At 44.1% G+C, this 57671-nt stretch carries 56 protein-coding genes (1 of these 56 running past the window's edge); 28 read left to right on the top strand and 28 right to left on the bottom strand.

What is annotated here, in order from left to right; all coding sequences use genetic code 11:
* The 4 genes from ACYVAA_RS09060 to ACYVAA_RS09045 form a co-directional block, all read left to right on the top strand.
* Positions 1-844 carry the 3' portion of an aspartate kinase gene (locus ACYVAA_RS09060; RefSeq protein WP_460540735.1) on the top strand. It extends 476 nt beyond the left edge of the window, so 844 of the gene's 1320 nt are visible here — the last part of the coding sequence; the start codon falls outside the window, past its left edge; the stop codon is at positions 842-844.
* Positions 845-991: 147 nt separating this feature from the next.
* Positions 992-2725, top strand: coding sequence for a M14 family metallopeptidase (locus ACYVAA_RS09055; protein WP_460540733.1), 1734 nt, complete (start codon positions 992-994; stop codon positions 2723-2725).
* Positions 2726-2811: 86 nt separating this feature from the next.
* Positions 2812-3135, top strand: a complete 324-nt coding sequence (locus ACYVAA_RS09050) for a DUF6787 family protein (protein ID WP_460540731.1) — start codon at positions 2812-2814, stop codon at positions 3133-3135.
* 123 nt (positions 3136-3258) lie between these two features.
* A complete protein-coding gene (locus tag ACYVAA_RS09045) occupies positions 3259-5046 on the top strand; it encodes an ABC transporter ATP-binding protein (protein WP_460540729.1) in 1788 nt (595 codons plus the stop codon).
* 330 nt (positions 5047-5376) lie between these two features.
* Here the strand turns inward: ACYVAA_RS09045 and ACYVAA_RS09040 are convergent, their stop codons facing one another.
* The 3 genes from ACYVAA_RS09040 to ACYVAA_RS09030 form a co-directional block, all read right to left on the bottom strand.
* Entirely contained in the window at positions 5377-6150 is a 774-nt protein-coding gene (locus ACYVAA_RS09040) for a LytR/AlgR family response regulator transcription factor (RefSeq protein WP_460540727.1), read from the bottom strand.
* Between the two features lie 43 nt (positions 6151-6193).
* Positions 6194-7051, bottom strand: coding sequence for a nicotinate-nucleotide diphosphorylase (nadC, locus tag ACYVAA_RS09035; protein WP_460540725.1), 858 nt, complete (start codon positions 7049-7051; stop codon positions 6194-6196).
* Between the two features lie 94 nt (positions 7052-7145).
* Entirely contained in the window at positions 7146-7550 is a 405-nt protein-coding gene (locus ACYVAA_RS09030; protein ID WP_460540723.1) for a DUF4783 domain-containing protein, read from the bottom strand.
* Positions 7551-7743: 193 nt separating this feature from the next.
* Here ACYVAA_RS09030 and gpmI point away from each other — a divergent pair, with 193 nt between their 5' ends.
* Positions 7744-9267, top strand: a complete 1524-nt coding sequence (gene gpmI / locus ACYVAA_RS09025) for a 2,3-bisphosphoglycerate-independent phosphoglycerate mutase (RefSeq protein WP_460540721.1) — start codon at positions 7744-7746, stop codon at positions 9265-9267.
* Between the two features lie 6 nt (positions 9268-9273).
* Complete coding sequence (locus ACYVAA_RS09020; RefSeq protein WP_460540719.1) at positions 9274-9840, top strand: hypothetical protein; 567 nt, start codon at positions 9274-9276, stop codon at positions 9838-9840.
* 87 nt (positions 9841-9927) lie between these two features.
* On the opposite strand, the gene ACYVAA_RS09015 is transcribed toward ACYVAA_RS09020, so the two are convergent.
* The 3 genes from ACYVAA_RS09015 to ACYVAA_RS09005 form a co-directional block, all read right to left on the bottom strand.
* The gene (locus tag ACYVAA_RS09015) at positions 9928-11457 is read right to left on the bottom strand and encodes a sodium:proton antiporter (protein WP_460540717.1); all 1530 of its coding nucleotides are present in this window, start codon (positions 11455-11457) and stop codon (positions 9928-9930) included.
* Positions 11458-11637: 180 nt separating this feature from the next.
* Complete coding sequence (locus tag ACYVAA_RS09010; protein WP_460540715.1) at positions 11638-12870, bottom strand: Glu/Leu/Phe/Val dehydrogenase; 1233 nt, start codon at positions 12868-12870, stop codon at positions 11638-11640.
* Between the two features lie 375 nt (positions 12871-13245).
* The gene (locus tag ACYVAA_RS09005; protein WP_460540713.1) at positions 13246-14325 is read right to left on the bottom strand and encodes an anhydro-N-acetylmuramic acid kinase; all 1080 of its coding nucleotides are present in this window, start codon (positions 14323-14325) and stop codon (positions 13246-13248) included.
* A gap of 164 nt (positions 14326-14489) precedes the next feature.
* On the opposite strand from ACYVAA_RS09005, the gene ACYVAA_RS09000 reads away from it, so the two are divergent.
* The 14 genes from ACYVAA_RS09000 to ACYVAA_RS08935 all read left to right on the top strand — a co-directional run bounded on the left by ACYVAA_RS09000 (position 14490) and on the right by ACYVAA_RS08935 (position 29115).
* Positions 14490-15218, top strand: coding sequence for a type III pantothenate kinase (locus ACYVAA_RS09000; RefSeq protein WP_460540711.1), 729 nt, complete (start codon positions 14490-14492; stop codon positions 15216-15218).
* On the top strand, positions 15202-16485 hold the full coding sequence (locus ACYVAA_RS08995) for a hypothetical protein (protein WP_460540709.1): 1284 nt from the start codon (positions 15202-15204) through the stop codon (positions 16483-16485). The genes ACYVAA_RS09000 and ACYVAA_RS08995 overlap by 17 nt, the downstream gene beginning before the upstream one ends.
* Before the next feature lie 11 nt (positions 16486-16496).
* Positions 16497-17801 (top strand): tetratricopeptide repeat protein, encoded by a 1305-nt coding sequence (locus tag ACYVAA_RS08990; RefSeq protein ID WP_460540707.1) that lies wholly within the window; start codon positions 16497-16499, stop codon positions 17799-17801.
* A gap of 106 nt (positions 17802-17907) precedes the next feature.
* Positions 17908-18462: an LPS export ABC transporter periplasmic protein LptC gene (gene lptC / locus ACYVAA_RS08985; protein ID WP_460540705.1), complete on the top strand. Its 555-nt coding sequence runs from the start codon at positions 17908-17910 to the stop codon at positions 18460-18462.
* A 20-nt stretch (positions 18463-18482) separates the two neighbouring features.
* Positions 18483-18698: a hypothetical protein gene (locus tag ACYVAA_RS08980; RefSeq protein WP_460540703.1), complete on the top strand. Its 216-nt coding sequence runs from the start codon at positions 18483-18485 to the stop codon at positions 18696-18698.
* A complete protein-coding gene (locus ACYVAA_RS08975) occupies positions 18698-19963 on the top strand; it encodes a hemolysin family protein (protein WP_460540701.1) in 1266 nt (421 codons plus the stop codon). Before ACYVAA_RS08980 ends, ACYVAA_RS08975 begins: the two co-directional genes overlap by 1 nt.
* Positions 19964-20053: 90 nt before the next feature.
* Positions 20054-22162, top strand: coding sequence for a SurA N-terminal domain-containing protein (locus ACYVAA_RS08970; protein WP_460540699.1), 2109 nt, complete (start codon positions 20054-20056; stop codon positions 22160-22162).
* Between the two features lie 112 nt (positions 22163-22274).
* On the top strand, positions 22275-22541 hold the full coding sequence (locus ACYVAA_RS08965) for a YbeD family protein (protein ID WP_460540697.1): 267 nt from the start codon (positions 22275-22277) through the stop codon (positions 22539-22541).
* 12 nt (positions 22542-22553) lie between these two features.
* Positions 22554-22787 (top strand): 4a-hydroxytetrahydrobiopterin dehydratase family protein, encoded by a 234-nt coding sequence (locus ACYVAA_RS08960; RefSeq protein ID WP_460540695.1) that lies wholly within the window; start codon positions 22554-22556, stop codon positions 22785-22787.
* A complete protein-coding gene (rsmI, locus tag ACYVAA_RS08955; RefSeq protein ID WP_460540693.1) occupies positions 22784-23470 on the top strand; it encodes a 16S rRNA (cytidine(1402)-2'-O)-methyltransferase in 687 nt (228 codons plus the stop codon). The genes ACYVAA_RS08960 and rsmI overlap by 4 nt, the downstream gene beginning before the upstream one ends.
* A 3-nt stretch (positions 23471-23473) precedes the next feature.
* Complete coding sequence (locus ACYVAA_RS08950) at positions 23474-24262, top strand: inositol monophosphatase family protein (protein ID WP_460540691.1); 789 nt, start codon at positions 23474-23476, stop codon at positions 24260-24262.
* A 255-nt stretch (positions 24263-24517) separates the two neighbouring features.
* On the top strand, positions 24518-25132 hold the full coding sequence (locus ACYVAA_RS08945) for an NADPH-dependent F420 reductase (RefSeq protein WP_460540689.1): 615 nt from the start codon (positions 24518-24520) through the stop codon (positions 25130-25132).
* 132 nt (positions 25133-25264) lie between these two features.
* Positions 25265-28261, top strand: coding sequence for an AsmA-like C-terminal region-containing protein (locus ACYVAA_RS08940; protein ID WP_460540687.1), 2997 nt, complete (start codon positions 25265-25267; stop codon positions 28259-28261).
* A gap of 104 nt (positions 28262-28365) precedes the next feature.
* A complete protein-coding gene (locus ACYVAA_RS08935) occupies positions 28366-29115 on the top strand; it encodes a hypothetical protein (RefSeq protein ID WP_460540684.1) in 750 nt (249 codons plus the stop codon).
* A gap of 197 nt (positions 29116-29312) precedes the next feature.
* Here the strand turns inward: ACYVAA_RS08935 and ACYVAA_RS08930 are convergent, their stop codons facing one another.
* Positions 29313-30068: a TerC family protein gene (locus ACYVAA_RS08930; protein ID WP_460540682.1), complete on the bottom strand. Its 756-nt coding sequence runs from the start codon at positions 30066-30068 to the stop codon at positions 29313-29315.
* 256 nt (positions 30069-30324) lie between these two features.
* On the opposite strand from ACYVAA_RS08930, the gene ACYVAA_RS08925 reads away from it, so the two are divergent.
* Positions 30325-30837 (top strand): FKBP-type peptidyl-prolyl cis-trans isomerase, encoded by a 513-nt coding sequence (locus ACYVAA_RS08925; RefSeq protein ID WP_460540758.1) that lies wholly within the window; start codon positions 30325-30327, stop codon positions 30835-30837.
* A gap of 94 nt (positions 30838-30931) precedes the next feature.
* Here the strand turns inward: ACYVAA_RS08925 and ACYVAA_RS08920 are convergent, their stop codons facing one another.
* From ACYVAA_RS08920 to ACYVAA_RS08880, 9 genes are all read right to left on the bottom strand, one after another.
* Entirely contained in the window at positions 30932-31216 is a 285-nt protein-coding gene (locus ACYVAA_RS08920) for a hypothetical protein (protein ID WP_460540680.1), read from the bottom strand.
* Positions 31217-31380: 164 nt separating this feature from the next.
* Positions 31381-32055, bottom strand: a complete 675-nt coding sequence (locus tag ACYVAA_RS08915; protein ID WP_460540678.1) for a peptidase associated/transthyretin-like domain-containing protein — start codon at positions 32053-32055, stop codon at positions 31381-31383.
* A gap of 269 nt (positions 32056-32324) precedes the next feature.
* A complete protein-coding gene (locus tag ACYVAA_RS08910) occupies positions 32325-34025 on the bottom strand; it encodes a GMC family oxidoreductase (protein ID WP_460540676.1) in 1701 nt (566 codons plus the stop codon).
* Positions 34018-34575 carry a gluconate 2-dehydrogenase subunit 3 family protein gene (locus ACYVAA_RS08905; protein WP_460540674.1) on the bottom strand — a complete coding sequence of 186 codons (558 nt, stop codon included), beginning with the start codon at positions 34573-34575 and terminating at the stop codon, positions 34018-34020. Before ACYVAA_RS08905 ends, ACYVAA_RS08910 begins: the two co-directional genes overlap by 8 nt.
* Positions 34576-34716: 141 nt before the next feature.
* Positions 34717-36348, bottom strand: a complete 1632-nt coding sequence (locus tag ACYVAA_RS08900) for a calcineurin-like phosphoesterase C-terminal domain-containing protein (RefSeq protein ID WP_460540671.1) — start codon at positions 36346-36348, stop codon at positions 34717-34719.
* Positions 36349-36478: 130 nt separating this feature from the next.
* Positions 36479-38041, bottom strand: a complete 1563-nt coding sequence (locus tag ACYVAA_RS08895) for a calcineurin-like phosphoesterase C-terminal domain-containing protein (RefSeq protein ID WP_460540669.1) — start codon at positions 38039-38041, stop codon at positions 36479-36481.
* A gap of 218 nt (positions 38042-38259) precedes the next feature.
* Positions 38260-38628 (bottom strand): hypothetical protein, encoded by a 369-nt coding sequence (locus tag ACYVAA_RS08890; RefSeq protein WP_460540667.1) that lies wholly within the window; start codon positions 38626-38628, stop codon positions 38260-38262.
* 11 nt (positions 38629-38639) lie between these two features.
* Positions 38640-40046, bottom strand: a complete 1407-nt coding sequence (locus ACYVAA_RS08885; protein WP_460540665.1) for a VWA domain-containing protein — start codon at positions 40044-40046, stop codon at positions 38640-38642.
* Positions 40047-40169: 123 nt separating this feature from the next.
* The gene (locus ACYVAA_RS08880) at positions 40170-40820 is read right to left on the bottom strand and encodes a YdeI/OmpD-associated family protein (protein WP_460540663.1); all 651 of its coding nucleotides are present in this window, start codon (positions 40818-40820) and stop codon (positions 40170-40172) included.
* A 209-nt stretch (positions 40821-41029) separates the two neighbouring features.
* On the opposite strand from ACYVAA_RS08880, the gene ACYVAA_RS08875 reads away from it, so the two are divergent.
* Positions 41030-41818, top strand: a complete 789-nt coding sequence (locus tag ACYVAA_RS08875; RefSeq protein ID WP_460540661.1) for a hypothetical protein — start codon at positions 41030-41032, stop codon at positions 41816-41818.
* Positions 41819-41973: 155 nt separating this feature from the next.
* Here ACYVAA_RS08875 and ACYVAA_RS08870 read toward each other — a convergent pair whose 3' ends face one another.
* The 3 genes from ACYVAA_RS08870 to ACYVAA_RS08860 all read right to left on the bottom strand — a co-directional run bounded on the left by ACYVAA_RS08870 (position 41974) and on the right by ACYVAA_RS08860 (position 45573).
* Positions 41974-42489, bottom strand: a complete 516-nt coding sequence (locus ACYVAA_RS08870; RefSeq protein WP_460540659.1) for a DinB family protein — start codon at positions 42487-42489, stop codon at positions 41974-41976.
* A gap of 75 nt (positions 42490-42564) precedes the next feature.
* Positions 42565-44154: an ATP-dependent DNA helicase gene (locus tag ACYVAA_RS08865; protein ID WP_460540657.1), complete on the bottom strand. Its 1590-nt coding sequence runs from the start codon at positions 44152-44154 to the stop codon at positions 42565-42567.
* Positions 44155-44214: 60 nt separating this feature from the next.
* A complete protein-coding gene (locus ACYVAA_RS08860) occupies positions 44215-45573 on the bottom strand; it encodes an MATE family efflux transporter (RefSeq protein WP_460540655.1) in 1359 nt (452 codons plus the stop codon).
* A gap of 315 nt (positions 45574-45888) precedes the next feature.
* Between ACYVAA_RS08860 and ACYVAA_RS08855 the strand changes: the two genes are divergently transcribed.
* Together ACYVAA_RS08855 and ACYVAA_RS08850 are read left to right on the top strand one after the other, a co-directional pair.
* Entirely contained in the window at positions 45889-46242 is a 354-nt protein-coding gene (locus ACYVAA_RS08855; protein WP_460540653.1) for a DUF3127 domain-containing protein, read from the top strand.
* 84 nt (positions 46243-46326) lie between these two features.
* Positions 46327-46785, top strand: a complete 459-nt coding sequence (locus tag ACYVAA_RS08850) for a hypothetical protein (protein ID WP_460540651.1) — start codon at positions 46327-46329, stop codon at positions 46783-46785.
* Here the strand turns inward: ACYVAA_RS08850 and ACYVAA_RS08845 are convergent.
* The 5 genes from ACYVAA_RS08845 to ACYVAA_RS08825 form a co-directional block, all read right to left on the bottom strand.
* Positions 46782-46934 (bottom strand): hypothetical protein, encoded by a 153-nt coding sequence (locus ACYVAA_RS08845; RefSeq protein ID WP_460540649.1) that lies wholly within the window; start codon positions 46932-46934, stop codon positions 46782-46784. The two genes, ACYVAA_RS08850 and ACYVAA_RS08845, sit on opposite strands and share 4 nt — an antisense overlap.
* Before the next feature lie 80 nt (positions 46935-47014).
* Positions 47015-47530 carry a 5-(carboxyamino)imidazole ribonucleotide mutase gene (gene purE / locus ACYVAA_RS08840; protein WP_460540647.1) on the bottom strand — a complete coding sequence of 172 codons (516 nt, stop codon included), beginning with the start codon at positions 47528-47530 and terminating at the stop codon, positions 47015-47017.
* Between the two features lie 3 nt (positions 47531-47533).
* Positions 47534-48673, bottom strand: coding sequence for a 5-(carboxyamino)imidazole ribonucleotide synthase (locus ACYVAA_RS08835; RefSeq protein WP_460540645.1), 1140 nt, complete (start codon positions 48671-48673; stop codon positions 47534-47536).
* A 96-nt stretch (positions 48674-48769) separates the two neighbouring features.
* Positions 48770-48922, bottom strand: coding sequence for a lmo0937 family membrane protein (locus ACYVAA_RS08830; RefSeq protein WP_143155874.1), 153 nt, complete (start codon positions 48920-48922; stop codon positions 48770-48772).
* An 83-nt stretch (positions 48923-49005) separates the two neighbouring features.
* Positions 49006-50763 (bottom strand): P-loop NTPase family protein, encoded by a 1758-nt coding sequence (locus ACYVAA_RS08825; protein ID WP_460540641.1) that lies wholly within the window; start codon positions 50761-50763, stop codon positions 49006-49008.
* Between the two features lie 298 nt (positions 50764-51061).
* Between ACYVAA_RS08825 and ACYVAA_RS08820 the strand changes: the two genes are divergently transcribed.
* The 3 genes from ACYVAA_RS08820 to ACYVAA_RS08810 all read left to right on the top strand — a co-directional run bounded on the left by ACYVAA_RS08820 (position 51062) and on the right by ACYVAA_RS08810 (position 53259).
* Positions 51062-51835 (top strand): hypothetical protein, encoded by a 774-nt coding sequence (locus ACYVAA_RS08820; RefSeq protein WP_460540639.1) that lies wholly within the window; start codon positions 51062-51064, stop codon positions 51833-51835.
* 307 nt (positions 51836-52142) lie between these two features.
* Positions 52143-52745 (top strand): DNA-3-methyladenine glycosylase I, encoded by a 603-nt coding sequence (locus tag ACYVAA_RS08815; protein WP_460540637.1) that lies wholly within the window; start codon positions 52143-52145, stop codon positions 52743-52745.
* 103 nt (positions 52746-52848) lie between these two features.
* Entirely contained in the window at positions 52849-53259 is a 411-nt protein-coding gene (locus tag ACYVAA_RS08810; RefSeq protein WP_460540635.1) for a hypothetical protein, read from the top strand.
* A 110-nt stretch (positions 53260-53369) separates the two neighbouring features.
* Here ACYVAA_RS08810 and ACYVAA_RS08805 read toward each other — a convergent pair whose 3' ends face one another.
* Both ACYVAA_RS08805 and ACYVAA_RS08800 read right to left on the bottom strand, forming a co-directional pair.
* Entirely contained in the window at positions 53370-53750 is a 381-nt protein-coding gene (locus ACYVAA_RS08805) for a DoxX family protein (RefSeq protein WP_460540632.1), read from the bottom strand.
* Positions 53751-53763: 13 nt separating this feature from the next.
* Positions 53764-54393, bottom strand: coding sequence for a nitroreductase family protein (locus ACYVAA_RS08800; protein WP_460540756.1), 630 nt, complete (start codon positions 54391-54393; stop codon positions 53764-53766).
* 113 nt (positions 54394-54506) lie between these two features.
* On the opposite strand from ACYVAA_RS08800, the gene ACYVAA_RS08795 reads away from it, so the two are divergent.
* On the top strand, positions 54507-54869 hold the full coding sequence (locus ACYVAA_RS08795; RefSeq protein WP_460540629.1) for a winged helix-turn-helix transcriptional regulator: 363 nt from the start codon (positions 54507-54509) through the stop codon (positions 54867-54869).
* A 384-nt stretch (positions 54870-55253) separates the two neighbouring features.
* On the opposite strand, the gene ACYVAA_RS08790 is transcribed toward ACYVAA_RS08795, so the two are convergent.
* Together ACYVAA_RS08790 and ACYVAA_RS08785 are read right to left on the bottom strand one after the other, a co-directional pair.
* Complete coding sequence (locus ACYVAA_RS08790; protein ID WP_460540627.1) at positions 55254-55880, bottom strand: peroxiredoxin-like family protein; 627 nt, start codon at positions 55878-55880, stop codon at positions 55254-55256.
* A gap of 107 nt (positions 55881-55987) precedes the next feature.
* Positions 55988-57247, bottom strand: coding sequence for a sensor histidine kinase (locus tag ACYVAA_RS08785; RefSeq protein WP_460540625.1), 1260 nt, complete (start codon positions 57245-57247; stop codon positions 55988-55990).
* Between the last annotated feature and the right edge of the window lie 424 nt (positions 57248-57671).

The following is a 57671-nucleotide window of genomic DNA, read 5'->3' as shown; positions in this document are numbered from 1 at the left end:
AATCAGTGACCGACTTAAGGCCATTCTGAAAAACTATGACAAGGATGCGCTCTTTGTTACCCAAGGTTATATCTGCAAAAACCACCGCAACGAGGTGGATAACCTGAAACGAGGAGGCAGTGATTACACCGCATCGCTGATAGGGGCTGCGATCAAGGCCAGCGTGGTGGAGATCTGGACGGATATTGATGGGATGCACAATAACGATCCCAGGATCGTGGACAAAACCCGTCCCATCGCCCAGCTTTCATTCGACGAGGCGGCAGAGCTTGCCTACTTCGGTGCTAAAATACTTCACCCTGCATCCATCTGGCCTGCCCAGAACTACAATATCCCAGTGAAGCTGCTGAACACCATGCAGCCTGAAGCGGCAGGAACCACCATCACCGGAGAAGAGACTGGAAAAGGGGTAAAGGCAATTGCCGCCAAAGACGGAATCATTGCCGTGAAAATCAAGTCAAGTAGAATGCTTTTGGCCTATGGATTCCTGAGAAAGGTATTCGAGATATTTGAAAAATATAAAACACCGATCGATATGATCACGACCTCGGAAGTGGCCGTTTCCGTGACCATAGACGACGATACCCACCTCAAAGAGATCATTCTGGAACTGGACAAGTTCGGCAATACCGAAGTGGATTATAAACAATCCATCATCTGTGTAGCCGGCAATATGATAGCAGAAAACACCGGGATGATCAAAGAGGTCGTTGCCGCTTTAGAAAGCTTCCCTCTGAGAATGGTTTCCTACGGTGGTAGCCGTAACAACGTCTCCATCCTAGTGGATTCCAAATACAAAAACGAAGCCCTGCAGCGACTAAACGACGAGTTGTTCCAATGGTAAATCAACACAAGCCGTTCCAACCTTGGAACGGCTTTTTGTTTTATAATTAGGTCCACTGTCCACAGTCGACTGTCAACCGTGGACTTCCCTGCTAAACTTAAGGCTAACATTAATTATCTTGCCGGGATATTATCTAAATCGACCGAAATGAAAAGAATTGCCCTTCTATCCCTACTGGCTTTCTCTATTTTTACTGCTTCCGCCCAAGAAAAATGGCTTACCCATTTTGAAATGTCCAAAGGACAAGAGACGCCTGAATACAAAGATGTCATTGCCTATTTTCAGATGCTGGCAACCGAATTTGATGCCGTGCAGATCAAAGAAATGGGCCCCACCGATAGCGGAAAGCCTTTGCACTTGGTCATCCTGGACAGGAAAAAACACTTTGATCCAGTGAGCTGGAAGAAAGCAGGGCGATTGGTGGTTTTGGTCAATAATGGGATTCACCCTGGAGAACCCATGGGCATTGATGCCTCCATGATGTACCTGCGGGATATCCTTCTCGGTAAAACTACCCTTAATGAAGAAGTGGTTTTGGCCTTTATACCTGTTTATAATATTGGTGGCCATCTCAATAGGAATTCGACCACCCGCGTCAATCAGGTTGGACCGGAGGTACATGGTTTTAGGGGAAATGCCAGGAATTACGACCTGAACAGGGATTTTATCAAAACAGACACCCAAAATGCTGCCAGTTTTCAGGAAATTTTTCATTGGCTGAAGCCACATGTATTTATCGATACCCACACCAGTAATGGGGCCGACTATCAGCATGTGATGACCTTGATCGAAACCCAGCATAATATGCTGGGCGGTGAAGCGGGAAGGTACATGCACGAAGTGTTGACTCCAGGGCTGTTTGATCAAATGAAGCGGAAAGGCTTTCCCTTAGTGCCCTATGTCAATGTCTGGAGAGATGTGCCGGAAAAAGGCTGGTCACAGTTTAAGGATTCCCCAAGATACAGCAGCGGATATACCTCCCTTTTTCACACGATCAGTTATGTACCCGAGGCCCATATGCTTAAAACCTACCAACAACGGGTGAAAAGCATGTATTCCCTTTTCGAGTCTTATGCTGACATCTTCCAAAAAGATGCAGACAAAATAGTGGCAGCGGTACAAAAGGACCGCAATGCGGCCAGGTTCAAAGAAAGTTTTGATTTCAATTACCAGTTGGTCAAAGAAGATCCTGTCAAAATCGAGTTCCACGGATATAAATCGACTTATAAGCCCAGTGAGATTACTGGAGAGCAACGACTTTTCTATGACCGGAACCAGCCTTATAAAATAACAGTGGACTTTTATGACACCTATACCCCCTCACTCACCATCAAAAAGCCCACGTTTTATATAATCCCCCAAGGATGGCAGGAGGTGGTAGCCCTCCTTCAGCGAAATAAAGTGGAAATGTTCCGGATAAAAAGCGACAGCTCCTTGACTGCAGGCGTGTATTATATGGAGGATTTTGAGACCCTGAAAAGCCCTTATGAGGGACATTACCTTCATTCCAATGTATCGGTAAGAAAAGTACACCGAGAGGTCGAGCTGAGGGCTGGGGATTGGATGCTCCCTATGGAGCAGGAAGAGAATGATTATATCATGGAGGTGCTGGAACCCCAAGCCGAAGACAGTTTCTTTGCCTGGAACTACTTTGACACTATTCTTCAATCCAAGGAAGGCTACTCGGCTTATGTGTTTGAAGACTTGGCCGCAGATTATTTGGCCCAAAATCCAGCCTTAAAAAGAGAATTGGAAAAGAAGAAAGCAGAAGATGAGGAATTTGCCAAAAACGGATCCGCACAGTTGATGTGGGTCTATCAGCACTCCCCTTGGAAAGAAAAGGAACACATGTGCTATCCGATTTTTAGGGTAGAACCCTGATTTTATCCATAACACGCTGCTTTAGGAATGCAATTTTATTGAGCTATCACAGAAGGGAGTCATCGGGCACCTTAAATGATCAAATCATGAAAAAACCTAATTACCTCAAAAAACTACAGCAAAAGTGGCAGTTAGATAGTCTATGGCAGGTACTGTTGGTGCTGCTGGCCTTTGCCTGCACAGGCACCACCGTACTTTTCATCAAACAGCCCATATTTGACCTCTTGGGCGTAGACCTCCATTCGGGAGGATTTTGGAAAACGGTGGTTTATCTATTGCTGGTACTGCCGCTTTACCAAATCCTCCTCCTGATGTATGGTTTTCTTTTTGGGCAATTCAGGTTTTTCTGGGAAAAAGAGAAAAAGTGGATCAAGAGAATGGGGGCTGTTTTTCTCCGAAAAGAAAAATAAAATGCAATCACTGCAGTGTTCACAGGAAATTCGGTATTTACCTTTGAACACCAGGATAGTTATCAATTGTGAACCAAATCATGTACATTTGTAGCCGCAAATGTAGAAAGTCACTCACCCGTTATGGCAAAGAAGAGAAAAGCACTGGAAGAACACGAAAAAAGAAAACTGAACAAAAAGAACCTGCGTAAGCTGATCGGGATTTTCAATTTTGTTTTGCCGTACAAGGGCGTTTTTATTGTTGGGCTCTTTTTCCTTTTATTTTCCAGCCTTACCCTATTGGCTTTTCCCTATGTCGCGGGAAAACTGATTGACACTGCACAAGGTAAAGAATGGATCTTTAATGACATCAATACCATTGCACTGGTGCTTATCGGAATACTGTTTGTCCAGAGTGTATTTTCCTTCTTTAGAGTGTGGCTTTTTGCACAGGTCAGTGAAAAATCCATGCGGGACATCCGGCTCTCCTTGTACAAAAGATTGGTCAGTCTGCCCATGAGCTTTTTTGATAAGCGTAGGACAGGTGAACTGATCAGCAGGATCACTTCGGATGTAAGCTTGCTGCAGGACACTTTTTCCGTAACATTGGCCGAGCTTTTCCGCCAGATCATCACCTTGCTTGCCGGTACGGTCTTTCTATTTGTGACCACCCCCAGGCTGACCCTGTTCATGCTGGCCACCTTCCCGGTTTTGGTGATCATCGCCATGGTATTTGGGAAGTTTATCCGGAAACTCTCTAAAGAAACCCAGGACGAACTGGCTTCTGCCAATGTGATCGTCGAAGAAACGTTACAATCTATTTCAACCGTAAAATCCTTTGCCGGTGAAGCCTATGAGGCTGCCCGCTATCAAAAAGGACTTAATAAGGTAGTGGGAGTGGCACTAAAAGCAGCAGGGTTTAGAGGCGCTTTTATTTCCTTTATCATTTTTGCCCTATTTGGAGGGATCGTAGCCGTCATGTGGTATGGGGCCATGATGGTCAGTACCGGAGCCATGAGCATCGGGGACCTGGTGTCCTTTGTCCTCTATACTACCTTTATCGGAGGCTCCATTGCGGGCCTTGGGGATATTTATGGACAGGTACAAAAAGCCATCGGTTCCTCTGAGCGCGTGTTGGAAATACTGAAAGAAGAACCCGAAGAATCTTTGGCAGACTATCAGGATGCAGCGATAAAGGGCCATGTCAGTTTTAAAAATGTCAGCTTCAACTATCCCACCCGTCCGGAAGCGGATGTACTCAAGAAGGTCAATCTTTCCATTCGATCAGGAGAAAAAATCGCTTTGGCGGGCCATTCCGGTGCGGGCAAATCCACCATCATTCAATTGCTGATGAAGTTCTATCCGATCAACTTTGGCGAAATCACTGTGGATGAAAAGCCGATCCAAGAATGGAACCTGAAACAGCTTCGCTCCAACATCGGGATCGTACCACAGGAAGTGCTCTTGTTTGGTGGAAGTATCCGTGAAAATATTGCTTATGCCAAACCGGAAGCGACAGAAGAAGAAATAGTCCTTGCTGCTAAAAAAGCCAATGCCTGGCAGTTTATTGGGAAGTTTCCCGAAGGCTTGGATACCTTGGTAGGTGAAAGAGGGGTAAAACTCTCCGGTGGACAAAGACAGCGCATCGCCATCGCCAGAGCCATCTTGAAGAACCCTTCCATCCTGATCTTGGACGAGGCCACTTCTTCGCTGGATGCCGAATCGGAAGCTTTGGTACAGGAGGCGCTGGATGAACTGATGAAAAACAGAACCACCATTGTCATTGCCCATAGGTTGGCAACGATCCGCAAAGTGGACCGAATCTATGTCATGAAAGACGGTGAAATTGTGGAAGAAGGCAACCATGAATCGTTGGCAGAACAGGAAGGGGGCTTCTATGCTAACCTAGTGAAGCTACAATTTGCCGAGTAATATTAGAACCGAAAATAATGAAGTTTAGGTAAGGAAATTACAATTAACTTAACCCTCGATCGCACCTGAGTTTAACCATTAAGAAGTGAAGGAAGATTAAGGGTTGTTTTTTTGCTTCATGTCCTTAATACCTTCATTCCTTCATGTTTTTTTATTTCGCTAGTGAAATTTAGAATCATGAATTCTGAATGTGCGCCCATGATCTAATTACCAAATTTGATTATACGCTTTTATACCAATGGACTACTATTATTGAGGTATTCTGAAATGCTGCAAAATCAGTCACAAAGAAGCTGCATCGATCTGCAAGCTCTGCGGGAAACGCCCCCCTCACTGGTTGACCCATTTTTTGAATGAACTGACTTTTTCCCTGCTTACAATCAGTTCCTCGCCATAGTTGACTTTAGGGGTAATCTTTAATCTATTATTGGTGTATTTTTCGATGGTCCCGATTGCCTTGATATTAAGAATCACGCTCCTGTTGATGCGGAAAAATTGCCTGGAATCCAGAAGCTCTTCCAGCTCCATCAGTTTTTTATTGGACAGATAGTGATGCCCACTTACCATTTCCACCAAAAAAGTCTGGCCTTTGTCCGCCAGAAAAAAAGCCACCTCATCCTGTGATTTATGAAATAGCTGCTCGCCATCTTTGACCAGAAACCTGGCCTTTTGGGGGGAATCCTCTGCCTGAAAGGAGTGGCCGCCCTGTGCGGGCCTGAGTTTGGAGGTACTTCTATACAGTCGCTTGTACTTTTCAAAAGATTTGGCAAGTCTTGCGTCTGTGGGATGGTCATTGATAAAATCCAGGCAATTCAACGTGAACGCTTTCTCAGTGACAAAAGGCTTGGCAGAGGTAAATACCACGGGGATAAATTTGTCCATTTTGTCAAACGCAAAAGGGTGAAGGTCGATCAATTCATAATTGCCAATGATCATGTCCACCTTAAGGCCTGAATTAAGGTATTGGATCGCTTCTTCCCAAGAGGGAAGGACTTCCATCGTTTTAGCTTCCGCACAGGCCTGATGGATAAGGTGGCTCAATCTGTAGCCCTCCTCTGGTTTGTGTATGACCAGACAATGAATGAAATAATTCTTTGCTTCCATAGACCTTTTTCCTCTAGATCAAGCTTGCTTCTGCCTCAAAGGCTCAATAGGCCTTCAAACTGATGTCCAGACTTTTGACATGGTGGGTAAGGGCTCCTACCGAAATATAGTCCACACCGCACTCTGCCACATCCTTTAATGTCTCTTCAGTAATCCCTCCAGAGGCTTCTGTAGGCACCACACCGTCGATGATCTTTACAGCTTCCCGCATCATATCATAGCTCATATTGTCCAGCATGATCACATCTATGCCCCCCACAGCCAGCACCTCCTTTACTTCTCCCAGGTTCCGGGTTTCCACCTCTATTTTCAGATCGAGGAGGTTTTCCTTCAAATATTTCTTGGTTGAGTTGATGGCAGCAGCAATGCCTCCGGCAAAGTCGATATGGTTGTCTTTGAGCATTACCATATCATATAAGGCAAAACGGTGATTTTCTCCCCCACCTATGGCAACGGCCCATTTTTCCAACATTCGGAAGTTGGGCGTGGTCTTGCGGGTGTCCAGTAGTTTTGCTTTAGTATGGGCAATCAATTCAGAAAGCTGGGCAGTTTTGGTAGCAATACCGCTCATCCTTTGCATACAGTTCAACACCAGCCTTTCTGTGGTGAGTATAGAAGCCGCTTTTCCAGCAACGGTAAGTCCGATATCTCCCTTTTTGGCTTTCTGCCCATCTTCCATCAGCAGTTCCACTTCAAGGTCAGCATCATAGGAATGAAATATCATTTTCGCGAGCTCAAGCCCTGCAATGATGCCATCCTCTTTGATAATCAACTGAGCCTTGCCCATTTGAGCCTTGGGGATGGCTGCCAAAGTGGAGTGATCTCCTTCTCCTACATCTTCCTTGAAGGCGGACTGTATAAACGCCTCCAGATTTTCCTGGGTTAAATAGTTTTCTTTCACACCGTAAAATTAAGAAAATTCAGGAAAGCTGTCTTTCAAATGGCCAGAAGAAGCTCCCAAAATTCCATGGAACAGCGCATCCTTTTGGCATCAACTATTCCTTATTGATGTCCATGGAATAAATCCTGTTTTCTCCTTTTACGGCTTTGCACTTGATGAGCATCCTGAAATTTGAACCGGCACTTTTATAAGTACCTATAAAATAGTTGATTTGGTTGCCCGATTTACCTTTATGGACGATATCAAAGTCTGCCGGAGGAAATTTTTTGAAAAAATCCCTGATGATGAGTTCCGCCTGGTTTTTGGAATAATCCCCCTCATTGCCATTGATGTTCAGTTCCACATTGTTTTCGAAGAGAGAGGAAAGTTCCTTACTGGACCCTGCTTTGATAGACAGGGTGATCTCCTCTTCATTATTGCTCTGGGCCAAAGTGGACCCCAAGCAGATAAACATGCCTAGAAAGAATAGATATATGGTATGGGTAAATAAATTTTTCATTGATTCTTAAAGCTCAAATTCTGAGCCAAAACATCGGCTCGTTATGTGATATGCTTAAAGTGAACAAAAAAAAGTAATTTTTGCTTAAAATAGAAGAAAACGCCGTTTAAATCGGGAAAAAATGGTCAAGCGTAAAATGGCTTAAGCCAAAGTTATTTCCTATCATTGCGTTTAAAATATTTATATTTGCCCCATGGATAAAAAAGTTTTATTAATGATTTTGGACGGTTGGGGGCTAGCTACCAACCCTGAAGTATCAGCTATTGACAAAGCCAATACACCAATTATTGACAGTCTTTTTGAAAAATACCCTCATTCCCGATTGGACGCCTCTGGTTTGGCGGTAGGCTTGCCGGAAGGTCAGATGGGAAATTCCGAGGTGGGTCATATGAATATTGGCGCAGGCCGTGTGGTTTATCAAGATCTGGTAAAAATCAATAAGGCAGTGGATGAAGGAGATTTAAATGAAAATCCAGTTTTGAAAAAGGCTTTTGCTGCTGCTAAGGAAGGTGGTAAAAAAGTGCACTTTATCGGCCTTGTTTCAGATGGTGGCGTACATGCACATATCAAGCACCTTATGGGGCTTTGTGATGCAGCCAAAGCCAACGGTGTTGATGAAGCTTATATCCATGCTTTCACCGATGGTAGAGATACCGACCCAAAAAGCGGTTTGGGCTTTTTGGAAGAACTGAAAAATCACTGTGAACAGTCTACCGGAAAGATTGCCTCTGTCATCGGCAGGTATTATGCCATGGACAGGGACAAGCGATGGGAAAGAGTAAAGCTGGCCTATGATGCTATGGTTTTGGGAGAGGGAGAAAAGTCAAAAGACATCCTTTCGGCCATCCGAAAATCCTATGCCAACGGTGTAACAGATGAATTTATCCGTCCGATCGTTCAGGTAGATGACAACGGCAAAGCCATTGCCACTATAGAGGAAGGTGACGTGGTCATTTGCTTCAACTTCAGAACAGACAGAGGAAGAGAAATTACCCAAGTGCTGACCCAGGAGGATTTTGAGGATTACAAAATGAAGAAACTGGACCTGCACTATATCACTTTTACCAATTATGACGACACCTTCAAAGGTGTGGAGATCATCTTCGGGAAAGACAATCTTCAGAATACGCTGGGTGAGGTGCTCGCTGCCAATGGCAAAAAGCAAATCAGAATTGCGGAAACCGAAAAATACCCTCACGTAACCTTCTTCTTTTCCGGTGGACGTGAAACCGAATTTGAAGGGGAATCCAGGATCCTTTGCAGCTCCCCTAAGGTGGCAACCTATGACCTGCAACCTGAGATGAGCGCCTATGAGATTACCAAAAAAATCAACACAGAACTGGATAAAAAGGAAGTGGATTTCGTCTGCCTGAACTTTGCCAACGCTGACATGGTAGGCCATACTGGGGTGTTTGAAGCGGCGGTGAAAGCTTGTGAAGCCGTGGATGAATGCAGCGGATCCGTCATCTCCACCGCCTTAAAAAATGACTATTCTGTCATTGTCATTGCCGATCATGGTAACAGCGACCTGATGATCAACGAAGACGGTTCTCCAAATACTGCCCATACCACGAACTTAGTTCCTTGTATTATGGTTGACAAACATGATCACCTGGAGGTAAAGGACGGTAAATTGGGTGATTTGGCCCCTACCATCCTCAAAATGATGGGTGTTGCCATTCCTGCTGATATGACAGGTGATGTGTTGCTAAAATAAAACACTTTGAAGAAACAACTTTCAATACTATTGCTTAGCGGGCTGCTGCTTTCCTGTGATAGAGGAGAGAAGCAGCCCTTGGCAAATCCTACCCAGATCAATAAATACTTTCCTCTCAAGGACTTCGTGGAAGAACAGATCCAAGAACTTGAAGGCGCAAAGGTTAATAAAACCGCTGAGGTAAACGGGGAAAAAACGGCCTCGAGCGTAAGCCTCGATGCTGAAGATTGGAGAAAAGAACTGGATGCGTTTATCCAGGCTGACATCAACAAAACAGCCCTTAGCCTTTCCTACGAAACGGCCGAGGACAAAGACAGATTGGTCCACAGCCTTAAGCCGGGAGAAAAAGGGCTGGTACAGGAAATAATCGTCGATTTTCATCCAGGCAGCCAAGAGGTCAGCAGCATTCATTTCAAAACAGCAACGGATAATCTCTTTTACAGCTCCTCTTCAGAGGGCAACCTTGAGATCAATGCGGAAGGACTGATGGAAAACTATCAAGTGAAGGGGCATCAGAAAGTATGGTTTCTCTCACCCAATGAAATAGAAATAGAAGGAAAAATAATTAGGTAGCTAATAACACCTACTAACGGATAATAAAAAAGGCCTGACATTTAGTTGTCAGGCCTTTTTTATTGGTGTCAAACCCCAGCTGGCACATCAGACCATGGCGAAGAAAACAAGCCATACGATAATAAGCACCGGCAATAAGATAGGGATGGAAAACCGAATGATGTAGCCAAAGAAAGAAGGCATTTTGATACCTGTCTGCTCGGCAATTGATTTCACCATAAAATTGGGTCCATTTCCTATGTAGGTCATCGCCCCAAAGAATACGGCTGCCAGAGAGATCGCCATGAGCTCAAAGGCTGAATCATGATAACCATCCATAGCAAATTCCCTTACCATTTCCACATCGCCTATACTTGCCCCTTTGGAAGCCATCGCCGCCGCCAGGAAATTAAGGTAGGTAGGAGCATTGTCCAAGAAGCCTGAAAGCAAACCGGTTCCCCAGTATAGGGTATTGTGCGTGATCAGTTTTGATCCTTCAGGGGACTTGGCAAAATCTCCCACCAGCTCCAAGGCCGGCATCATGGTACCGAAAATACCTATAAAGATAAAAGCTACTTCCCGTATGGGCTCAAAATTAAACTCATTCCCCTTAATGGCCCTTTGATCAGCAAATTTGTAGGAGAAGAACGCTACCGAAAACATGATGGTCTCCCGGATAAATGAAAACTTCACTCCGTCATAATGGATCGCAGGCACCCAGTCGATCACATTGGGATCAAGGAAAACCGAAATGATGATCACCAGTAACCATAGGAAGTTTTTGGAACCTATCAAGGACACTTTATTGCTGTAGACCGTCTTATCGATTTCCTCGGCATCATTCGCCCTTCCGAGCTTCCTATCGATGAAATAGAATACAAGGGCAAGAATCACAAGTGCCAAAATCCAAGCAGGCCAGTTATGCTCCAAGGTCCAGAAGAACGGAATACCTTTCAGAAAGCCCAAGAACAATGGCGGGTCACCAATAGGCGTAAGTGAACCTCCCACGTTGCTGACCATAAAAATAAAGAAGATGATATGATAAGCCTGTATATTATGTTTATTCAGTCGGATAAACGGTCTCACCAAAAGCATAGAAGCACCGGTGGTGCCTATCAGGTTTGAAATGATAGCCCCTATTAGCAATAGGGCTACATTCGCCAATGGAGTGGATTTTTTGTCTATTTCGATCAAAATACCGCCAGAAGCAATGTATAACGAAGCCAAAAGGGCAATGAACTGTAGGTATTCCGCCAGGGCATGCACTGGATGATGGACATTGTGCAGGACGAATAAATAGTATCCGACCACTAAAGCCGCCAAAGCAATGGCCACCTTTGGATAATTGTGGTGCCAAAAATGCTCGTAAAACAAGGGACCTGTAGCAATCATCAAAAGCAACACCACAAATGGAATAACCAGCCAGACGGGCGCGTGGCCATGCGCTTCAGCTTCTCCATCATGCCCTTCAGCATCTGCGCTGTCATGCGCAGTATCTGAAAGATGATTATCATCGGTTACTTCCCGATGTTGGACTGTTTCTATAGGTTGGTGATCATTCTGAGCCATTGCTGAAAGAGGGGCTGTACAAAATATAGCTCCCCAAACAATCCCAATAGCAATTATAATATTCTTCATTAAAATGAAATTAGATTAATAGGTTTCGGTTTTTAGTTGAAATTTCGTCTTCTTTTAAGGGTTTAGCCAAGAGGAATTTAGCGCCCCTAAAGTACAGAATTTGGCCCGATCCCACCAAACCAAACTGGTATTGATGGAATAAATTAATTTTATGTTAACATTTCTTCATGACCATAGGAATCACTTTTGTAACAAAATATTTAAGGCTATTTCAAATGACTTTTGGGCTATTCCTGTTTTTGCAGGTTGCCTACTATACGTTTTTTCCAAAGCTCCCAAAATGGTATTGCTGACATCTTCAAAGATAGCCTTGTCTGTGACCAAAGCCCCTTCGGACATGAGGTAGGCAAATGTTCTGGCCATCCCGCAGTTGGCAATAAAGTCCGGAATGACAGCCACCCTGTTGTCCGCATCCATTCCGATCGGACCAAAGAAAATTTCTTTGTCAGCAAAGGGCACATTGGCACCACATGAGATAACCTCCAGCCCTGCCCGGATCAACCTGTCCATTTTTTCTTTGCTTATCAACCTGGAAGCAGCGGCAGGAATAAAAATTTCGTGTGAAAGATCCCATACCTTTTGGTCCATTTCCTCAGATGGTATCAACTCCTCTGAAACTAATTTATTGCCTTCTCTACCAGTAAACAATTGGCGTACTTCGTCAAGTGTAAAGCCAGCCTCCTTAATTACCCCACCATCTTTATCCATAATGGCGACAATTTTTGCCCCCTCGACCGCTAGAAAGCAAGCTGCAGCAGAACCTACATTTCCCCAGCCTTGGATGATGACCCGCTTCCCTTTGAGCTTACCTCCCCAGAGTTTGTAGTAATGCCGGATTGATTCGGCTACGCCAAAGCCGGTAATCATATCAGCTACGGTATATTTCTTCGGTCCGTCAGGAGTGTAATGAGGATCTTCCAAAACTTTGGAAACCCCTTGTCTCAGCTGCCCTATTTTCCGGATTTTTTCTGGCTCTGTAGCATGAAAGTGCCCGTTTACAATGCCCTCCTGGGGATGCCACAGTCCAAAGGATTCCGTGATCGGAATGACCTCATTGATTTCATCCACATTAAGGTCACCTCCAGTCCCATAATAGTTTCTCAAAATCGGCATTACGGCCTGATACCATCTTTTGAGCACCTGGTTCTTCCTTGGATCCGATGGATCAAAGTTGATCCCGGACTTGGCCCCACCAATGGGCGGACCGGAAATGGTAAACTTGATTTCCATGGTTTTTGCAAGAGACTCGACCTCTCTTCTGTCCAATCCTTTTCTCATACGAGTGCCGCCTCCTGCAGCTCCTCCCCTCAAAGAATTGATCACCGCCCATCCTTCAGCCTCGGTCTCACTGTCATTCCATTCAAAAACGATTTCAGGTTTTTGGTTCTCAAACTTTTTGAGCAGTTCAATCATACCCAAGGTGATTAGGTTGCACAAAAATATAAAAAAATCTTACATGGGCTATTTTTACACCCGATCTTTCAATTTCAGTGATCATTTTAAGGTTTTTAGGTTTTATAACAAGCCCACTTATTAATAATAAAACATATACCGCTGGTTTTTAAGTCCTCAAACCAACCGACAATGTTTTAAGACAGACTTAGCTATTGACAAAATTTTGCTTCAATTTAATGAAAATGTCCAGAAAAAAGAGGATAATATCCAAAATCTACCGCCTTCGACGATAGGCAAGGAAAATAGTCGTATTTAACCGATAAAGGCTACTGGATAGGTAGGTTTTAACCAAAACGACATTGTTTCACTGACAAATAAAACTGCACTATCAAGCTAGGGCATGTACAAGGTCCCTCCGCAGCTATCTCTTGAGGCGCCTGTCACTGAGGCCATAGTGTTCACTTCATTTCTTAATTTTAACGCCCCCAGAAAGGCAAAAATCAGGGCTTCCTTAAACTCCACGATTTCAGGTTCAGGCACCACGGTCTCTATTTTCCCTACCAGAAGCGCTGACAGTTGCTCCACAAAATAATCATTATAGGCTCCACCACCCGTAATTAAAAGCTTGCTGTCGGGCGATTGTTCATAAGCAAGACAGACTTTAGCTATCTGAAAGGAATAATGGGCTATCAAAGTGGCCAGTATATTTTCAGAAGTATCATTTTCCTGTTCTAGCAGGGGTAGAAAAACCGTTTCGATATCTTCCCTACCAAGTGATTTGGCTCCCTGTTGCGTGTAAAACGGTAAGGAGTTCAATTTCTCCAACAGCAGAGCATTCACCTTTCCTGATCTTGCCAGCTGTCCCCCATTATCGTAGGCCAGGCCTTTTTTAGAAGCAAAATGGTTCAATAGCAAATTGAATGGGGAAATATCAAACGCCACTCTTTGCCCCTTGGTAACCATAGAGATATTGGAAATCCCGCCTAGGTTGAGACACAGATTATACTCTGGAAACAAAAAATGGTCACCTATCGGTACCAGTGGGGCTCCCTGCCCGCCCAAAAGTACATCCCTGGTTCTGAAATCATTGATCACCGCCAACCCAGAAGCCTGCATCAAACTCCACCCACAGCCTATCTGGGTGGTGAGCCTTTTCTGAGGTTGGTGGAAGACAGTATGACCATGTGAGGCCACTGCATCAGGCGAAAGTCCCTCTTTTTCACAAAAAATTTTGACACATTGGCCCATCCAGGTCCCAAACTCCCTGTCCAGTAGACATAACTGTTCCCCGGAAAGCAGATGGGCTTTGGATAAACGAGCGCCCAAATCCAACGGGAATTCCATTGTGGTCGCATTCAGCATCGTGAATGACCATTGGCCATCAAAGACCAACCTGGCATAAGCCATATCCAATCCATCGCCGGACGTTCCGGACATTAATCCCAAAATATGATAGGTGTGCGAATCCGCCATAAGGGTTAAAGTTTGTTAAAATCGTCGGGTTAAAGATAATTTTAATTGGTCGAATTCAAACCCGGTTCCTAAAATCCTTATTTTAGGCCCGAAATTTAGGCTTCCCTTTTACTTTTGCTTATAGGCACAAGCAAAAGGGAAGAAAATCAAGCGATCGGATAAATTTGCGGAACCTCATTATAGATATTGGAAATACCAGAATCAAGTCAGCTTTATTTGAGGACCACCTGCTCTTGGAAGAGAGCACTGTGGAATACATTGATGACTTATTGCAGGCAATATCCAAATGGTCTTATCAGCGGGCGATCATCAGTTCTGTGAGATGGGCAAAAGAGGAACTTGAAGTAATGCTGCCCTTTGAATTCCTTTACTTGGAAAACGGGGTAGATATTCCTGTCAAAAACGGTTATGAAACTCCCCACACCCTTGGATTGGACCGTTTGGCTGCAGCGATCGGCGCATTGGGCACGGCAGGTTCTGCACCTGTCCTAAGCATAGATATGGGCACTTGTATCACCTATGATTTTATAGATGAAGCAAGTGTTTTTCAGGGCGGAGCCATTTCCCCGGGTTTCAAAATGAGGTTTCAGGCCATGAGCAAATTGACCGCCAGGCTACCTGAAGTAGCATTTTCTGAAACAGAAAATGTTCCGGAATTGGTCGGTCGCAATACAATAAATGGGATTAAAAGTGGTGTTTATCACGGGATTAAGCATGAAGTGGCAGGGGTAATCAGCCAATATTTGAGTAAACACCCAGATTTAAAGGTCTTTATTTGTGGAGGGGATGCAAAATTCTTTGAAAGCTTAACAAAAGACCACATATTTGTACTCCCCAATTTGGTCCTGCATGGACTGAATAGAATTTTAATTTACAATGCCGATAAAAACTAGACTGCAACTGATTGGCGTATTTTGCGCCTTTTTCATATTCAACCAAGTAAACGCTCAGGTAGGTTCATCTTCCTATAGTTCCATTGGAATTGGGGACATGAACAATTCCGGCCTTACCCAAAACCAGGCTATGGGTGGTCTGGGTATCAGTTATGGTGATGCCTGGTCCGTCAACCAGGTCAATCCGGCTTTGTCCGTAAAAAACAACGTTTTCAACTTCCAAGCCGCTTTCAACTATAAGCGGTTCACTGCTGAAACGGAAAACAGCTCGGCAACGCTTGATGGCGGGGGCTTGAGCTATGTAACCGTTTCACTCCCTATCAAACCCAGAAAATGGACCGTTGGCTTAGGCTTGAACCAGATCAGTTCAGTGGATTATGAGCACCTGGTGACCGGCCCAGTAGTCAATTCAAACCTTAATTCAGTCAACCGAATCAACGGTAACGGCGGCATCAGTGAGGTCTATCTGTCCACAGGACTGGAGCTTTTTAAAAATCTGAATATAGGCCTTCAAACCTCTTACATATTTGGCGCTACGATAAGAAGACAGCAGCTGACCCTGGAGGATGAGGATGGGGTTCCGACTGGTATTTCTTCAGAATACTATGAGCGCACGAGTTTAAATGATTTTTCCTTAAAAGGAGGTCTTCATTATGAGGCCAGGACGGGAGACCGCAGCCGTTTGAATTTTGGGGCCATCTATCAGGTATTTGGGGACCTCACGGCAAAACAGTTTGCTAAGATGGCTGATTTTGGTGAAGCAGACGATCCTGATTCAAATGGCCAGTTGATTTTTGACAATGAAAAAGGCAACATCTATCTACCTAATAAATTAGGTTATGGAGTATCTTTCGAAAAAATTAATAAATTTGTAATTGGTCTTGAAGCTCAACATCAAGATTTTAGGGATTATAGGTCCTTTACCGGGGAAAACTCTGGCCTGGGAGAATCTTTTAAAATAGGTCTAGGGGGGCAATTTGTTCCTGACATCTATTCACTGGAAAGCATTTTCATGAGGTCTACTTTCCGTGCCGGGATTGAATTCGAGCAGACTCCATATCTGATCAACCAAAATAAGGTCAATGATATTGGCATTAATTTTGGAGCTTCAGTTCCCATGAACAACTTATCGCTGCTGAATCTGGCGGTAAAATTGGGACAGAGAGGTGCAACAGACAATGGCTTGGTTCGGGAGAATTATGTGAAATTTTCCCTAGGCTTCTCGATCAATGATAACAGTTGGTTCTACAAAAGAGTATTTGAATAAACATAACAAGTATGAAAGCTAAATTTGCATTATTAGGGTTATTGTCTTTTGTGTTTGTGGGGCTAGCAAATGCGCAGGAGGGCTGGAACTGGCCTTCTGATCCACAGCTGGAAGCAAAAGCGAGGGAGTACAACGCTGCCTACAACGATTACATGAAATCTGATCAATTTGTAAAGGCAACCAAACCTTTGCATTGGTTATTGGTCAATGCTCCTGACCTGAACGAGGCAATATACATCAATGGCGTGACCGTGTATGACGGTGCATCCCAGGCGGTTTCTGATGAAGCCCAGAAAAGAACCTATCAGGATTCCGTTATTACAGTCTATGAATTGAGGGCTGAAAAATACAACAATGAGCCTGAGTGGATAGAAAACAAAGCCTACTACGCCTACAAGTACTATAGAGGAGACAAAGAAAAGGTAGCAGATGCCGCTTCATACTTTGCAAAAGACATAGAAATGAATGGTGAGATCAACACCATAGGCCTGGTTCCAGCTTACTTTGACCTGGTCTACAGAAATTTCGCTTATAATAATGCCTATACCCCAGAGCAAGTTTTGGACATCTATGATAACCTTTACACAAGGTTGGACAAGGCTGCTGCTGAAGGACAGGATGTATCCAGTCAGAAAGGAACCTTGGATCAAATTCTTGTAGCCATGGAAATCATCGACTGTGATTTTATCCAGAACAAAATGGGACCACAATTGGAAGCTGATCCATCCAATATTGCTTTGGCCAAGAAGATCTTCCAATATTCTGTACAGTACAAGTGTACTTCTTCCGAAACGTTTACCAAAGCCTTGGAAGTAGTGGATAACGACAATCCAACTTTCTCCACCTCTCAGGTTAGAGGTATGAGATATGTACAAAACCAAGAATTTGATAAAGCAGCTGAAATGTTCCAGAAAGCATTGGAATTGGCTGAAAATGATCAACAGAAAGCTGAAGTACAATATGATCTTGCCAAAGCTCATGCCAAGCTTGGTCAAAAATCCGCTGCGCGTCAGTCAGCAATGAAAGCAGCTGAGCTAGACAGTAGCAAAGCAGGAGAGGCTTGGTCTTTCATCGGAAGCTTGTACATGACTTCTGCTGGAGACTGTAGAGGTGGACAAAGTAGAGTGAAAGATTACTCGATCTTTATCGCCGCTTACGATGCCTTTGCCAAAGCAGGTGACAACACCGGCATGGCCAATGCCAAAGCAAGATTCCCTTCTAAGGAAGAACTCTTTACAGAAGGTTTCCAAGTTGGGCAGACCATCAATACCGGTTGCTGGATTGCCCAGACGGTTTCTTTGAAAACCAGGGACTAGGATTTACGATCAGACTAAATACATTAATACACAAAGGCGGTTGGTATAACCGCCTTTTGTATTTCGTACAAAATCGAATAACCGATTTATTTGATAAATTTGTGCTATGAAATGGAGTTTAACAGTCCTACTGATTTCGCTGGTAGCCAGTTCCTGTCGGGAAAGTGTCGATCTTAGGCAACTGGAGAACTATACAGGCCCTTATCGGGTGACCTCCGGAATGGAAGTCTACCGCAGTGATTCGGCCGTGGTGACGGTGAAAGTGGTGGCGGAGAAACAGTTGGTATTTGAAAACGGAGATTCTGAATTTCCCGAAGGAATCATGATCTATTTTTACGAAAAAGACGGGAGCCTGCGCTCTACCATTCGTGCCGATCATGGTTTTCAGGATACCAAAGAAAAGATCTACCGTGGAGAAGGGGATGTCAGGGTCCACAATATCAAGAAGGGAACCAAGCTTAACTCCGAGGAGCTCTACTGGGATGAAAGAAAAAAGACCATCTATACCGAAAAATTTGTTACAGTAGAACAGGATGATGGAAATATCGTCAATGCCAATGGAATGCGGTCTGATGAGACCTTAAATGACATTACCTTTTATGACATTGTCGATACCTACGTTATCCTAAAAGAGGAGGAACAGGAAACAGGCGAGCAATAACTGCCCGTAAAAGCATTACTATGAAGTTGAAAGGAATCATACTACTATCGTTGTCAGCAGCACTGGTGATCATTGGGACACATGTAACGATGACCCAAGGGATAACTTTTAGCTATCCTATTTTTATGTTTGCTGTGGCCATGCTATTTTGGTACAAATACATGAAAACAAAGATCGCTGAACGAGAGCAGAGTGAAGCTGATCAACATCAAAACAAAAAGAAAAGGCGCCCTTAATGGAATATCAATATTTGATGTATGTCCTGATTACCTTGTTGTTTTCAGCTTTGTTCTCGGGATTGGAGATTGCTTTTGTATCAGCAAATAAGCTCCACATAGAGCTGCAGAATAAGCAAGGGGAATTCACGGGAAGAGTTCTGGCAAGGTTCATGAAAAAACCCGGTCAGTTTATCGGTACTACCTTGATGGGAAACACCATCTCCTTAGTGGTATATGGTATCTTCATGGCCTACCTGCTGGAGCCAAGCATTCAGGAGTTCTTGCCGGAAGGCCTCAACCACCAAGCTGCGGTGCTGATCATTCAGACCATCATTTCGACGATAATCGTTCTGATCACGGCAGAGTTTATTCCCAAAAGCATCTTTATGCTTAACCCCAACAGTCTGCTGAGCTTTTTTGCAGTGCCGTTTTTAGTGATTTATTACCTGATGTATCCCGTGGTTTGGCTGGTGGTGAGCCTTTCCCGCTTATTTATCACCAAAATCCTGAAGCTAGATTACAGCGAGGACAAACCCGTCTTCAAAATCACGGACTTGAACAGCTTTATCCAAAACAACCTGGAGACCGAAGGAGATGAGGGGATGGATATTGACACAAAGATCTTCGACAATGCCGTAGAATTCAAAAAAGTTAAAGCCCGGGACTGTATGGTTCCCCGGACCGATATAGTGGCCGTAGATGTAGAAGACAACATCCAGGACCTGAAGGAAATCTTCATGGAAAGCGGCCATTCCAAAATCATTGTTTACAAGGAAAACATCGATGATGTGATCGGCTATTGCCATCACTTGGAACTTTTCAAAAAGCCCAAAAACATCAGCGATATCCTCACTCCCATTATTATCGTTCCCGAAACTGCATTGGTGAATGAGCTGCTGATCCAGTTTATTTCTGAGAGGAAAAGTCTGGCCTTGGTGGTAGATGAGTTTGGGGGAACGAGCGGAATTGTGAGCATGGAGGATATCATCGAGGAGATCTTTGGTGAGATTGAGGATGAGTATGATAGTGATGACCTGATCGAACAACAGCTTTCTGAGACAGAATACCTCTTAAGTGCCCGACACGAGATAGATTATTTAAATGAAAAATACGATTGGAATTTGCCCGAAGGAGACTACGATACCTTGTCAGGATTTATCCTTTCCTTGACGGAAAATATCCCCAAGAAAGGGGAAGCAGCGGTATATGGGCCCTTTACTTTTACGGTGGTTTCCAAGCAGGAACACCGAATCGATACGGTGAAATTAAAGATAAATACCTAATAGCATGCAATAAGTAATTTATTGACAACGATAATATTTTGAATTTATCGTTAGATGTAATTATTTTGCGACACTTCAAAAACTAGAAGAATGGCGTTAATAAAAGAAATTAGACAGAGAACAGGTCTTGCAATCGGTGTTATTGCAGTAGGATTGATACTTTTCCTTGTGGGCGGAGACTTATTGGGTCCAAATTCCATGCTCCTTGGAGGGAGGGATACCGTTGTAGGAGAGATTAATGGGGAAGAGATTTCCTATGAAGAATACGTGGCGGAGATAGAACGCTTCAAACAAAACTACCTTCAGAATACAGGTAGAAACCCAACTGAAAACGAGATGTACAGCATCCGTGAGCAGGCATGGCAGGCGATGATTGTAAAGCGGGTTTTCTCTGAGCAATACCAGGCCTTGGGAATGACCATTTCCGATGAGGAATTGGTGGATATGGTACAGGGCAAAAACATTGTAGCCGAACTTCGTCAACAATTGACCAATCCGGAAACCGGTGAATTTGACAGACAACAATTGGTTTCATTTTTGCAGTCACTGGAATCAGCTCCCGCTCAACAAAGGGCCTTTTGGGCGCAACAAGAACAGACTTTTGCCGATTCTAGGTTAAGAATCAAATATGACAACCTGTTGGCTTCTTCTTCCTATGCCAATAAAGAAGAAGGAGCATTGCAGTACAAAATGCAAAACAGTGTAGCGGATGTGGAACATTTGTTTGTTCCTTATTACGCAGTATCAGATTCGGCCATTACCATCAGTGAATCTGACTTGAAAGACTACTTATCCAAAAACAAGGGTAGGTTCCAAGCTTCTAAATCAAGGGACATTTCTTATATCAGGTTTGACTTGCACCCTAGTGGTGAAGACTCTGCCGCTGTTATCCAAGAGATCAACCAGTTGACAGAAGAACTTAGAGGATCCGCAGATGACTCCTTGTTTGTACTTAGAAACTCAGAAATCAGCAATCCTTTCAGGACTTTCCTTCCAGGGGATGCTTTGCCAGCTACGTTGGCTTCCAATACAGACAACCCTGAAGAAGGTGCCATTTATGGACCGTACATTACTGACCGTTCCACTTATGTTACCTACAAAGTATCCGGTAAGTTTGATGGCACTCCTAGAATGCGTGCAAGCCACATCCTGTTCAATACTCAAGGGATGGATGAAGCGGCCAAAGCAGAAGTCAAGGCACAAGCTGAAAAAGTTTTGGCTGAGGTGAAAGAATCAGGCAATTTCTTTGCTGCGGCGCAGCAATATGGCCAGGATGGTACTGCCAGAAGAGGTGGTGATTTAGGCTGGTTTGCCAAGGCGGACTTTGTGGAGCCTTTTGCAGACGCTGTTTTTGCGGCCAAATCAACTGGATTGTTAAACAGTGTTGTTGAAACCGAATATGGCTATCACATCATCAGTGTTACTGAATTACCGAAGTCTGAAACCATTAAATTGGCTATTTTGGAACTGGAGTTGGGTCCAAGCGATGCTACCAGAAACGAGATTTTCCGAAATGCCGATTACTTTGCTGCCAATACCGGCAATGCCGATGAATTCAAGAAAAATGCCGATGAGGAAGGTTACCGAATCATGGAGGCGAACGGCCTAGCTCCAAACGCCCGGTCTATCAATAACCTATCAGGTGCCAGAGAAGTGGTAAGATGGGCCTATAACGACGCCTCAATCGGAGGAGTATCCCAGGTTTTCGAATTGGATAATGCATATGTCGTAGCTACCCTCAAAGGAGCTATTGAAGGGGAAGAAGTTACTTTGAACCAAGTGAGGTCTGAAGTTACCGCTCAAGTGAGAAATGAGAAAAAGGCAAAGGTCATCATCGACAAACTTGCCGGCAAAGAAAGCCTTTCTGCAATGAAAGAGGCATTTCCAGAATACGCCTCTTTGGGAACAGCGGCTGACCTGAAGCTGAGCGACAATACCATTCCAGGTATCGGCTATGCTCCTAAGGCTGTAGGCGCTATTTTCGGACTCCAACAAGGTCAGATTACCAAGCCTATCCAAGAGGATATTGGCATTGTGGTTGGAAAACTGAACGGCTTGACACCTGCAAGTGAGGTGGCTGATTACAGCATGTACCAGAACCAGCTGAAGGCCAGTGCCCAGCAGCGTGCCACCTACATGATCATGATGGCCGCTGAAGAATTATCCGAAGTAAAAGATTACAGATACAAATTCTTCTAAAGAAAGGATGGATCATAAATGAAATCCCACTCTCCTTACCGAGGGTGGGATTTTCTTGTTTAGGGATTTTATTTTTTATCTGTCGTGTTAATAGACTAAATTCGAAGTTATTATGAATAAGACATTTGACAAGGTAGCTTTTAAAGAAAAACTGGATGCACAGAACACCTTCCCGGCGCTGTACATGTTTAAATTTATTGTCCCCAAGGGAAAGGAAAACGAAGTGGCGGCACTGATGCCCAATAATGATGTGGTGTTTAAAGAATCTGCCAAGGGCACTTATGTAAGCGCTACCATCAAAGCCATGATGCAGGACAGCGAAGCGATCATCAGGGTTTATGAAAAAGCATCCAAAATAGAAGGGATTATTTCACTCTAAAAAAACACGGCTATGTGGAAAGAAGAAGACAATAAACTTAAAAAGACGTTTAAATTTTCGGATTTTACCGAGGCCTTTGCGTTCATGTGCCGGGTGGCTTTTTTGGCGGAAGCACATGGGCACCACCCCAATTGGAGCAATGTGTACAATACAGTGGAAATCGAGCTTACCACGCATGATGCCGGCAATACCGTCACGGAAAAGGACAGAAAGCTTGCTGAAGCCATTGATAAAATCAAACGATGACAGAGGAGCATAGACCCCACCTTTATTTGGTGCCCACACCAATAGGAAATCTTGAGGACATCACATTAAGGGCCATCAATGTACTGAAGAGCGTTGATGTTATTTTAGCAGAAGATACCAGGACTACAGGAAAACTGCTGAAGCACCTCGACATCAAGCGCCCTTTACAGAGTTATCATATTTTTAATGAGCACAAAACCGTGGAGAAGTTGGTGGAGCGCATGCAGTCCGGTGAGCAGTTTGCCTTAGTCAGTGATGCGGGGACACCTGCCATTTCGGATCCCGGCTTTCTTTTGGTCAGGGCCGCCAGAGAGGCTGAGCTGACCGTCAACTGCCTTCCCGGTGCCACCGCTTTTGTGCCGGCACTGGTCAATTCTGCCCTTCCCAACGACCGCTTTGTCTTTGAAGGCTTTTTGCCCCATAAGAAAGGCCGTAAAACCCGGCTGGAAGGGTTGATGGATGAAAGCAGAACCATGATCTTTTATGAGTCACCGCACCGCTTATTAAAGACCCTTACCCAGTTCAGTGAAAATTTTGGGGAAGAAAGAATCGCTTGTGTCTCTCGAGAGCTGACCAAAATCTACGAGGAAAACATCAGGGGAACCTTATCCGAGCTTATCGCATATTATCAGGAAAATCCCATAAAGGGGGAAATAGTAATTACTGTAGCAGGAAAAAACTAAAACATGGAACTTAAAGCATTATTGGAAAAAACCATTCTTATTGCAAAAGAGGCGGGGGCATTTATTAGAAGGGAAAGACAAAATTTTGATTTAAATAATGTAGAGCACAAAGGCTTTAATGACCTGGTCTCCTATGTGGATAAGGAGGCTGAAAAGATTGTGGTTGAGGGCCTGAAGAAAATCCTGCCTGAAGCGGGCTTTATCACAGAGGAAGGGACAGAAAACAAACAAGCCGAAGTCTACAATTGGATTGTAGACCCGCTGGATGGAACGACCAATTTTGTCCATGGCATTCCTGTATTCTCCGTAAGCATTGCTTTGATGAAAGATGGGGAAATTGTCTTGGGAGTTGTGTATGAAGTCAACAATAATGAATGTTTTTATGCCACAAAAGGAGGGGGAGCCTACTGTAATGATACCAAAATAACTGTCAGCAGTGCGCCAGATTTGGCCTCCAGTTTAGTGGCCACCGGATTTCCTTATTATGATTTCAACCACATAGACACCTATCTATCTGTCTTAAAGCACATTATGAAAAACTCCCATGGCATTCGAAGGATCGGTAGTGCCGCAGTGGACCTATGTTATGTGGCATCAGGAAGGGTGGAGAGTTTCTTCGAATACAATCTTAACTCTTATGATGTAGCCGGTGGCGTGATTATTGTTCAGGAAGCTGGAGGAAAAGTGACAGATTTCAAAGGTGGCGACGACTACGTGTTTGGCAGGGAAATTATTGCATCCAATACCGTAACACATGACGAATTGCTCGGAGAGATAAAAAGTGTTTGGTAAACACGTCCTTTTACATCTATTTGCCTCCCTTTTGGGAGTTTTATAGGAAAACAAACGTATTGTGCTTGTTTCCAAGCACATAAACAGTAAAATATTTGGTAAGGAGTCAAAAATTTTATAGTTTTCAGATAATTGTGCTAGTAGACAATTTGGACGACAATCATCACCCAACAGTTCTTTTTTATCACCTGAAAAAGAAATCTTCAGCTTTGTCGTTAACTATTTAAAGAATACTTTGATAATAACGGAATTCGGATGACTTTAGGAATATTAGGAGGGACGAAACTATCTATAACTTTGGGAAACAAATACCTGTCCATGGGCTTAAAGGTGGTTTTCGGAGTAAGGGAAGAGTTTGAAGCCAAGCAGATTGAATGGAAGATTCTCAAAATGCAAAAAGATAAGGTATTCGGTTATTGCGAAACCATCGAAAAATCAGATATCATCCTTATTTGCTGCGAAAATGAGTACCTGCCCTTGGTCTGCAAATGCCTGCGCCAGTTGGAGGGCAAGGACAAAATTGTGGTGGACTGCACTAACGGAAATTACAACTCAGATTTTGCCTGCAATACCTGCTATATCCAGGAGAATGCAGGCTATGACCGTGTTTTGAAGGGCTTTAACAACCTAGGCTTGGATTATCCCAATTCAGATCCCTTGGAACTGGTCAAGGAAACCTATTTCTGCGGAGATTCGGATGTGGATAAATTCAGGGTAAAAAAATTAATAGAGCTGATCGGCTTCAAGGCCATTGACGCAGGAAAGCTTAAGAATGCTCCTCTGCTAGAAGCCTTTTATCATCTCAGAAAGCAAATCAGCCATCAAAAGAATGAAAATATTGATTACCACTTTAAATTAATGTCCGTTTAATAACTTTTTGATTTCCCCTCACTCTTTGCCCACTTTGTTTTTCAAGGCATTAAATTTGATGTAATTTTAGTAAGCTTTTTTAAACTTCTCCCTAAAGAGAAGTCGTTTAGGATATATCAAATTTAATTTGCCATGAAAAAAGTCCTTATTATAACTTTAGCCGTTTTTGCTTTTTTATTAGTCAGTCTGATTGCATTGCCCATTATCTTTAAAGATAAAATAGTGGCGCGGATAGATCAGGAAATCGCCAATTCCGTAAATGCCCAAGTTTACTATGACGTAAACAATTTCAGTCTTTCTGCCTTTAAACGATTCCCGAACATATCGGCCTCAGTAAGCCAGTTGGGCATCACGGGCAATGTCCCTTTTGAAAATGACACCCTGGCCCACATTGATAATTTCCAAGTAGACTTTAATTTGATGTCGCTGATTTTTGGAGACTATCCGGAGCTCACGGGGTTACACCTTGATGGTGGCAGTATTTATGTCAAAGTCCTTGAAGACGGGACCGCCAATTATGATATTGCCATCGATACAGGAGAGGAAGATGTTCCTGAAGAGCCGTCGAACTTTAAGTTAGGCATTGACCTCATCGAAGTGGAAAATGTCAATTTTATCTATGATGATCGTCAACTGAATTATTTCCTCGCCCTAAAGGATTTTGATCTCGAAGGCCGGGGAGACTTTACTGCTGATGTCTATGACGTGGATGGTAAGTTACAGACCAATATTGTCCGAATGGATTATGAGGAAGTGAATTACCTCAGCAACAAACTCCTTACGGCAGATACAAAGATCCAGGTGGATATGGGACAAATGAAGTTTACTTTTGGAGAAGGGCAGTTTGGGTTGAACGACTTTTTCTTTGACGTGGATGGATTTATGGCCATGCCAGAAGAAGACATTGACTTTGACCTGACCTTCGAAGGAAAAGAAAATACCTTCAAAAGTATACTTTCCTTGGTTCCCGGAATCTACACTTCCTCTTTTGAAGGAATCAAAACCAGCGGAACCATGGATTTTGGTGGCTATTTCAAAGGAACATACAATGAGCAGGCTTTTCCTTCCTTTGATATTGCCCTCAAAGTGACTGATGGCATGTTCCAATACCCCGACCTACCCAAACCTGTCAACAATATCAATGTCGACATGTCGGTCAGCAACAAAACCAACCATCTCGACAATACCAAAGTGGATATCCCACAATTTAATCTGACCATTGGTTCCAACCCTATTTCAGGAAGGCTACTGCTGGAAAATCTGATATCCTATGATATCGACGGTCAGCTCAAAGGAAAGCTCAACCTAGAAGAACTGACCTCCATCTTCCCAATAGAAGGAATGGAGCTAAAAGGCATGCTGGATGTGGATGCAAGCGCCAAAGGACGGTACGACAGTGTTGCGGAAATCATTCCCGCCATCAATGCAAAGTTAGCCCTGAAAAATGGCTATGTGAAAAGCGATGATTACGAAGCCCCCATTGAGGCACTGAATGTAAATACGGTCGTAGAAAACAGTTCAGGGAAGATGAGTGATTTTATGGTAGACCTTTCCCGTTTTGGATTTACCCTAGAAGGGGAGCAGATTCAAGGAAACCTGAAAATCAGTGACCTGGATAAATTAAATTGGGATGGTTCCGTTCATGGCGCTGTAGACCTCGGTAAGATCAGCAAGATCTTCCCTATGGAAGAAGTCATCATGGATGGTAAAATCAAGGCCGATATCGACAGCAAGGGAAGTTATGCAGACGTGGAAGCGGAGCGGTACAACCGATTGGACACCCGTGGGCAAGTAAGCTTAACTAATTTTTATTATACGGATAAGGACCTTCCCCAAGGGATCAGAATTCATCAGGCCACGGGCGACTTCAGTCCTCAAACGGTTAATCTGAGCCAGTTTGATGCAAGATTGGGCGAAAGCCCTGTCAAAGCCACCGGTAGTCTGGCCAATTATATGGCCTATGCTTTTGAAGAAAACGCCGTACTGAGCGGCAAGCTGAATATCAGCTCCACTAAATTCAACATTAACGAGTGGATGACCGAAAGTGAAAGCAACACGTCAGATACCACCGAGCTAAGCCTGATAGAACTCCCCAAAAACATCGACTTTACCATGTCGGTAAATGCCGACGAGGTGCTTTATGATAACCTGGTTTTTAAGGAGGCCAAGGGCGTTATGGTTTTAAGAGACGGTATATTGACGTTTAAGGACACGGGAATGAAGACACTGGGTGGTCAGGTCACCATGAACGGTGCTTACAATACCCAAAACATCAAAGACCCCAAGTTCAATTTAGATTTCAAGGTTTTGGGAATGCAGATCAAAGAAGCCTTCCATTCCTTCAATACCATTAAAGCTTTTGCTCCTGTAGCCCAACACTTAGAGGGGGATTTCTCCACTAACTTTTCTCTTTCGGGAAATTTAGCACAAAACATGATGCCGATTTTATCCTCACTGGATGGAAGCGGACTTATTGAAGTGGTACAGGCCAAACTGGAAAACAGCAAAATCGTCAGCGGAATTACTTCACTGACCAAGTTGAAGGATGGAAATACCATTCAGCTGAAAGATTTGAACCTAACGGCAGAAATCAAAGATGGAATGCTGGAAGTAAAGCCTTTCGACATCAAACTCTGGGACTATCAGGCCAAAATTCAAGGTACCACGGGATTTGATGGAAGCATCAATTACCTCATCAATATGCAGGTTCCTGCAGGAAAACTGGGAAGCCAGGCCAATAACCTGCTTGCTGCCATCTCCGGAACCGAAGCAACCGGAGACAGCAATATACCCATAGCCATTAATCTGGGAGGTAGCTACAATCAACCCAAATTAAGCTTAGCTGGAGGGAACAGCATGGAAGCATTGATCACCAATGCCCTCAAATCAAGGGTCTCTTCTGAGAAGCAAAAAGTCCAGGAGGAAGTCAAAGAGCAATTTGAGGCTCAAAAAGACAGTGTCAGACAACAGCTGAAAGCAAAAGCCGATGCCGCCCAGGACAGTGCCAAGAAGGAGCTGAACAAGAAAGTAGAAGAAGCCAAGGGACAGGCAGCAGAAGAAGTCAAAGATCTGGTGAAAGGACTCTTTGGCAGGTCAAAGTCCAAGCCGGATACCACTAAGAACAATTAATTGTCCGATCACCATTTATGTAAAAAGTACCAATCTTAAAAAAAACCTGGAGCCAAAATTTCTTGATTTTTGTAAATTAAGAAAACTATTAAGCTCAAATTACCATGAAAAAGATATTATGGCTGCCTCTTTTGTTCTTTACCTTTGGTCTCGTTGCGCAGGACTTGGAGGGCGCTTGGAAACTCACTTATCTCAACGGTGACCCGGTAATAGACCGGGAAAGTGTGAAAATCTACCAGGACGGCTACTTTGCTTTTGGTACCAAGGAGACAGGGTCCAACCATTTTCTCAATGCAGGCGGCGGTCTCTATGCAACCGAAGGGGAAGATGGCTATACCGAAACCTATGATTTCTATACTGCCAATCCGAATAAAATCGGCACCAAAACCGACTTTACGATCAGTTTCATTAAAGACAAAATGGTCCTTTATTACAATAAAAGAGGGAATAATATGATCGAAATTTGGGAGAAGATGTCTGAGCGAGATGATGCCCTCAACGGCACCTGGGTAATTACAGGACGTAAACAAGACGGGAAAATCAGCACCATGACTCCCGGCGCAAGGAGAACCATCAAAATCCTCGGGGGTGGCCGTTTCCAGTGGATTGCCTTTAATTCAGAAACCAAAGAGTTTAGCGGTACAGGCGGAGGGAATTATACCGCCCAAAACGGTAAATACACCGAATACATTGAGTTTTTCAGCAGGGATGACAGCCGTGTAGGAGCTTCACTAGGCTTTGATTATGCCGTGAAGGAAGGAAAATGGCACCATAGCGGACTGAGTTCCAAAGGTGATCCCATCTATGAAATCTGGTCAAGCTACCGGAAGGCTTATTTGGAGAAACAAGACTAAGAAAGCTCCTTACCACACCGACTGGTTAAGCAAGCACCAATAAACCAGCCCGGCAAAAAATAAGAAAACCTGACCGCTTGATACATGATATTCCAGGGTATCAAGCGGTCAGGTTTTATACATCAAATAGGAGGGGAATAGGGCAGGCTGCTTATCAGCTCAGGTCCCTACCTCTGTGGTTATCCACATTTTCTCGATTAATCATTTTCCGACTCCTTCATTCGGGGATGCAATTCCACCGGCTTTTTGGATGCCTTTTTCCGCATCCGCATATTGACCAGCTCCACAGCCAAAGAGAAGAACACTGCAAAATAGATGTATCCCTTAGGCACCTCCACATGGAAGCCTTCCACCAACAACATCACACCGATCAAAATCAAGAAACTCAAGGCCAAAATCTGTAAGGTCGGGTGCTTGTTGATAAATTCGCTGATCTTGCCCGCGAAAATCATCATGATCAACAGAGAGATGACCACAGCAATGATCATGATGATCACATGGTCCACCAAGCCCACAGCAGTAAGGATACTGTCAAAGGAGAAAATCATGTCCAATAGGATAATCTGAAAAAGCACACTTCCAAAAGAAGCTCCTGTCTTGGACTTTACCTCTTCAGTCTCCCCTTCCATCTTATGATGGATCTCCATGGTAGATTTAAAGAGCAGGAACAGGCCGCCTCCGGCCAAGATCAGGTCCCTACCACTAAATCCATGGTCAAAAAGCGTAAACAAAGGCTCGGTAAACTGGATGATCCATGATATCCCCAGTAAGAGCCCCACTCTGAAGACCATGGCCAGCATCAGCCCCAAATTTCTGGCCTTGGGCTGTTGGGATTCAGGAAGCTTGTTGGAGACGATGGAGATAAAGATGATATTGTCCACACCGAGGACGATTTCCAAAAAGGTCAATGTCAATAATGCGATCCAGTTTTCGCTTTGCAAAAATATTTCCATGATATAAAAGGTTGATTTTTGCCTGAATTTACAAAGCTTTCTTATGGCAAACAGCTACTGTGGTATTTTTTTGTTTTCAAGCCGCTTCCCCCCCAACGGACATCCATCAAAGCCCCTCCATACGGGAACTCTTCTTATAAGCGAATGAAATTTAGGAACACTTTTACATTCACTTAAAACAGATTTTTGCTTAATTTTTCTACATTTGGAGCAGGAATTTACCGATATAATCATTCTCTCAGCTGAATTAAAAATGATGATTGCAGAAAAGAATAAAGTGGTCAGTGTGGCCTATGAACTACACGTGGACGATGGGGAAAATGGCAAAGAATTCAAAGAAAAAGTCACTAAAGACCAGGCTTTTCCTTTCCTTTTTGGTGCCGGGAATACGCTACCCGCGCTAGAAGAGGCTATTGCAGGCAAAAAAGTGGGGGACACTTTCGAGGTTTTCATTGATTATGAGAATGCGTACGGGGACTATGACGAAAGCAAAGTCACCATCATCCCCAAAGCCAATTTCAAGGAAAACGGCAAGAAAAACAAAGACTTGCTGAAGGTAGGAAGGGTAGTGCCCATGCAGGACGATCAGGGCAACCAACTCCGTGGAGAAATCACCAAAGTGGATTACAAAGGTGTTCATATGGATTTTAATTCTCCATTAGCTGGCTATGACCTTTATTTCAAAGGGGAAATCGTTGAGATCCGGGAGGCCGAGCCCGAGGAAATCGAGCATGGCCACGTGCATGGTCCGGGAGGCCATCATCACTAGTACTAAAAAGATACTCTTCGGAAATATCACCTTATCTACAGGAAAAAAATAAATACGCCAAAAATCAGGGTTGATGCTTGGCGTATTTACTTTTTTACGTTCCGGTTTCCTTTTTGACCACCTTAGCCAGGTACCTAAGCACAAAAAACGCAGCAATACAAACTACAAACAGTGCCAATAACACCAAACCAAGAAACACTGTCTGTTCTGAACTGATGTCCTGCGATTCTCCCGCCATTTGCATTATCATGTTCATCATCGCCTTTCCATTGAATGCCATGATGCTCAACCAAAGAAACAATCCTCCCATTAGCGCCACAAGTATCTGTAGTACGCTGACAAAAACGGAAGAAAGCTCATAGACAGGGTCTTTCATCATGTTAATCTATGATTCTGATCTAAGGATGCAATCCTATCAATATGTATTCGATTGGAAACTACTAAACTAGAGCATAAACATCGCCGAAAAAAGCAAGCACTGACACTCCTTTCTTCAGCAAACGGATCTCTCAAGTCCCGATGGAACAAGGCTTTAAGGCCCTTTTACTTTAATTTTAACGGTTCCACCTCCAAAGGGTTTTTCCACAATGGTCTGCTGGAGGGAGCCTGAACGGCATCTTCTCCCAAAGGCTTATACCTCGGTTTCCCCTTGACAAGCTTCTTCAGTGCGCCAACCAAACCCAAAGAAGGATTTGAAGAAAAAAAAATAACACCACCGTTGGTATTGACTCCTTTCAGCAAAGTATTGTAACTGGAAAAGTCATGATGATAACTTAGCTCTTTGATCTTCATTATTGTTAGGACATTGCGCTGCATCCTCCCAATTTCCCCCGCCTTGCTTGGACTTGCATTCATCATGGCCTCTTTGAATGCCTGCTCAGTAGGAAAATCATTTACTTCAAATTCCCTCATCTCCAACACCCTTTCCTCCAGTTCAACCAACTGAAACCTCGAGCCCTCCACCGAAACTTGTAGCAAAAAAGGTTGATAGGATAAATGCACAAAGGTAAGCTGGTCTCCCTCCTTCGCCATTATCTTAAATTCTCCCTGCTCATTGGTAGACACACGTTCCAAAGAACTGCTAATCCTAACCACCGGGATGGGCTGCTGGGTGACCTTATCCACCACCTTACCGGATAGTAGAATATTATCCCCTTGAGCAAACAAAATAAAAGGACAAGCCAATAAAAATGATACTATAAAGAGCAGTCTAATCATGCAGATCTTTTTTAAAGAGCAGGCAATCTAGCCTTTGGCTCTTTTAAAAAAACCTATTTAAACTTATTTAACACCCTGATTAACACTATTTAATAAAACATGAATAGTATCCACATTGACTTATCCACAATAAAAAAGCTGTTCTTTTCAGAACAGCTTTCCACAGTTTTATTTGGCCTTAAAGAAGGTGTAATTCTAAGATCAGCAAAGGATTGATGACTTATTCACCGCATTAACAATTTTAAAATCTCTTCCCAAATCCATTTGGATTAGCCTTGATTTTTTAGCGCATGATCCACTGCCCTGGCAGCAAAAACCATATAAGTCAGTGAGGGGTTTTGCGTACTGGTAGAGGTCATACAGGCACCGTCGGTTACGTACACATTCGGACAGGCATGTAACTGATGATGCTTATTCAAAAGTGAGGTTTTGGGATCATGGCCCATACGTACTCCGCCCATTTCATGGATATCCAAACCGGGTCTTCTGCCATCATCCCATGTCCTTACGTTTTTAAACCCTGCGGTCTCAAACATTTCGGCCATCTGCTCCCTGTAATCTTGGATCATGTCCTCGTCATTCTGGTCATAATCCACATTCACTTTGAGAAGCGGCATGCCCCACTCATCTTTTTCATTGGCATCCAAGGCCACATAACTCTCTTCTTTAGGGATGGTCTCGCCCATCATATGGGATCCTATTTTCCATGGTCCATAACTGGGGTTCATCAAGTTGCTTACCAAATCACTTCCTATTCCGGAACGGTCCGTTTCTATAGACCTTACCCCATGCACACCTGCGGCGTAACCTCTCAGGAAGCCCGTTTCTTGCTTATGTACGTTGCGGAACCTGGGCATATAGCCACTCGTTGGCCTTTTGCCACTGGTGGTATATTCCTGAAGTCCTTCATATTCACCTGAAACCCCGCCACGATAATTATGAAAAGCGATGAACTTACCCATCAACCCGTTATCATTACCAAGTCCGTTCGGAAACCTTTTGGAAGTGGAATTCAATAGGATCAGGTTGGTATTGAGTGCACTGGCATTGACGAAAATGATCGGTGCGAAATATTCTGTTACTTCCTTAGTTGCTGCATCAATTACCCTTACTCCCGTGGCTTTTTCTTTTACATCATCGTAAATGATGGAATGCACCACAGCATTATTTCTCAAGGTAAGGTTCCCCGTTCTCATGGCCCAAGGTATAGTGGCCGAGTTGGAGCTAAAATACCCTCCAAAGGGGCAGCCCCTTTGGCAAAGCGTACGATGCTGGCAAATGCCCCGGCCCTGCTTGGCATAGTATTCGGCATTTCCCGTGATATGGGCACATCTTCCGCTGATCACATGTCGGCCGGGAAATTTATTTTCAACCACAGACTTAAAGTAGTCCTCAGCAGCGGTCAGTTCTATTCCTGGTAAAAACTCCCCATCCGGCAAATGCGGAATCCCATCATGGTATCCGGCGACGCCAACAAATTTCTCCACATAGCTATACCATGGCTCTAGGTCCTTGTACCTGATGGGCCAGTCCACAGCAAAGCCGTCCCTGGCAGGACCTTCAAAATCAAAATCACTCCATCGCTGGACCTGGCGCGCCCAAAGCAGGGATTTCCCACCGGTCTGATACCCCCGTATCCAGTCGAAGGGCTTTTCCTGAATATACGGATGTTCCTGATCCTTCACGAAAAAGTGCGCAGCATCCTCTCTGAAAGCATAGCAACGGCTGACTACTGGATTTTCCCGTTGGATGTCTTCAGGAATCTGCCCCCTGTGTTCAAACTCCCAAGGCATCATGTTCGTGGTGGGATAGTCCTTTCCGTGCTCTACATTCTTTCCCCGCTCCAACACCAAGGTTTTCACCCCTTTGTCACACAGTTCCTTGGCGGCAAAACCTCCACTCATCCCTGAACCGATGACTATCGCCCCGTAGGTATTTTCTTGTTGCCCTTTTGTATTCAGATTAGCCATGGATATTTACTTTTTCGCCTGGTACTATTTTCTTTTTTCCTTCGAATTTCGGTCCCGGAACCAATTGGTACGGCATCAATTCGGTCATTACATATTCCGAAGCCATGTAGGCCTGTAGGGTGTATTTCTTCACCGTCCCAAGGAAGTAGCGGTAATCCTCCTTTTCTTCCTCTCCCTTCTCTAAAATGGCCAGCACCGTTGCTTCTGACGTTGACGGATCCATCTTGGTAAATCTACTGCCGAAATTCGTTTTAGTGTACTCCTCAAAATTCTTCAGTCCGTTTAGAAAGCGCTTCTGCTCCTCGGCAGCCAAACAATCATTGGCCATCACCAAGACAAAATCATGCACGCCCAATTCCAATGCCCCTTTCAAATCGGTCTTTGGAATTATCGTATCCACCAGCTTCTTCAGCACATCCTCATGGGAAGCCGTTATCTGAAGCTCATCGTAGGCAGCAATGATCTGCTCTTCACTGAAATCGCAGGAAGGGATCAGTGCCAAACCTCCTGCCGCCAGTGCCAGCTGTTTTATGGCCAATCTTCTGTTCATATGAAATGGGGTTATTGGAGATGAAGATTAAATTAATCTGAAAAGTTAAAACGGTTTAGCTTAATTTTCAATTTATTGATCCAAAAAAAACAAAAAAACAGGAACTCTTAAGGTCTCTGTTTACAAACTAAATCTAAAAAATTATCGGATAGGAAAGGTCTTCTTACCATAATGCTTCCTACCAAACATGTCTGTTGCCTCCACTTCGATCACATGGACTCCTTGGCCAAGGGTCCCCTGAATATCACCTTTCCATAGATGCGTGCTTTTTTCTGCATTCGAAGGTTTGTTGGCCTTGCCGGATAAACTATCCAGGTCCCAGTCCGACAATTCCTGAAGATATTCAGGGTCGTAATCTTCCTGATAAATCATATCCGTCCACATCCCATCGTCTATTCTGTACCGCAGTTGGTCTTCTTCGGATCCCATGAAGAAGTTGACATAAAACTCCCGGACAATTTCTGGGCTGCTATCCTCACCTGTTGTCAAAAAAATGCCCATCTGCTTGTCCTCGCCCTGACCGACCACCTTATAGCGTATGAAATATTGATTTCCAGTAAAATCCAAAAAAGCATATCCCTTCGGGGTGCCGTCTTTCATCTTTGATTTTGGTATTCCCTTTTCATTGAGGAATCCTGAGTACCTGTCTCCACAGGTAGTCCCAATGTTGAATTCATGATGGGGTCTTTCCTGCTTCCACCCCTGCTCCTTTGAGAAAAAATCTTGGTTCTGAACATGGGTATGAGCCGATAGGGAAAGAGTATAGGGATATTCGGACAATAAATCAAAAAGCTGCTGCCGGTTCTCATCTTGAAAAGTATCCTTCTCTCGTTCTTTAAGGGGGATATGAAATGTCAAAACGATAAGATGATCCTTTGGCACATACTGGAGATCATTTTTGATAAACTTCAACTGATCATCCCGAAATCCTCCCCAATAGTTTTTACCATCTTTGGGATCGGGGTATAGTACATTATCAAGGACAATAAAATGAACAAGGCCCTGATTGAAAGCATAATTAGAAGGGCCAAAATGCGCTTCAAAAGTTTCATCCGATAGCCGGTCTGTAATGGCATCACGGTTAAGATCATGATTTCCAAGCACATTGTACCAAGGCACTCCAATTTTGGATATTGCGTCTATGTACAGGTGATATAAGCTAAGATCATCTCCCATAATATCCCCCATAGTAATGCCGAAATTGACACCATGAACGTTCTGGACCTCTTCGATGACCTCCTTTTCAAAATGGTCAAGTTCAAAACGGTTCGAGGTTTGCGGATCACCAAAAATCAATGCCGTAAAATTTTCATTGTACTCGGTGGGGATCAAACCAAAATTGACCTGCTCGGGTAATTTCCCTGTCGGTTCCACACCCGCATATTCCATTTTGGGAGAGCCTTTGGGCTTGTGGGTATAAAAGTATTGTGGTATTTTCTTTTCATTTACCGGAACTTGGTAAGCCGAGGGCTTAATGACAAAAATACTATGGTCGATACCTACCTTTAGTTCATAATACCCTTGATCATCGGTGAGCACCACATCTTCTCCATTGGAAACGGGGACCTTGGGTATTCCCCTTTCATCCGAATCCATCTTCCCGTTCCGGTTCAAATCTTCATAGACTGTTCCTTTAGCAATCTCTACACTAGACCAGGCTTCCTCATACGCTTGGACATCACTGAGGTAATTTTTTGGACCGATATTACATCCCCATACTATGCAAACAAGCCAAATTGCTGCTAATTTCCTGTTAAAGGTCATTATTTTCATGTATCCCAGTCGTTAGAAAAAATATGGAACCCAGCTAAAACACCAACAGCTCTACCCTCCTTTGTATTAAACGATTATACAAAAAAAACCGGAAACCCTAAGGTCCCCGGTCACAAACTAAATCTAAAAATTATCGGATATGATAGGTCTTTTTACCATAGTGCTTCTTACCAAACATGTCCGAAGCCTCCACTTCTATGGTGTGGGCTCCCTTTTCCAGTTTGGCATCTATCCCGGCACGCCATAGGTGGGTGCTTTTCACAGGATTGGAAGGCCTGCGCCCATCCAGCAGCTGCTCTGTGGTATCCCATTGGAAGACCTCCATCATATATGTAGGGTCGTATTCATCGATGTATTGCATGTTTTTCCAAGGCCCATTGTCTATCCGGTAGCGGACCTCGTCCTCTGAAGTTCCCATAAAAAAGTTGACAAAGATACCTGCTGATGTCCGCTTGTCCTTTTCCAACACCTTTGGAGCAAAAATGGCCATCTGATAGTCCTCTTCCTGATCCACCACTTTGTAACGTACCTCATATTGGTTGCCCTTAAAATCGATAAATGCATATCCTTTTGGAGTCCCGTCCCTCATCGTGGATTTGGGGATTCCTTTTCCGTTTAAGGTTCCCGAATACCAATCCCCAGAAGTGGTGCCTACGTTATAATGATGGTGAGGATTCTTCTGGTTCCAGCCATCCTTTTCAAAGAAAAAATCCTGCTTTTGTAAATGGGTATGGGCAGATAAGGAAAGCGTGTGTGGATAATCCTTTAGCAGGTCAAAAAGGGCCTGCCTGTCTTCATCCTTAAAAGGGTCGCCACTGGGCTCACTCAAAGGAATATGAAAAGCCAACACAATCAAATGGTCTTTGGGCACATATTGAAGATCGTTTTTTACAAACTCCAGCTGGTCCTCCCTGAACCCTCCCCAATAGCTTTTACCATCTCTGGGATCTGGGTAAAGGATATCATCCAAAACAATAAAGTGTACCTTGCCATGGTTAAAGGCATAATTGGCCGGGCCAAAATGAGCCTCAAAGGTCTCATCGGAAAGGTGATCCTCCTCCACGTCGAAATTCAGATCATGGTTTCCCAATACATTGTACCAGGGCACACCGACCTTAGCGGTGGCCTCAATATAGGGAGCAAATAATTCCAGGTCATTTCCAACCAAATCCCCTAATGAGAGTCCCAAATCGATTCCCTCTATTCCCTCTACTTCAGAAATCACCCCATTCTTGAAGTGGTTGACCTCTTCGATGGAATAAGGCTGTGGATCCCCAAATACGAGCGTAGTAAAATCCGATTTCTCTTCAGAAGGGAGAAGGCCAAAATTTATTTTCTTGGGTAATTTACCCGTGGGTTCCACTCCCGGAAATTCGGTCTTAGGTGAACCTTCGGGTTTGTGAATATAAAAATACTGGGGAAGATTTTTCTCGTTGACCGGTACCTGGTATGCTGATGGCTTGATCACAAATATAATTTGGTCATTGGAAACAGGAAGTTCGTAACGTCCCTTTTCATCTGTCAAGCTTACCTCCAAACCATTGGAGACGGCCACATTGGGGATCCCTTTTTCACGTGACTCCTTTTTACCATTGCCGTTAAGGTCTTCATAAACAATTCCCTTGGCCGTTTCCTGGGCCACCGCTGACAGGGAGGCCACCAAAAACAAGCCCGATAAAAGCAGTTTTTTCATGTCGTTGTATTGGTTTATTTATATAATCGTAAAATGTCTTTTTCAGCCGGTACCATTCCCACTCAAGAACAAGGTTTCGGTAATTTTCAGGACAAACCATTGTTTGACTGATTAAGGTACATCATTTTCAATGGCCACCTTATAGGTATAGTGTATTTTGAGGGCAGCCACCACTACCCAAATCGATTAATTAATCATTATCAATGCTGCTGATCCCTTTAAATTTGGGTAATACCTGCTTCAGGGGTGGGCTGAGATGGAAGAAAACGGGGATCCTCGGGCCCTGACTGAGCTCCCCTCCTCAAATTCCTAAAAAACAATAGTCCTACAAAAAGCAAAAGGAGAACCGCCAAAACCTTATTGAACAGGATAATGTTGCGCCTTTCCAGCCAATAGACCACAGCGATTCCCACAAACAAAGCCCCCAGTCCTGTCATCAGCCCATACCCTAAAACAATGGCTCCTCCAGCCAGTCCTTGGCCATCAGCTGCACCGAGTAAGGAGGCCATTATCGTTCCTAACAGTGCAAAGACCATAAAGCTGAATAAATAAAATAAAAGACTGGAAGGATGGAAGAACCTATTCATACGAACCTGATTTAGTAGCGGTGCACATTTTCTACTGTTTCACCGGCTTTCACTACGATGGTAAAGGATTCACTGTGCCCCTTATGCTTGCCAAGGGTCATGATGGACACTTCATAAGTTCCAGGGGTAAGAATAAAAGATTTCGGGTTATTATTGGCAGAGGTATACGTCCGACCACTGGCGATTACTTCCTTCGTAGCCGTATCCGATATTTTCACCACTGCATCCACCAATTCGTTCCCGGTAACCACGCCTATTTTAGCTTCCCCGGACTCAAAAGCATGGGCAATATTTTTAGTCTCTCCAGCTTTTAGCGCTATTCCTTCCATTTTGTGCACAATTTTGGAACCCTTAATGACCAAAGCTGTAAGTTCAATATCGTATGTACCTGGATTCACTTCATAAGTATCTTCCCTTCCGTAGGTTCGCCCGGTGGCCACGGTTTGATTGCTGCCTGAGGGATAGATTTTCACCATCGTATCCCAACCCGCCTCATTATTCATGGTGCTGATTAGCAATTTGGCCCCATCGAAGCTAACGGTCTCATGATGAATTTTGTCAGAAACGCTTTCAACTCCTCCAAGTACAATTAGCTTGATATCACTATCCTCAAGTGGAGCCACATGCAAATCATACTTTCCTGAAGGCAAATAGAGTTTGGCCGTATCCCGGTAGGTTCTTGCAGAGGAAATCAGCTCCCTGCTCCCGGCCTTATATGCTCTGGCCAGCGCGTCTATCGGCTCCCCATTTCTGACAGCAAACACCGTAAAGTTGCCATCCGGCTCATCTACCGTCACCTGGGTGGCTTCATAAAGGACCTCCCCCAACTTATTGGCATCTTCAGCATCATAGTATTGCCCATCGCCCTTTTTTGCAGCACAGATCAATTGCTCCGTTTCAGCCCCTTTTAAGCCAAAACCGATAATGTGCATTCTAAAATCTATGCCTTCCTCTTTGGCTAAACCAACCACCTCACAAATATCTCCATCACAGGACTCTATTCCGTCCGTAATCAGGATAATGGTCGCTTTTTCCTTATTCTGGCGCAGACGGTCAATGACCAGTTCAGCAGAATAGGCCAAGGGGGTCTTCCCCAGAGGTTGGATCGATTTCAGTGCTTCGAGGCTCTGTGCCTTTGTATTTTCTGAAGCATTGACGATAAACTCCACATCCCTGCAGTCGGTTTTGTTTCGGTGCCCATATGCGACCAGTCCAAGCGCCTGCTCATCCGGTAATTTGCCGATGGCTTCCGAAAGCACCGTTGAAGCTATTTCCATTTTGGTCTTTCCATCGATTTGTCCCCACATGGAGCCGCTGGCGTCATAGATAAAAATGATGGGAGAATGATGGTCTTGGGCAGCACCCAGGCGACTAAAAACCACTGCCCACAAGGTCAAAACAAGGCTTATCCATTTCATTTTCAAAGGGATTGGTCTACCTGAATTTAACCAAAAAACACCTCTAAACCTCTGAAAAACACAGCTTATGAACGAGCAAGGGGATAGTAGACACCAACCGTCCAAAACTGTAAATAAAGGACCTCATTTCTTCCACGCTTTCATGTATTTCCAGTTGCGGGGCTTACCTTCCTCCATGTAGGCAATCGCCGTCTCCAACCTCTTTTTCCGGGTCCTATCGGTTTTTGCCTCTTCGATCCATTCCAGGTATTCTTTCTGATGGGTATAACTGAAGTTTTCAAAGGTACTGAGTGCACTGGGGTTCTTCTCAAGCGCGGTTTTCAGGTCCTCTGGAAGTTGAAGATCCTGTTTTTCTTTTGGGGCTGTGGATGGAAGTTTAGCCCCACTCTCATTGAGCGCCATGGCTTCATTAAGGTATTCCAGCATTTTCTGATCGGAAGGGAGATCTTCCAAGTTCATGATTTTACCAAGATGTCCCATCGCTGTTTCTCCTATGGCATTTTCCTGTAGGATGGGGTCTTCCATTAAAGCGGCCTTCCAGAAGACAAAAGCACAGTGCTGTTTGAAGCTGGCCATACTGCAGAGTATCTCTCCGCGGTAAACAAAATGGGGCATTCCCCATTTGATGGTCTCCTCCACTTCAGGGCAAGCCTGGTGGACCAAGGCCCTCATATGCCGCAAAATAGGCTCTGCAAAAGGCTTTGCTCTTTCGATGTAGGCATCTATACGATGGTCATGGGAGGGGTGAAATCGGGTCTTACTGCTAGTTGTCATAACCAATGGCCTTTACTTCAATGATTGATATCCTTAATAAATATAGGAAATTTTGAAAACACCATTATCAACAGTCCCAAACCTTCCCCAAAGAACAGAAACAACCACCTCATTTAAAGCTACTTAAAAGGTAATTAACTAATAATTAACAGCAATAATAAGTAACTTTACCATTACTATATTTCTGTAAACCCTAAATACCCATTGCCATGAAAACGCTTCTATGCATAGTGATGACCATGGCTTTTATGGCTGGTACCGTTTCAGCACAGGAAAAGCTATTTGCTATTTTGGAATTCATAAAAGTGGATGCTGGGCACGAACAATCTTACCGTGACACCGAAAATTTCTGGGACAAAGTCCATCAGGAACGCTTGAAAAATGGAAACATTATGGGCTGGGATCTTTGGTCACTCCAACCTGGAGGGAAGGAGCAGGGCTACCAGTACATGGAGGTCACTGTTTTTGATGACCTGGCTAAAATGCTGCAAACAGCAGCAGGCATTTCGGCCGCGTCAAAAGCTGCTTTTTCCGACTATTCAGAAGAGCAACTGCAAGCAAAATGGAAGCAGGCAGCTGCTTCCAGAAACGTATCCGTAAGGCTTTATATGGAAGTAATAAAAAAAACCTCTTCTGACTTAGCCATGCAGCCGGGGGTGGTTGCTGGAATCTCACTCATGAAAGCTAAGCCCACCATGAGCGCCCAGTATGAAAAGGCCGAAAAAGAGGTTTTCTATCCGGTCCATCAAAAAATGGTGGACCAGGGACATATGGAATATTGGGGCTTGGGCCGGGTAATGATCCCTTTTGGAGAGGAAATAGCTGCTTCCCATGTCATTGTCACCATGTTCCGTAACTATCAGCAATTTGTAGAGAGCCTGCCGGTAAATGCCTGGGAAGGGGTGGACGAGGCAAGCATCAAAAAAGCAAACGAGGGTAGGGAGGCAAGAACCTTGAAATGGGGGTACTTGGGTGACCTGATCAAAACCCTAAGATAAACATGAAAAAAATGCCCCCAAATTGCTATAAGGGGGCATTTTTTTCTGTCTCTGGCCCATCAGTCAGTTACGAGCATCTTTGTAGTGATTTTCATAGGCATGGACATCCCTTCTGGCATTTACTCAATCAAATTGAAATATCTAAGGTACCCTACTTACTTTTCGTTCCTTTTATTCAAATCCAGCCCTCCATAAAAACCCAGATCCCGATCCTTAAGAACTTTGGTCCAGAAAGCGATCTGTCCGGTATGGTAGGAAAAATGCTCCACCGCGTGCACCACATTTCCAACCCCCGTATAATGAAAGCCCTGAACATTGTATTTCTTCAGTAGGCTTTCCTGATCCAGCTTATCCAACACCTCGATGCTTTCTTCTATGGTATTTTTGAGCATTTTGATCAATGCCTCCTTACTAAGCCCCCCTTCAATAGAAAATTCGAGGTCACGCTCCCTTTTGTCTTCCTGACCACCTAAGGCGGAGATGATATATTGACTGATATTCCCACAAAGGTGGAGTACCAGATTTCCCACGCTATTGGAAGAGCTGTTTGGTTTTTGCCATATCTCTTCTTCAGTAAGCCACTCCAAACAGCTCTTTATTTTGGCCGTATTCTCCTTTAACCGGAATTCGGCATGCTTAATCACCTCATGCACTACTGGATCCTGTTCCATATTAACCCCTCCTCATTTTCTCTTGTTGATGTAATCTTCTAATTAACTAAATACTTGATACTTTTATAAAAAAAATCAATTCCTACAATAAAATCGGTCCTCCAACTTCTCTTTGAGCCTCAAAAACTGCTGCCATTTGGGGTATACCGTAACATCGTGAACCGCCATCACTTCATCAAACATCTGTTGGGCCAATTCATATTCACCCTTCCTAAAGGCCCTGAAGGCATGTTTTAGCAACTGCATGGCCCTGGCCAGCTCCAATTCCTCTTCGATCTGCTCTGCTTCCAGTCTTTGCCGGCTAAACTCCAAGCTGTCCGGGCTTACTTTGATGCTCTGTATTCCCATCGGAGACTTCAATACCAAACCTTCCAAATTGGTGCACCTGCTCAAAGCCACATAGGCCTGTCCAGCTTCAAAGGAACGGCTGATATCCAAAATGGCCCTTTCAAAGGTCAAGCCCTGACTTTTGTGCACTGTGATGGCCCAGGCCAATTTCAAAGGAAACTGGGTAAAGGTACCGATGATCTTGGCCTGCAGGTGTTCTTCTTTCTCGTTATAGACAAACTCCACATTTTCCCAAACCTCCCTTCTCACCTCATAGATAAATCCTCTACGGTCCTCCACCTCGATCATGTCCTTCTCCATCTTGGAAACTTTTCCGATCATCCCATTATAGTACTTCCCCTCGGCATTGTTTCGCATAAATATCACCTGAGCGCCCAGTTTCAGGGTCAGGTCAATGGGATCAAATGGCGCCATATTCAAAGGGAAATCATCTTTGATCTCTGCTTTGTAGGTCCTCGGCTCTTTCCGGATCTCTCCCAGCTTCTTTTTATTGATTTCCGCTATGGTGGCATTATGCGTGCCGATCAGAATATATTCCTGATCCAACAAGTCAAAACGGTATTTATGGGCCGTATCATTCAAAACCTTGAGATCGGCTACCGTATGGTCGCTTTCCCTGATACGGTTAAGAATATCCTTAAAGCGCTCATCCTTTTGACGGTATATTTTTCTAAGTTCGATATGCATGGGCTGCAAGGCCTTAAAGGCATGCGCACTGAAGAAAAACCTGGAGCTGTAATGCGCCTTCAGGTAATCCCAATCTGTAGGCTTCACCACTGGAGGAAGCTGAAAGGCATCCCCGATAAAAACCATCTGCACCCCGCCAAAGGGCAAATGCATCTTTTTCCGGTAGACCCTCAGCAGCTGATCTATCACGTCCAGCAGCTCCACACGAACCATGGACACCTCATCTATCACCAACACATCCAGCCGATTGATCAGGTCACGGTGTTTTTTCCGGTATTGGAACTGCTCAAAAATGGACATCCCTTTTTCCTTTGCTTTGGGCTGCAAGCGGGGATCTCCCGGCAGAAACAACTGTCTGGGATCGATTTTAAAAAACGAATGGATGGTCTTTCCTTTGGCATTGATGGCGGCCACACCGGTGGGAGCGACCACCGCCATGTTTTTATCGCGGTTAAGCTTTCTCAGTGTATGTAAAAACGTTGTCTTACCGGTGCCTGCTTTTCCTGTCAAAAACAGGGACCTTTTGGAAAACAAAGCCACTTCCAAGGCATGGATAAAGGCCTCATTGCCGGTATCCAATCCCTGAGAAGAAAACTCCTTGTATAAATATTCCTTGATAGAAAAAGCCATAGACAAATGTACTAAATTCTCAAAACCGAACTTGAAACGCAGAAAATCGCCTCTTCCACCCTACAACAAGCGTTTTTTCCAGTATCCCATCCGGAAATAAACGAAAGCCACAGTGGCAGAAATCCAGTTGGAAATAGGGAAGGCCCAATAGATCCCCTCATGTCCCAGGCCAGTATGGTAGGCCAGAATATAGCCCACTGGAAACCTGATCACCCAAAGGTTCAGAAAGGAGATGAACATGGAAGCCTTGGTAAAGCCCGCCCCATTAAAGGAGCCATTGATTACCTGCTGCACGCCCAAAAAGCCAAAGCTAGGCCCCATAATCTTAATAAAAAGCGCCCCGTCCTGAATTACCTGGGGCTCATTAGGAACAAAAAACCGGACCAAATCCTCTGCAAAGATAAACAGCAGGATTCCGATTCCTGTCAGTCCAAAAAAAGCAATCTTGGTACTCAAATAGCCGGTATGTTCTGCTCTTTTTAGCTTATTCGCCCCTACATTCTGGCCTACCAAGGTGGTAGTGGCAATAGCCAGCCCCAGGGCAGGAATAATTACAAAACTAAGGATCCGAGCCCCCACACCGTAGGCAGCCACCACCTCGCTGCCAAAACTGGTCACCAGCACCACCATCATGGCCATGCCCAGCGCACGGGCAGATTGCTCCAAACTGGATGGTAGCCCCAGCCTAAACAGTTCTTTGGTCAGGCTCAGGTCAAAGTTCATTTGGCCAAATGAAATCTGAATTCCATGCCGCCCTTTCCACATGATATAAAGCCCTGCTATGGCCGAGAGTCCCTGGGTGACCACACTAGCCACTGCAGCACCGGCCACGCCAAACCCGGGAACCGGGCCATAGCCATAGATAAACAAAGGATCCAGGATCAAATTCAGCAATACCGTAACCAGGACCACATAAACCGGCAACATGACATTGCCGATGCCCCGCATCAATGATTGGAAGACAAAAAAGATAAAGAGGAATACAAATCCCAGAGAGGACACTTTGAAATAAGCTACTGAATCAGACAAAACCTCTGGCCCTGCCCCGATAAGTTTCATTAAAGGCCCTGCGGAAAAATATCCGATCATGGCCAGAAATACCGAAACCACGAAAACCACCGACACGGTCTGGGAAGAGGTGAAATTGACCATCTGCTGATTATTGGCCCCTTTATACTGGGATACCAAGACGGTACCCGCCAGAGTCAGCCCGCCTCCAAGCGAAAGGATGAAAAACAAAATCGGGAAGCTCAAACTCACTGCGGCCACAGCGTGGGCCCCCAAGCGTCCAAGCCAAAATGTGTCGATCAGCTGATAGGCTGTCTGGAGAACATTGGCCAAGATGATTGGGATGGCAAGCTGTGTAAGCGCGTGAATTAATTTTCCTTCAGTGTATTTTCTCTCTTTCGATGCCTGCATAAAAATGAATTGCTCCAAAGATAACCAATCAAGCAGAAATAACGATTCCCATGCCGGCTTTTACTTTATTTCTGAGCGGTGAGCGGCACAAAACTGATCAACCCGCTAAAGACATTTACCATCATATAGGACCGTTTGACCATCATTTTTCAATTATTCGTTTACAATTTGAGCTGATTTCATTAAATTATACTAGCATAACGTCAGCAATAGAACCGGAGAAAAACCCCGTCAAAATTAGACCGAGTATTTTTTAATAGAGAGGCCAATTGAGTACCTTCGTGGTTTGGAAAAAAATAAAAATCAAACAGCAATATGGAAATTAGTGGTAAAATCATTCAAATTATGCCGGAACAATCCGGTAATGGGCGGAACGGAACTTGGAGAAAGCAGGACTTCATTCTAGAAACTGAAGGCCAGTATCCAAAGAAAGTTTGCATGACCGTTTGGGGAGACAAAATCGATCAGTTCGGCATGCAGCAAGGGGATACCGTCAAAGCCGGTATAGAAATCGAAAGCCGGGAATATAATAGCAGATGGTATACCGATGTAAAGGTATGGAGAGTGGACAAACAAGGCGGCGGTGCTGCAGGTGGACAAAGCAATGCCCCTGCTCCTGAGGTAAGTACCTTCAATGATGAAAGTGGTGAAGACATTTTGCCATTCTGATTAGGAAGAGATTTCCCAAAAATCCTATATTTAAGCGATCGTATGATCGCTTTTTTTTTGGAAACATAAAAGTGAACGGTGTCTATGTGGGACGATTTTGATGATAATGACAACTGGGACAGTGAAGATGAGGAGGACTTTAGAAAAGAGCAGGAGCGCATCAAAAAGCACCCGCTCATGCAAAAAGCCAATGATATCCTCAGTTTGACCGAGGCACTTGTGGGGGCATTGGATGAAATGGCCAAGGAGATGTACGGCACCTTTATGCTTGAAGATGCCACGGTGATCTGTGGGAAATTTGCCGGAGCCGAAGGCGTGGATGACTATATCCTTAAAATGGAAAATGCGGTCTTCATGAAAGTTCATGCCCGTCATCTCAATTCCATGACCTATTCGGTGGCCATGGTGGATACCCATGCAGAGGAACACCTGCAGCTGTTGAGAGATGCTATCAGTGAACTCCAGCAGCTTTTCGTCGAATGGGTCAAAGGTTTTGACCCTTCCCATAAATATGATGATGGCTGGGGCTTGTTTTTAAATTAATAGAGTCCTTTTCCAAACCTAAAACCAAGATAGGCACCTCCCAAGACCATCACCAAGGCAATGCCCAGCAAAAGCAGCAACACGCCCAAAGGCATTTCCCAATCTTCAGAGCCGATCCTGAACCTTATATTTTTCTTGAAGTCAATCATTGTAAGCGGTAAATAAAAAGACGCTAAACCCAATTTACCGGTCCAGCGTCTTTCGTCTTGATACTAATGTCTCGGTACTACTAATCTTCCAAGGTGTCTTTCCATCCTTTCAGCTCTACCTCACGGGCGGATTCCTCCACTTTTTCTTTAAGCTCTTTTTTGTAGTTATCCAGGCTTTCAGCCACTTTTGCATCAAAAGCCCCCACCATGGAAGCGGCCAGGATACCGGCATTTTTTGCCCCGTTCAGCGCTACAGTTGCTACGGGAATCCCTCCTGGCATCTGAAGGATTGACAAAATACTGTCCCAGCCATCTATACTGTTGGATGATTTGACGGGCACGCCAATAACCGGAAGGGAAGTCAGGGAAGCTACCATGCCCGGGAGATGGGCCGCACCGCCAGCCCCGGCAATGATCACTTTTATGCCTCTTTGCCGCGCAGTTTCAGCATAGTCTATCATTTTTAAAGGGGTCCTGTGAGCCGACACGATGGTCAACTCATAACTTACCCCCAATTCATCCAATGCTTTAGCTGCTTCTGACATAATGGGAAGGTCAGATTTGCTCCCCATGATAATTCCTACCTGTTTGGTCATGATCTATGCTTTTATCTTGATGATATCCTTTATTTTTAGGGCCTTGGTCTTCAAGGCCTCCACATTTTCCTCCAAAATAGTCACATGCCCCATTTTTCGGAAAGGTTTGGTAATTTTCTTCCCATAAAGGTGGATATAAACCCCTTTTTCCTGCATGGCCTCATCCATTCCTTCCACCACTGCATCACCGGTAAATCCATCTTCCCCCAGCAAATTCACCATTGCAGCAGGCATCCTTAGGTCCGAATTGCCCAATGGCATGCCCATCACAGAGCGCAAATGCTGCTCAAACTGAGAAGTGAAATTGGCCTCGATACTGTGGTGTCCGCTATTATGTGGCCTGGGGGCGACCTCATTGACGAGAATCTCTCCGGATTTGGTAACAAACATTTCTACGGCAAGGATGCCGATCATGTCCAGCTTGGTTATGACCTCTTTGGCCACCTTGGTCGCTTCTTCACTGATCGATGCAGCGATCTGTGCCGGTGCAAAAAGGAATTCCACTAGATTGGCAGTAGGGTGGAAGGCGCATTCCACCGGTGGAAAGGCATTCAATTCTCCCTGCTCATTTCGGGAAACAATCACTGCAATTTCCTTATCAAAGTCCACCAGCTTTTCCATCAGGCTTGGTGCTTCAAAAGCCTTTTCCAAATCAGCCTCTGTCCTCAGCACCTGTACACCCCGGCCATCGTAACCTTCTTTTCCCAGCTTGTTGACAGCAGGCAAGAATCCGCTATTGGCCAGCACCGCCTCCTTATCATCTGTGAGGATAAAATCCGCCGTAGGAATATCATTTTCCTTATAAAATTGCTTCTGCTCCCGTTTGTCCTGAATCAGCCGAATAATATGGGGCTGTGGAAAAACCTTCTTCCCCTCCTTCGCCAGCTGCTCCAGCGCATCGGTATTGACATTTTCAATTTCTATGGTCAGGATATCACACTTCTGCCCAAAATGGTACACCGTGTCATAATCGGTAAGTTTGCCCTGGGTAAAATCATGGCAAATGTCCTTACAGGGTGCATTGGCATCCGGGTCCAAAATGTGAATATCGATATTGTAATTGATGGCGGACTGGATGACCATTCGGCCCAATTGGCCCCCACCTAAAATCCCTAAAGTCTTTTGCTGATAATTATCTTGCACTGTTTCCTTGGTTTTGGAGATGATGCCTCAAAATTAAAATAAAAAAACGCTATCCTTGGCGAAGGATAGCGTTTTTTTCCTTAATTCTACTACTTTTTAGACAGATCGGCCGCCTATTAGTCGAAATAGTACCGCGATGACCGCAAGTACCAAGAGAATATGTATCAATCCTCCGACACTGTAAACGAAGGCTCCGAATATCCACCCAATCACTAAAATGATGGCAATCAAATACAATAGAGAGCTCATATTATTGGTTGTTTAGTTAAACAATTGGTTTACACTATACTACTAACCAATCTTAGTGCCAATTTTCTTAATTTTCATTTTTTTTAGAAACGAATCCCCATCAATTCCATCAATTTATGGGCGTTAAAACTGGTACATGGACCCCTTTTGATTTTATAATCAAAAAGAATTTCATCGTCTTTGATATTACTATGAAAACTGTAATTGACTACTGGAGGCAGCTCCGCTTCCAGCTCGCTCAGCTCAATGTCATGGGTGGAGATGATTCCTTTGCACTTGCTGGACAAGAGCTGCTTCACCAAAGCCTCACTCCCCATCACCCTGTCCGTGGTATTGGTCCCCTTGAGGATTTCATCCAATAGAAAAAACACGGGAAACTGTTCTTCTGTCCTTTCCAAAAGGCCTTTGATCCTGGCAAGCTCAGCATAAAATGAGCTGACACTTTCACTTAAACTGTCGGTATTGCGCATACTGGTAAACAGCTGAAAAGCCCCGGAAGTAAATTTATCCGCAAAGGGACTCAAGCCTAAATTGGCCAAAACCAAATTGGTCCCTAACGTACGCATAAACGTGGTTTTTCCCGACATATTGGACCCGGTAAGCAGGACTATTTTCTGTGGTTCGGACAGTTTGAAGTCATTGGGAATACATACTTTCTGGTTTAACAAAGGATGCTTCAATGCCCTTACATCCAGCTCGAGCTTATCCGACCAAGTGACCTCGCAGGCAACCTGCTCCTCCAAAGTAAAGGCACTTAAAGAAACCAAAACCTGCCACTCCTGAAAGGTCTCTTCCCATGCTTCCATATGAGCGGCATAGTTGGCCTTCCACTTTTCCAACCTCCAGAGCACGATGAAATCAACCCAAAAGAAAAGGTTAAAAATCAGGTAAACCATGTTGATTCGGTTTTGGACGGCAAAGCTTTGCTGCTCCAGGGACTTTAAGGCCACGGATGCCCTGTAGTCGCTGTCCATGACCGGGGCCTGCAGGCTCTTGAGGTATCCGTCCGAAAACTTCAGCTGCTCCAATTCTGCCGCCCAAGCAGTCAAGGTCTTAAGATCTCCCCGGTCCGGCATGGATTGGTTAGCCATCAAAAGGGGCTTAAAAACCATCCCCAACAGACCGATACCTAATAATATCCATGCGCTGAAATAAGCCATTGACCAGCCGGCAAGCAGCCAACCAAACAAAAGTACCAAGCCCACCACTGGACCGGCAACCAGTGGAAACCAATAGAAACCTTTCCACGCCGCAGGCGCTTTCAACCACTGGTAGAAAGCCTTTTTTGATTTCTCCTCTTTAATAAAGGCTTTGCCGATCGCCTCGAAGTCCCTGACAAATTCGGGATGACCGGAAAGCTCCTTTATCGCACGAAAGCGCTTTTTGGCTTCATGGGGATTGACATCTGCCTTCATCCAGGATGCCAACAGGTTTCGCCCGCCCGTACCAACAGTATGGTTCAGCAATTGAAAAAGGGAGTGTTCGCCAAAAAGGTCCAGGTCATTGCAAAAAGGATGTTTCTTGTCTTTGAAATTTTCGCCTTGGTCAAATGAAGCCAATTCCCTTCTTTGTCTTTGCAAGCGGAATTGTTCCATTTTCAAAACTGCCGATAAATACGCCTGTCTGTCCTTTAAGCGGTCAAAAAGGCGGACCATGTAAACAAACAAAGCTCCAAGAGGGATCAAAAGTAGCAACAGCCATCGAATTTCTGTCAAACCTACAATCAGTACTGCTCCGATAGCAAAAAACACTATCAACCTTCCAAGGGCTAAACTGGCAATTTTATTTTTACAGCTTCGAAGTTCCTCAGAGGGATTACTCGTTCTAAAATATCTGATCATGCCCCAAATATAGGAGAGAAATCTTCATTTTTTATGATGGCTTGCGGCATTCTGCCCAGCACTTTCGGCCAAATTGCGTAAGCTTGATCCGGTTTGACTTTTCTGATCGAGGATATATTGCCGAAAATTTCCCACACATTTACAAAACCCCTCTCAATAGCCGTTTTAAGCAAAAAACAAGGTATATTTAGTTATGTCCTAAGCACCGACATTGGGACGGACCGCCCCATTAAGCTTGCACTATTACCGGCTTTTGACTGCCACACGCTCTTTGAATTTTCCATAAACCCAACGTATCATGAAATTATTGAGACAAACCCTACAAGCTTGCTTTTACCTGATAATTATTTCAGCGATGTCAAGCTCCGCTTTTGCACGCCAACAGGAACCCATGGAATTTATACGGGTGATCATAGAATTAAAAGTCAAGGAAGGTCATGTGAACAACTTTGAAAAAAGCATGATGGAATGGAAGGAATGCTACCTGTCCAATGGAGGACAGACCGCCTGGAATACCTTTAAGCGCATGGATGGTGAGGGCGACAATTATGTGCTTACTTATATAAAATCCAACTGGGAGGCCTTTGACCTGAAAGATGAGGCAGGAGGAGCATGTCAAAATTTAGCGGAACTGGTACTCTCTCCGCATATTTCCATTTCCAGTACCTACTTTACCAGATTTATGCCCGATGTTAGCAAAGAAGGGGCTCCCGATGACGTGTCCATCGTAAGGGCCACCTTTTTCAAAGTTAAAACGGAAGGCTACCCTGCTTTTATGGAAAACCTTAAAACCATGTCTGAGCACATCAATACCGTGGAAGGTAACAAAAGAGGCTATTGGTACCAGTATATGGGAGGTGGAGAAAATGCCCCCGACTTCTTTGTATCAGAAACTTATGCGGGCTTTGCCCCCTTGGACAATGTAAAAGGAGTCTGGCAGAATATCGAAAAAGAAATGGGAAAAAAGAAAAAGGATGAGCTGTATCAGACTTTCTTTGATCCCATCAAGGACGTCTACAGTCACCTGTACCGACTGGCTCCCCAACTCAGCCACGGCACGGCAGGAGAATAAGAGCCCCCAAAACTTTCTGGCATAAGAGTAAATAGGAGATGATTGTTGCCCAATGGAAAGCTCCGGCATCTACCGGAGCTTTTTCCGTAACAAGCGGTATGGTGAAAGGAGCGTTGATAAAAGAAAAACACTGTGGCCTCTGTGGTTAAACTCTCGGGATTTTTCTTTGGAAAAAACCGTGAAAGTAAATTCAGGTATTTCATGAATTCCTAAACCAAACTGTGTATTTTTAGTTTACTTTCAAGGTTGGGTTTGGCCATTATTGCCCGATGCCTTGACGATATGTTTGGTATCCAACACTTCGCCTATGTCAAAATACCACATCAATCAAACCGAAAAATTCCGCTGCCCCTGGTGCTTGGGTTTCAAGGAATACATCAAGTACCATGATACTGAGTGGGGTGTACCGGTGTACAGTGACCGGACGCATTTTGAGTTTTTGGTGCTGGAAAGTGCCCAAGCCGGACTGAGCTGGTCCACCATTCTTAAAAAGAGGGAAGGGTACCGAAAGGCCTTTGCTGATTTTGACTATAAAAAAATAGCCGACTTTCCTGATAGCATGGTCCAGGAACTTATGCAGGACAGCGGCATCATCCGCAACAAGCTAAAAATCGAAGCGGCCATCAACAATGCTCGCAGATTCATGGAAATCCAGGCCAATGTGGGCACCTTTACCAGCTATATCTGGAGTTTTGTGGACGGCAAACCTATCAATGGCCAGGTGAGAGGCATGGAGGACGTCAAGGCCACCACCCCCGAATCGGATAAACTGTCAAAAGACCTGAAGGAAAGAGGCTTTAAATTTTTGGGAAGCACCACCATTTATGCCCATATGCAGGCCACCGGCTTGGTCAACGACCATCTGGTGCAATGCTTCCGCCATGGGGAGGTTCAAAGAATGGCCAAATAACCGATTTCCCTAAATGCAGAAACTATTCATTGCACTATTCGGTGAATTGTGTGAAATTGGTAGAGGATTTTAAAAACTTTGAGAGCTTACACCGCCTTTTATTATGAACAAATTTGTAAAAATTGCCATTTTTTCAGTTGTCCTACTTCTCGCAGGATTTATTTATTGGAAGTATTTTTTCGTCTTTGCTGAAGGGGTAAAAGGAGGTACCCTCAACTATTACGAAAGAAAGGGCTTTATCTTTAAAACCTGGGAAGGCAGATTAGTGCAGGAGGGCTTCCAAAGTCCGACCGCAGGGGCGCTGCAGAGCAATGAATTCCGCTTTAGTGGGATGGGTGAAGATGTGGCTAAAAAGCTGGAAAGGGCCAGTGGAAAATTCGTAGAACTTAGATACAGGGAATATTTAGGTACCTTGCCTTGGAGAGGTGCAAGCAAATATGTGGTCTATGAAGTGGTGGAAATACGGGGAGACAGATCAGGAGCCCACCAGGACATCCCAGCAAATATAGAATAGGGGAGGAGATCGGCTAAGCGATTTCAAGCTTCTCCAAATTCGGTTTGATTGCAGAAAAAAAGCTCCCACTTATGTGGAAGCTTTTTCTACTTGACAATTCCTTCAATTACTTAATTCGCTGGAATGGGTGCTACCTGCTTCTGCTGGTACCGAAGAGATACCAACAAAACGACCAAGAACACCAATGGCATCAATGACACCGCAATTGGGTCTCCAATGGCCAAATGCGCTATAAATGCAGATACAAATACTATCGCAAAGCCTGCATAAGCGCCGGTTTTTACCAACTGAGGTATCCCCGGAATCAATAGCACCAAGGCCCCCAGTATCTTGGCCACCCCCAACTCTATCCTGAAGAAATCCGGAAAGCCCAATTTCACAAAGCTAGCCTGAACTTCGGGATTGGTGAAGTAAGCAAAGGCACTAAACAACATCATAATGGCCACCAAGCCGGTGGTTAACCAATAAATGATTCTTTCTTTATTTAACATGCATCCTCCTTTTTTAACCTTCCAATACAAACTCCTCTTTTGGGGTTCTCACTTTTTTCATATTGACCAGCCAATCCTCAGACTCATCCCTATAGCCCAAAGGTAAAATCACGGCACTTTTCAAGCCCAGTTCCTTCAAGCCCAGAAGCTCGTCCAAGGCTGCATTGTCAAAACCTTCCATGGGAGTGGCATCCACCTTTTGCTCAGCAGCGGCAGCGATGGCCAACCCAAAGGCTATATAAGCCTGCTTGGCGGCATGGTTTGCATGCCAATCCTCTGTCAGCTGGCTGTACATGCCCCAAAGCCTTTCTTTGTAATCATCCATTCGGTCCTCAGGAAGTCCTCGTTCCTGAAGCGTCTTTTGAAAAACCTCCTGGATCTTTTCTTCTGTATAATTGTCCCATGAAGCAAAGACCAAAATATGCGAAGCATCCACAATCTGACTTTGGTCCCAAGCGATGGGTTTAATTTTCTCTTTGATCTCAGGATCCGTGACCACCAATACCCTGTAGGGCTGTAGTCCAGACGAGGACGGGGCCAAGCGCGCCGCTTCCAGGATATAATCGACTTTTTCCTCTGGCACCACTTTACCGTTCATTTTCTTGGTAGCATATCGCCACGTTAAGTTTTCTATTAAGCTCATCATCTTTAGGTTTCATTTTTTTAACTTCACAAAACTAACTATATTTGCTATACAAAAGTGACTACTATACTTTAGTATACCAGTATACAATAGTATAGCAAACCCATTGACTTATGGATACAAACACTATAACCCACAGCCCTGAATTATGTTCCGGCGAATTTGTACTTGCTGTTCGTGACACCTTGAATGTGATCAGTGGAAAATGGAAACTGCCGATTATCGGCTCTTTATGCTTTGGCAAAAAGCGCTTTAAAGAGCTGGAAAGAGACATCTCAAAAATCACCCCCAGGATGCTCTCCAAAGAGCTAAAAGAACTGGAACTAAACTGTATTGTGAAAAGAACTGTCTATGACACCACTCCGGTGACCGTGGAATATGAGCTTACCCCCTCAGGAAGAAAGATCAAAGAGGTCCTGGATGCCATGGTCAAGTGGGGCCTCGAGCACAGGGAAAGTGTTATGGTGGCGGAATAAAAATCCTTTGCAGCCGTACCTCTCTTCAATGGATGATTAACGGTCTAGCCCAAAAGAAACCCACTCCCAATCACTCCACTTGTCAGCAGGAGGCTTAAGGCTTAATTGAGTTAGGTTTTTTTAAAAGGCTCAACTAGGCTTGTTAATATTACAGCCGAAACGGGTTAAAATTCACTTTTCCCATAGATTTCCCCGGTAAATACGCCTATTTTTTTACTAAAGTTCATCTCAATGATTCCATCAAATGAATTTCTTTTAGCCCATCAATCTGGAGCTATATTCGTGGACTTTCCCTTCCAAATTTACCATGACCTTCTTATACCTGTGATCAAAAAAAAAGCCGCTTATTAGGCGGCCTTGATAAATTTATAATGTGCTTTTAGCTTACTTGGCCAGGGCCTCCACCGCGGCCTTTAGCAGCTCCCCGCTGATACGGCTATTATAATTGGGATTGATATATTCAAAATCAATGGTTCCCTTCTGGTCCAAAACAAACACCGCTGGTACTGGCAAAACGCCTGGATTGGCTTCTTCTGAGGCTTTAAAAAGCATTTCCTTATACCGCTTGGGAGCCTGAAAAGCCAGACCAAAGGCTTTGGTCACTTTCAGGTCATTGTCAGAATAAAGCCTGTAAGTAAGCTCGTTTTTATCCATGGTGGTTTTAAGCTGTTCGGGTGCATCAGGACTGATAGCTACAATTTGGTAGCCCAGATCCAAAATATCCTGCTCAACAGCCTGCAGTTCGGCCAAATGCTTATTGCAATAGGGACACCATCCTCCCCGGTAAAATATCAGCACGGTAGGTTTCTCCTTGACAATATCGTGGAGAGATTGAAAACTTCCTTCTGGATCTTTCAGCTCTGCCTTGGGAATCTGCTCCCCGATCAAAAGAGGTGAGATATCTTCTGGATTGGCGGGAACGTCAAGGGCGGCCTGAGCCATCCCCTTTCCCCATGAAACCAAGCACAATAGGAGAATAATAACGGGTAATTTGTATCGATTGCTTATCACTTTACTAAAATTTTAACTAATTAGGTTGATTAATTCAAGCTAAAGTAACGGCAATTTTCCAAAAAAGGTTTAACCTTTCGCCTTACTAAAACTACGCACACAAAATTCTATCTCACAGGCAGCACCAAACTGAAAATACTCCCTTTGCCATATTCACTGGAGATATCTATGCGCCCCCCTTGATGCTCTGCTAGCTTTTGGCAGATCATAATGCCAAAACCCGTTCCCTCTTCCTTTTCTGTACCGCGCATGGAAGTCACTTTTCCTTCTCTGAGAATCTCCTGAACATGCCCCATCTTCATGCCTACTCCTTCATCCTTTACCTGCAACCAGTACTCATCCGCCTTTAGCAAAAGTTCTATTTTAATGCTGGAATTCCTGAAGGAAAATTTAACGGCGTTTGATAATAAATTCCTGATGATGGTACTGGTCATGTTTTCATCAGCGATGATCTTCAGTTCAGGATCTACATTATTGATCACTTTTATGCCTTTCGTGCTGGCCAAACCTTCCACAAATTCCATTTCCTCCAAGCTCAACTGGTAAGGAGAACAGCTTTCCATCACCGCCTTTGCCTCTGATGCCTGTGCCTTTGCCCAGACCAATAAATCCTGTAGGAGACTGTTCCCCTTTTCTGCTGCCTTGAGCATCAATGCCTTCATCTCATCAAAAGCCTCCTTTTCCATCCCGCTGTCCATCTCGTTTAGCAAAAGCTCTATATGGCTCAACGGCGTACGGATATCATGGCCAATGATCCGGAACAATTGATCCTTCTGCTTGTTGATTTCGATCAATTCCACATTATGCTCCATGATCTTATCCTTCGCCTCACTGGCTGCCCTTCTGATCTTTTCCAAATAAACGTACAACCTCCACCCAATCAGGCCCGCTCCCGTAATCACCAAGAAAAAAAACAGGTACTTGATCAACGAAAAATCCTCTGGCCCCAAGAATACACACATTAAGATAAAGCCTGAATTGACAATCAAGGAATAGATCATATGAACAGGACTGGTCAGCAGACCGATACCAATCATCAATAAAACCATCACCAATTCAATCTTTAAAAAATAGACCTCAAAATGATACAGGCTGGGATCCCCTCTCAAGATCAGCGAAACCGCATTATTCAAATAGATGGTATAAATACTGATTATGGTTAAGGTAGAAAAATGAACCAATTTTCGGAAATAAGCAGTGAACATGGTAAGGATGATCACGATATTGACCGTATTTTTAATCACCATGTCCATTTTCTCCTCCACAAACCAAAGCACCACACTATCCATGATAAGAGCAATCAAAATGATGGCAACAGCATAGAGGTTTAACCTACCTAATTCCTCTTCCTTTCTAAATAGTAACATTTATTAAACTACTTGGCTAATGATCCATCAATACTACCCTAAAACCGACAAAATGGGTAAAAATCACCTTTACCTAACTGTAACCTTCCCGCAATCAAGAAGCCTAAATCCCCACAAAATGATTAATTACCTGAAATAATCGATTAAAACTAGCTACTAATTTATTACAAATAAAATTTATTTGGTAAAACCACTTCAAATAAATACAAAAATAATTGTTTTAATAACATTAATTACCTTTTAAAACACATTAACCTAACCTAATAATACTCATGCTAATAAGCCATAACAGGCAAATAAGCAGATGGAAAAGATAAAGAAAGTTTACTAAACCAAAGAAACCAACCGCTATAAATAAGCTTTATTTGGATAAATGGAAAGAAATGGAGAAAAGGCTTATCCTCAGGATAATTTAGGCTACAGC

It is taken from the genome of Echinicola sediminis (genome assembly GCF_054777495.1).
The sequence above is the reverse complement of the archived record's forward strand: the minus strand, read 5'-3'. Positions and strand labels throughout refer to the sequence as shown.

Excerpts from the sequence above, each read along its gene's own strand:
- ACYVAA_RS09055 (WP_460540733.1), top strand. The coding sequence starts at position 992 with ATGAAAAGAATTGCCCTTCTATCCCTACTGGCTTTCTCTATTTTTACT.
- ACYVAA_RS09050 (WP_460540731.1), top strand. The coding sequence starts at position 2,812 with ATGAAAAAACCTAATTACCTCAAAAAACTACAGCAAAAGTGGCAGTTA.
- ACYVAA_RS09045 (WP_460540729.1), top strand. The coding sequence starts at position 3,259 with ATGGCAAAGAAGAGAAAAGCACTGGAAGAACACGAAAAAAGAAAACTG.
- ACYVAA_RS09040 (WP_460540727.1), bottom strand. The coding sequence starts at position 6,150 with ATGGAAGCAAAGAATTATTTCATTCATTGTCTGGTCATACACAAACCA.
- ACYVAA_RS09030 (WP_460540723.1), bottom strand. The coding sequence starts at position 7,550 with ATGAAAAATTTATTTACCCATACCATATATCTATTCTTTCTAGGCATG.
- gpmI (WP_460540721.1), top strand. The coding sequence starts at position 7,744 with ATGGATAAAAAAGTTTTATTAATGATTTTGGACGGTTGGGGGCTAGCT.
- ACYVAA_RS09015 (WP_460540717.1), bottom strand. The coding sequence starts at position 11,457 with ATGAAGAATATTATAATTGCTATTGGGATTGTTTGGGGAGCTATATTT.
- ACYVAA_RS09010 (WP_460540715.1), bottom strand. The coding sequence starts at position 12,870 with ATGATTGAACTGCTCAAAAAGTTTGAGAACCAAAAACCTGAAATCGTT.
- ACYVAA_RS09005 (WP_460540713.1), bottom strand. The coding sequence starts at position 14,325 with ATGGCGGATTCGCACACCTATCATATTTTGGGATTAATGTCCGGAACG.
- ACYVAA_RS08995 (WP_460540709.1), top strand. The coding sequence starts at position 15,202 with ATGCCGATAAAAACTAGACTGCAACTGATTGGCGTATTTTGCGCCTTT.
- ACYVAA_RS08990 (WP_460540707.1), top strand. The coding sequence starts at position 16,497 with ATGAAAGCTAAATTTGCATTATTAGGGTTATTGTCTTTTGTGTTTGTG.
- lptC (WP_460540705.1), top strand. The coding sequence starts at position 17,908 with ATGAAATGGAGTTTAACAGTCCTACTGATTTCGCTGGTAGCCAGTTCC.
- ACYVAA_RS08980 (WP_460540703.1), top strand. The coding sequence starts at position 18,483 with ATGAAGTTGAAAGGAATCATACTACTATCGTTGTCAGCAGCACTGGTG.
- ACYVAA_RS08975 (WP_460540701.1), top strand. The coding sequence starts at position 18,698 with ATGGAATATCAATATTTGATGTATGTCCTGATTACCTTGTTGTTTTCA.
- ACYVAA_RS08970 (WP_460540699.1), top strand. The coding sequence starts at position 20,054 with ATGGCGTTAATAAAAGAAATTAGACAGAGAACAGGTCTTGCAATCGGT.
- ACYVAA_RS08965 (WP_460540697.1), top strand. The coding sequence starts at position 22,275 with ATGAATAAGACATTTGACAAGGTAGCTTTTAAAGAAAAACTGGATGCA.
- ACYVAA_RS08960 (WP_460540695.1), top strand. The coding sequence starts at position 22,554 with ATGTGGAAAGAAGAAGACAATAAACTTAAAAAGACGTTTAAATTTTCG.
- rsmI (WP_460540693.1), top strand. The coding sequence starts at position 22,784 with ATGACAGAGGAGCATAGACCCCACCTTTATTTGGTGCCCACACCAATA.
- ACYVAA_RS08950 (WP_460540691.1), top strand. The coding sequence starts at position 23,474 with ATGGAACTTAAAGCATTATTGGAAAAAACCATTCTTATTGCAAAAGAG.
- ACYVAA_RS08945 (WP_460540689.1), top strand. The coding sequence starts at position 24,518 with ATGACTTTAGGAATATTAGGAGGGACGAAACTATCTATAACTTTGGGA.
- ACYVAA_RS08940 (WP_460540687.1), top strand. The coding sequence starts at position 25,265 with ATGAAAAAAGTCCTTATTATAACTTTAGCCGTTTTTGCTTTTTTATTA.
- ACYVAA_RS08935 (WP_460540684.1), top strand. The coding sequence starts at position 28,366 with ATGAAAAAGATATTATGGCTGCCTCTTTTGTTCTTTACCTTTGGTCTC.
- ACYVAA_RS08930 (WP_460540682.1), bottom strand. The coding sequence starts at position 30,068 with ATGGAAATATTTTTGCAAAGCGAAAACTGGATCGCATTATTGACATTG.
- ACYVAA_RS08925 (WP_460540758.1), top strand. The coding sequence starts at position 30,325 with ATGATTGCAGAAAAGAATAAAGTGGTCAGTGTGGCCTATGAACTACAC.
- ACYVAA_RS08920 (WP_460540680.1), bottom strand. The coding sequence starts at position 31,216 with ATGATGAAAGACCCTGTCTATGAGCTTTCTTCCGTTTTTGTCAGCGTA.
- ACYVAA_RS08915 (WP_460540678.1), bottom strand. The coding sequence starts at position 32,055 with ATGATTAGACTGCTCTTTATAGTATCATTTTTATTGGCTTGTCCTTTT.
- ACYVAA_RS08910 (WP_460540676.1), bottom strand. The coding sequence starts at position 34,025 with ATGGCTAATCTGAATACAAAAGGGCAACAAGAAAATACCTACGGGGCG.
- ACYVAA_RS08905 (WP_460540674.1), bottom strand. The coding sequence starts at position 34,575 with ATGAACAGAAGATTGGCCATAAAACAGCTGGCACTGGCGGCAGGAGGT.
- ACYVAA_RS08900 (WP_460540671.1), bottom strand. The coding sequence starts at position 36,348 with ATGAAAATAATGACCTTTAACAGGAAATTAGCAGCAATTTGGCTTGTT.
- ACYVAA_RS08895 (WP_460540669.1), bottom strand. The coding sequence starts at position 38,041 with ATGAAAAAACTGCTTTTATCGGGCTTGTTTTTGGTGGCCTCCCTGTCA.
- ACYVAA_RS08890 (WP_460540667.1), bottom strand. The coding sequence starts at position 38,628 with ATGAATAGGTTCTTCCATCCTTCCAGTCTTTTATTTTATTTATTCAGC.
- ACYVAA_RS08885 (WP_460540665.1), bottom strand. The coding sequence starts at position 40,046 with ATGAAATGGATAAGCCTTGTTTTGACCTTGTGGGCAGTGGTTTTTAGT.
- ACYVAA_RS08880 (WP_460540663.1), bottom strand. The coding sequence starts at position 40,820 with ATGACAACTAGCAGTAAGACCCGATTTCACCCCTCCCATGACCATCGT.
- ACYVAA_RS08875 (WP_460540661.1), top strand. The coding sequence starts at position 41,030 with ATGAAAACGCTTCTATGCATAGTGATGACCATGGCTTTTATGGCTGGT.
- ACYVAA_RS08870 (WP_460540659.1), bottom strand. The coding sequence starts at position 42,489 with ATGGAACAGGATCCAGTAGTGCATGAGGTGATTAAGCATGCCGAATTC.
- ACYVAA_RS08865 (WP_460540657.1), bottom strand. The coding sequence starts at position 44,154 with ATGGCTTTTTCTATCAAGGAATATTTATACAAGGAGTTTTCTTCTCAG.
- ACYVAA_RS08860 (WP_460540655.1), bottom strand. The coding sequence starts at position 45,573 with ATGCAGGCATCGAAAGAGAGAAAATACACTGAAGGAAAATTAATTCAC.
- ACYVAA_RS08855 (WP_460540653.1), top strand. The coding sequence starts at position 45,889 with ATGGAAATTAGTGGTAAAATCATTCAAATTATGCCGGAACAATCCGGT.
- ACYVAA_RS08850 (WP_460540651.1), top strand. The coding sequence starts at position 46,327 with ATGTGGGACGATTTTGATGATAATGACAACTGGGACAGTGAAGATGAG.
- ACYVAA_RS08845 (WP_460540649.1), bottom strand. The coding sequence starts at position 46,934 with ATGATTGACTTCAAGAAAAATATAAGGTTCAGGATCGGCTCTGAAGAT.
- purE (WP_460540647.1), bottom strand. The coding sequence starts at position 47,530 with ATGACCAAACAGGTAGGAATTATCATGGGGAGCAAATCTGACCTTCCC.
- ACYVAA_RS08830 (WP_143155874.1), bottom strand. The coding sequence starts at position 48,922 with ATGAGCTCTCTATTGTATTTGATTGCCATCATTTTAGTGATTGGGTGG.
- ACYVAA_RS08825 (WP_460540641.1), bottom strand. The coding sequence starts at position 50,763 with ATGATCAGATATTTTAGAACGAGTAATCCCTCTGAGGAACTTCGAAGC.
- ACYVAA_RS08820 (WP_460540639.1), top strand. The coding sequence starts at position 51,062 with ATGAAATTATTGAGACAAACCCTACAAGCTTGCTTTTACCTGATAATT.
- ACYVAA_RS08815 (WP_460540637.1), top strand. The coding sequence starts at position 52,143 with ATGTCAAAATACCACATCAATCAAACCGAAAAATTCCGCTGCCCCTGG.
- ACYVAA_RS08810 (WP_460540635.1), top strand. The coding sequence starts at position 52,849 with ATGAACAAATTTGTAAAAATTGCCATTTTTTCAGTTGTCCTACTTCTC.
- ACYVAA_RS08805 (WP_460540632.1), bottom strand. The coding sequence starts at position 53,750 with ATGTTAAATAAAGAAAGAATCATTTATTGGTTAACCACCGGCTTGGTG.
- ACYVAA_RS08800 (WP_460540756.1), bottom strand. The coding sequence starts at position 54,393 with ATGAGCTTAATAGAAAACTTAACGTGGCGATATGCTACCAAGAAAATG.
- ACYVAA_RS08795 (WP_460540629.1), top strand. The coding sequence starts at position 54,507 with ATGGATACAAACACTATAACCCACAGCCCTGAATTATGTTCCGGCGAA.
- ACYVAA_RS08785 (WP_460540625.1), bottom strand. The coding sequence starts at position 57,247 with ATGTTACTATTTAGAAAGGAAGAGGAATTAGGTAGGTTAAACCTCTAT.